Here is a 57671-nt window from a genome sequence, read left to right on the forward strand (position 1 = left end):
ACACAGCAGTTAAGCTCCCCAGCGCTGATGATACTTGGCGGGCAGCCGCCTGGGAAAGCAGGTCGTTGCCGGTTTCTGTAAAAAAGACAATCCAGTAGGGTTGTCTTTTTTTAGCTGCCAGTTATACACAGGTGAGATAACCAGATCATATCAGCCCCTTGCAGATTGCAGGGGGATTTTTTTCTGATGTGTAAAGGAACCATGTGAAAGAAAAATCTGCCAGAAAAGCATAAAAAACAGGAGATTCTGGCAGATTTCGCAATTTGGAGAGGGTATATTAGCAAAAGGCAGGATAAATAACAGGAAAATTTAATTGATATTACGATGTAATTCTCATGTTAGATATGATTTTTAGCTGGAATTTGGGGAGAATGCCATGGCAGTGTGTTTTGAGAAATATTCTACGCCAAAGAAATTCCTGGAAAACAAAAAAATCTGCCAGAATCAAGACCTAAATTGGACAATTCAGGCAGATTTCTCTGTTTTTGACTGACATGTACTGGGTAGGGGTATGGTATAAACGGTTAGTATAAATATAGTTATGGAGTTTCCAAGATAAAAAAATATAGGGGTCAACAAATTGTGATAGAATATAGCTGCTAAAAAATATCACACGTAGGAGTTGGCTCTATGAAATCTATTATACAACGAATCGCAAGGGATTGACAAAAAATTCTGGAGAGGTTCAAGACAACAAAAGCAGATCTTGTAATAGATGAGACCATATCAGGACATTTTCCCTTTCCTTACTTAAGACATCATCGCAGGCATAGGCGGAGTTTAATCTTTTCTTTTCTCAGAGGTTGATTTATGGTATAATAAACGCTGTAATCTAAGCAGCTTCGCTGTAAGGAAGCGTTTATTGAATCGCATGCTGCGACTGTATATATAAAGGAATGCATGTGGTATAATGGTTCCACGATCCTACGACGTTGCCTTTTTGCCCCAAGCTTGCTTGGCTAGGCAAAACGGACAGCGCAGGGAGCGAAGCGACCGTAGGAGTATTGCGTAAGTAATACGTTGTCGCAAGGGAGGAACCATTGAAACACGACGTTCGATTCTACTTTCGGAGGAATGTCATGGTATAAAGAATTTTTGGGTGAAAGGGAGGTATTAATAAATGATGCTGTTTTTAAAAGTTATATTTTGTGTACTGCTCTGTTGCCCGTTGGCTTATGTTGTAACATATCTTTTTACAAAAATCGTTGATGATGCCACAAAGAAGCATTAGGAGATACATTATGGACAGAGGACTTTTTATCACACTGGAAGGACCAGACGGTTCAGGAAAGTCAACGCAAATTGAATATTTAAGAGAATATTTTCACGATCAAGGAATTGAGACGATACTGACCAGAGAACCTGGAGGTACGGAGATTGGTGAAAAGCTTCGAGAAATTATTCTGGACAAGGCAAACAGCGACATGTGTGATATGGCAGAAGCACTGCTTTATGCAGCTTCCAGAGCCCAACATGTGAAACAACTGATAAAACCGGCCTTAGAGGCGGGGAAAGTCGTAGTCTGCGATCGGTTTATAGACTCCAGCATCGCTTACCAGGGATACGGAAGAAAGTTGGGAGACGCAGTGCGTGTTATCAATGAGTTTGCCGTGGATGGATGCATGCCGGATATTACCTTTTTGTTGGAGCTTTCACCTGAAATCGGAAAGTCGCGGATTAAGTCCGAAATCCAGGACAGACTGGAACAAGAGAAGATTGAATTTCACAACAGAGTTTATGCGGGATACAGAGAAATTGCAAAGTTCTATCCGCAGCGTTTTGTGGAGATTGATGCAGGGAGAGATAAACTTACGATTAAAAAGGATATTCTTGAATGCATCGAAAAAATTTTAACAGGCAGGTTTTTTTAATGTCATTACGTGATTACAGTGAATATCAGAGATTGATCGAGAGGATTAGCAGAACCATTGTCAATGGGAACATATCTCATGCGTATATTATTGAAGGAGATAGCTGCATCGATAAAGAGGCCTTTGCTAAGGACTTTATCAAAGCGGTGCTATGTCTGGAAGAATTAGGCGTCGGCTGTGACAGATGTGTAAATTGCCGAAAGATTGATCATGATAATTATGAAGACTTGTACATCCTGCGCGCTGATGATTTGTCTCTGAAGGATGCAGCCGTTTCAGGACTACAGGAAAACTTAAAGAACAAACCCTCTGCTGGCAGCCGTAATATTGCAATTATTGAAGGTGCGGATTCCATGACGCCGAGGGCACAGAACAGGCTGCTGAAGACATTGGAGGAACCAAATCCAGGCACTATAATCATTTTACTCTCGGAAAATACAGAGAATTTGCTGCAGACGATTACATCTCGCTGCATCATATATCGACTTGGAAATTTTGTGCACAACAATCAAAATGATAAAATGGCCTTTGCGCAAAAAATCATGGACATGGTCATAGACGGAGCCTATTTTTGTGATTTGAAAGACACACTGACTAAAGGTGTAAAAGACAGAAAAGAAGCTTTTATGCTGTTGGATGGTCTTGAAAGGCTGTTCAGCCGTGCCATGGCTGGAGATGGAACAGGCGCAATGCGGAAAGAAAAGATTATTGAAAATGTAAAATACGTTGAAGAAGCAAGGCGAGATCTGCTGGCCAACGTCAACTATAAATATGCAATCAGAAATTTAATTCTGAAAATTGGAGGATAAATAAATGGTAAGAGTAGCAGGCGTTAGATTTAAAAATGCCGGAAAAGTATATTACTTCGACCCAGATCAGTTCGAAGTAAAATTGAATGATAATGTTATCGTGGAGACGGCCAGGGGACTGGAATTCGGCACGGTTACAATGGAAATAACAGAAATAAAAGAGGACGATGTGGTGCAGCCTCTGAAGAAAATTATCAGAATCGCGTGCGAAGAGGATGAAAAGCGCCATCAAGAAAATGAGAAGAAAAAATCAAAAGCGCTGAGTCTCTGTCAAGAAAAGATAGAGAAACACGGGTTAGAGATGAAACTCATCGATGTGGAGTATACTTTTGATAATAATAAGATTATTTTTTATTTTACTGCGGACGGAAGAGTGGATTTTAGGGAGTTAGTGAAAGACCTGGCCAGCGTCTTCAAGATGCGAATCGAACTTAGACAGATTGGCGTCAGAGATGAGGCGAAAATGTTAGGCGGAATCGGCTCCTGCGGCAAAAGTCTCTGCTGCAGCACTTGGCTTTCGGACTTTGAGCCGGTATCTATCAAAATGGCGAAGGTACAGAACCTTTCTCTCAACCCGACCAAAATTTCTGGCATCTGCGGAAGACTGATGTGCTGTCTCAAGTATGAAAATGACGTATATATGGAACTGCGCAAAGGTCTGCCTGACCATGGAGAAAAGGTAAAAACAAAAGATGGTATGGGAAAAGTCGTGGATACGAATATCCTGGAGAGCAAAGTCAAAGTAAGACTTTATACCAATGAAAAAGACGATGACGGTGAAGCAAAGCTGGGAACTGACATCTATACTTACAAAAAAGATGAAATTAAGAGATTAGGACAGCATAAGAAACATAATAATACTAATACCAACAATATTCTTGAAGAAGTCGATGAAGAATATATCGACGAATTGAAAGAATTGATAAAGGAATAGCAGGATGAGTTTACGTCTGGATGAGACCGGATTTGGAAAGCTGAAGATTTTTCAAAATCCAGAAGAATTTTGCTATGGAGTAGATGCCGTCCTATTGGCGGGATTCGCGGCTGAGGGCGCAGCAAAAAGACAATGTCGATGCCGAATCATGGACCTGGGTACCGGGACGGGGATCGTTCCCTTGATTCTATCGCACAAGACAGAGGCTTCACTAATTGGCGGAATCGAGGTACAGGAGAACTCTTACAGGCTGGCAGTAAAAAATGCGCAGTACAACGACTTAACTGAGCGTGTTCAGTTCTTCCATGGTGATGTAAAAGAGTTTTCTCATGGCGATTGGGCAGGAACTTTTGATATAGTTACATCAAACCCTCCATATACGGAAGGCGCAGGGGGGATTGAGAGCAGCAACAAAGCGAAGGCTATCGCCAGGCATGAAAGCACAGCGTCCCTAGATGACTTTGTCAGGACGGCGGCGAACCTGCTCAAAGACAAAGGGGACTTTTACATGGTTCATAGGCCTTCCCGGCTGGTGGATATCTGCGAGAGCTGCAGACGGCATCGCTTAGAACCCAAAGAACTCTGTTTTATCAGCGGCAAGCCCTTTGAAAGAGCAAATATCATATTAATTCACTGTACAAGGAATGGGAATCCGCAGCTGCGAATATTAGACCCATTATTTGTACATAATGAAGATGGAAGTTATTCTCAGCAAATACTAAAATTATATGAGAAATTACCTTGAAACGGTTGCTATTATATGGTAAAAACGGTATAATACTCCATAGACGGGATAAGGAGGTTCTGACTATGATAACAATCAATGTAAAATCAGCATTAATATACTTGCTGTTCATTGCACTCATTATTTTGGTCGTTTATCTTACTTTGTTGGCAAAGAACCTGATTAAGACAATAAAGGAAACAAACAAGATATTGGCGGACACTTCAGTGATATCTGGAATTGCGGCAGAAAAGGCGACACAGGTTGACGCCATCGTCGACGATGTGCAGTCAGCAGTTTCCGATTTATCACAAGCCGTAAAGGGACAGCAGAATTTTGTCGGCGCCCTTTCTAATATCGTAAAGGCTTTAGGCTCTTTGGTCGCTATCTTTAAGAAAGATGCTGACGAAGGGGAGACTGTCAAAAAAAGAAAAAAGTAGTTTATTCGGTTTGAAAGGAGTTTTGTTATGAAAGCAACAGGGATTGTAAGACCAGTGGATGCTCTCGGTAGAGTGGTAATACCAGTAGAACTTAGAAGAAATTTAGGAATTAAGACAGAGGATTCCTTGGAAATTTTTGTAGATGGCCAATACATCATGCTGAAGAAGTATGAACCATCATGCGTATTCTGCGGTGAAGTGAATGATGTAAAGCTTATCCATGGCAAGACAGTTTGTTCTAAATGTATCGAGGAAATGAAGAAATTATAAATCGCATGGAGGAAAGCCTGAACAGCCAGGCTTTTTTTCATCTTTTGTTGAAAAAAGGGGGAATAATTAGTATACTGTTAGTATAATAGTATAATAGCTAATGGAGGAGAGAAGTGGCGAAATTTTTAGTTCAGAAAAGTGAGCCATTAAATGGAGAAGTAGTAATCAGTGGTGCAAAAAACGCAGTACTTCCGTTGATGGCAGCTGCCATTTTGGCAGAGGACAAATGTGTAATCAGAGACGTGCCGGCACTTCGTGACGTAGATGTCATGAAAGAAATCTTAAAGTCTCTTGGTTCCAGAATTAAAGAAATAGAAGAATCAGTAATTGAGATAGAAACGAAAGAAATCCTGAGCAACGAGGCTGACTTTGACTTGGTCAGCAAGATGAGGGCGTCCTTTTTAGTTATGGGACCTTTGCTTGCTAGAGTTGGCAGAGCAAAAGTTCACTCGCCAGGAGGATGCACCATCGGCGCCAGACCGATTGACTTACACCTAAAGGGATTTGAAGCTTTAGGCGCGGAAATCATCGTAAAAGACAATTATGTGGAAGCCGTTGCAGGTGAAGAGGGGCTCATTGGAAGCAGTATTTACTTGGACTTTCCAAGTGTAGGAGCGACAGAAAACATTATGACTGCCGCTGTGCTTGCCAAAGGAACCACCTACATCGAAAACGCAGCGGAAGAACCCGAAATTGTCGACCTTGCAAATTTTCTCAACAAAATGGGTGCAAGGATCAAAGGTGCTGGAACGGATACCATCAAAATTGAAGGTGTAGAACATCTGCGAGGCTCAGAACATACGGTGATTCCGGATCGGATTGAAACCGGTACCTTTATGCTGGCAGCAGCCATTACCCACGGACAGCTGCTGATTAGAAATGTGGTTCCAGACCACGTGAAACCGATCACGGCAAAATTGCGTGAATGCGGTGTCACTGTTGAAATGTCTGATGAAGGGATGTATGTATTAGCTGATGACCGGGATTTGGTTTCAACCGACATCAAGACCCTTCCATACCCAGGCTTCCCGACAGATATTCAATCACCGTTCATGGCATTCCTGACGACGGTCAACGGCTCCAGCAATGTCATTGAAACTGTCTTTGAAAACAGATTTATGCATGTAGCAGAACTGAACCGTATGGGTGCCAATATCAAAACCGAAGGCAACCGTGCGATGATTCAGGGGGGAAAAATGCTGGAAGGCGCCCAGGTTATCGCGACGGACTTAAGAGCCGGAGCGGCACTGGTTCTTGCAGGTCTGGTAGCACAGGGAACTACAGAAATTTCCGAAATCTACCACATTGAGCGTGGTTACGAGAAATTTGTCGAAAAATTTAGAGCTTTGGGAGCAAATATCCTCAGGCTGGAAGACTAGCGGATAAACGAGCAGACCGGATGCGGTCTGCTTTTTTGTTTAATACGGAGTGGCACAGCCACTTTTTAATGGTTCCGCCAAATCATTTGCTCACCATTGTTCCCTTATAATAATGAGTCAGTATTTTTTTGTAATTCTCACCTTTTTTCGCCATACCGTTGGCACCATATTGGCTCATTCCCACACCATGACCTGATCCACTGCTGGTGATGGTGATTTTTTGACCTTTGAAGGAGATTTTGAACCTGGCAGAGTAAAGTCCTAAGGCGGATCGTACGTCTACGCCAGAGATGATTTCCTGCCCTATTTTGATGGTCTTTACACGACCGCCATCTGAGTGGGATTTGATGCGGATATTGGAACGTTTAATTTTACCGAAATTCAGTTCAGGCATATGAGCCTTTATTTTCGCGGAAAACGTGCTGATAGACATCGTCTGCTTCTCCTTTTTATGTGTGGCACCTGGTTCGTAAGAACTGGATACACTGACAAGGTAGGGAAAAGAGCCGGAAAACACTTCCTCTGAGTTTTCTGTCTTGCCGGCACTGGAGGCAAAATAGAGAGCGTGAGAGGCCAGTTTTCCATCATATAAGAGGACCTGACTCTTTGTTTCATTTACTGCTTTTTTGACCTTAGCAGAGATGTTGTCACTCCTATACACCTGACAGTGCACCGTGTCACACAGCTTGGCACCTGAATTGATGCGGCCCAGGGCGTAAGTGCGGCTGGCCACTGATTGGGCTTTCAGCGCCTCAGGCTCAAAGGTAGCGGGCATTTCAGAGGCGACGACACCCTGAATGTATTTTTCAAAAGGAATCGTCTCGTACTTTTTTTTCGCGGTGATGTAGACTTTCACTGTTTCCGGAATTTTGCCTTTGTAGGCGATTCCTTCTTCGTGTTCGACGAGACTGGGAAACAATTGAATGCTTACATAGGGAAGCAGAACGACGAGGAACAGCATGCTTGCTATGTAAACTGCCACATGGCGCATATTGATTTTTCTTTGGTGAAACATAAAGCTTATCCTCCTGCTTTAGTCTATGCTGATGTGGACAAAATAGACGTAAAAGTATATAATTAAGTGGACAATGATTGGATTTGTCGTATCACAAAAACGAAAGGAAGTATCAATGGCTGATATTAAATTCCTGGAGCTGCTTTCTAAGGACTATCCCAACATCAAAGCAGCTACAGCAGAAATTATCAATTTGAGTGCAATCCTTGCATTGCCAAAGGGAACAGAGTATTTTTTAAGCGACCTTCACGGGGAGCATGAAGCTTTTATCCACATGCTGAAGAGCGCTTCTGGCACGGTTAAGAGCAAAATAGATGAGCATTACGGCGGCGTACTCAGCGAGACCGATCGAGATGACCTGGCAGCGCTGATCTACAATCCGCAGGCGGAGATAAATAGAAGGAAAAAGGGTGAAGGAGACTTTGATAAATGGTGCACCACGGTAATTTATCGCTTGGTAACTATCTGCAAGTCAGTTTCAACTAAGTATACCCGGTCTAAGGTGAGAAGGAGATTACCAAAGTATCTGGACTATGCCATGGACGAACTGCTGCACGCAGACGACGAGGAGAACAGAGCCCACTATTACAGTGCCATCATCAGTACCGTCGTAGAATGTGACATTGCAGAGGACTTTATCATCGAAATGGCAGATGCCATCAGCAATTTGGCTGTGGATCACCTACATATCATCGGTGATATCTTTGACAGAGGCGCCCATCCTGATACAATTATGGACTTCTTAATCAACTATCACGATGTGGATTTTCAGTGGGGAAATCATGATATTGTATGGATGGGAGCGGCCACGGGCAATTGGGCCTGTATTGCCAATATCCTGAGAATGAATATCAGCTATAATAACTTTGATATGTTGGAAATCGGCTATGGAATTAATCTGCGGCCGCTGGCGATTTTTGCAGAGAAGGTTTATGGTGACGACTCGTGTGAATTCTTTGCACCGCATATACTCGATAGAAATGAATACGATCCCATTGATGAGAGACTGACGGCCAAGATGCATAAAGCCATCGCGATTTGCCAGTTCAAAGCGGAAGGGCAGCGAATTATGGCGCACCCAGAATACAAGCTGGAGAAACGGCTTCTTCTCGACAAAATCAATTGGCAGGAGGGTACCGTAGAGGTAGAAGGGGTTGTCTATCCCCTGCGTGATACGAATTTCCCGACGGTGGATCCTGAAAATCCTTATGCGTTTACGGAAGAAGAGCGGGAGGTCATGAACTCTCTCGAGGCGTCGATTCTGAATTCCGATAAGCTCCAGGCGCACATCCGTTTTTTATACAGCCACGGTGCTTTATACACAAGAGTAAACGGCAATCTGCTGTACCACGGCTGTATTCCGATGACCGATGAAGGGGAGTTTGAAGAGGTTGAAATCAATGGAGGCTGTTACAAAGGCAAGGCGTTGATGGATTATCTCGATGATCAGGTGAGAAAGGCTTATTTCTCGCCCTCAGAAGCGAAGGAAAGCGGCAGGCTGGGGGATTTGATGTGGTATCTCTGGTTGGGCGGAAACTCGCCGCTCTTCGGCAAAGACAAGATGACGACGTTTGAAAGGCTGTTTATCGCTGACAAAGCTTCTCATAAAGAGCATGTCAGACCGTATTACAAGCTGATTAAGGAGAGAGGGCCCTGCGAAAAGATTTTGCGGGAATTCGGGCTTGATCCGTCACGCTCAAAGATTCTCAACGGTCATGTGCCAGTCAAAATCAAGGACGGGGAGAGCCCGATCAAAGGCGGCGGCCTGTTGTATGTCATCGATGGCGGGATTTCAAAAGCTTACCAGAAACAAACCGGAATTGCAGGCTATACTTTCATCTTCAACTCCAGATTTATGGCTCTGGCTGAACACAAGCCTTATAAACCATTGAAAGAAGATGGAACGCAGGAGTTTCAGTCTCCAGTTGTGAAGACGGTGGAGGTGCTGCCTGAGAGGATGATGGTTCTCGATACAGATCAAGGAATCGAGCTGGTAGAGCAAGTCGACAACATAAAACAGCTGGTAGAAGCGTACCGCAAAGGCATTATCAAAGAACAGTATTAGAAGTATGAAAAAAGCAAGGAGCTTGTCAGTTCCTTGCTTTTGTGAGTTTGATGTTATTATTTTCCTGCGGAATATTCTCGTGTACATATTTCTTTTTCATTTTTGTCAAAGAAAGTAAAGCTCATTGTAACTCCTTCGATTTTTGAGTCTTCCTCAAATTCTTTGATTACTTTTTGGGCTTCGCTTTCGAAGGAGTCGAGGAACTGGTCATACATTGGCTTTAGCTGCGCTAACTGATCGTCAGTGATAGCCTGGTCTAATTTGACTGTGAAAATCATTGCGTTGTCCTTGACTTCAATGTTACAGTCCATTCCGTCTTGAGAAATACTATCCTTGAGTTTCTCCATCTCTTCCTGCTCGCTTTTGTTGTCATTAATGTACTCTTCTAAAGTGGACGGTCCGCCACATCCGGTGAGCAGAGCCATCATTGACAGAGTCAGTATTAGCATGATACTCGTTAATAAAACTTTTGATGATTTCTTATTCATATCGCATTCTCCTTTGTGAAAATATTAATTGTACGTACATTATAAAGTTTATCAGCAGGTTGTACAAGTAATATTTAATGAGGACCTGAAGAGTAATCGAAAAGTAACCGCAGTAAGTAAAAAATATTATTCGGACCATGGAGGAACCCTTTGTAGTACATTTTTTTTCGTAAATGGCATCTGCAAAGTCTCCTGTTAACCCCTATTGCCGTGAAAAGACGTAAAAGCACCTAAAGAACTTACGGACTGCAAAGGGAGCGTCCCTGTCACAGAGGCTGTAACCGTTGAAACTTCGTCTCAGATTTTGACTAGGGTAACGTTATGACACTATAGTAACGGAAAGATTTAGGTGTTATTGGCACTTTTTGATGAAATGACGGGTAAAGCTTTCAACAATCATTTTTGAAGCAGAAGTATAGATTTCAGAACAATGATTTTCCATATTGACAAAGCCGTTGACATTAGTTATACTAATATAGTACGAAATTTCATTACATGTACATGCGCCATTAGCTCAATTGGATAGAGTCGCGCACTACGAATGCGAAGGTTGGGGGTTCGAGTCCCTCATGGCGCACCAAAAATATCCCGATACCATCAGGTGTTGGGATATTTTTATGTGAGCATAAAGAAGAAGGGACTCGAACCAACGCTTACTTCGTTCGCTCCTCCGCATGGCGTTGCCGGACAGAATAAGGGCGCGAAAGCGGTTAGCCCTCATGGCATCAAAAGGTATGGTAATTAGAAGAAAGGGGCGCTTTATGATAAGAGTAACAATTACCATCAAAAGGGTAAGGATACGATTACAATGAAAAATAACCGCCTGAGCCTAGAAACCTAGCGGTTATTAATTAAGTAAAAGGCTGACCGTTTTCAACGGTTCTCCCTCATTTCTGTTATCATTATACCACTGAAAGAAAGTGGTTGCAATAATGAAACTAAGACAAGTACAGAGGTGAAAGGGCGATATAACGAGAAAGTTTAAAAGTGCGAAAAAAAAAACGGGTATATCTAAGACACCAATAAGATTATGTGTCGCCATCTGCCGGAGTAGTGACGAGCTCTATTCGCTCTACGTGAATTTCTCTGTCTATAATTTCTATCACTGCCATGGTCAGGTCAAGTCGAAAACGGCGCTTTCCACAGCTTCCGGGGTTTAGGTAGAGGCGACCGTCTTTTTGCTCTTCATGATATCGATGGGAGTGGCCGTAAACGACCACGTCTACGTTGGATAAATCCGCAGGGATGTCCTTCTTGTCATGGACCATGAAGAAGTTGATTCCTTCTAACTCAAAGCGCAGAGAAAGAGGGATCTGCTCTGCCCATTCCATATCGTTATTTCCTTTGACAACATATAGCGGTGCGAGAGACGAGAGCTGGTCCAGCATTTCTCTCGTATCAATGTCACCGCCATGGAGAACGACATCACATGTGTTGATCGTTTCTATTACCTGTGGGCGCAAAAGCCCGTGGGTATCTGATAATACAGCTATTCTCATCATTTCACTCCTGGATTCTGGCTTGCTGTGCCAAATTGCCCTTCTATTTATTATAACCAAAAAAGACCTGCTCTGCCAGAGCAGAAATATTGAAGCCGTTATCATATAGGCGCTAAATCAAAATAGGCTGATTTCCAATGCTTTTCTTGTGTTTCTAAAAGAACATTCATGGTACAATGTAGCTAAACCTATTGAAAGGAGGCTTTAAGAAATGAAAGAACAGCAAACAGGCAGGAGGATTCCGCCCGCACTGGAAATCCCCCATGGATCGAGAGAGACGCCCTCGAAACCGCGCGCCTTCCCGAAACACTTTTCTGCCAAAGGTCCGCTTTTGCTGTCAGAGGATCCTTCCCTGACCAGTGGAAATTGGACGTGGACTGCCATTGCTGCAGCGGAAGCGTTTTTATCCAAGCAAAGCTATACGACTACGGATAAGGGGGCGCTTTCACAGATGCACATGGTTTACGACTTGTTTGACCTGAAGAGTGAAGGAGAGTACAAGAATCCAGATGGGAAAAAACCGGGAACTGCACCAGGGGGAAAGCAGGATTACATCGGTAATTACCTGGACGCAGCGGCTTATCTGACGAGGGGAGGCGGCTGTGTAGCGAAGACGGTGGATCCGATGGGCACGACTGGGCAAGCCCTGATGGCAAGAAAGTATGATCTCACTGCAGGAAAACCTGGAAAATTCCTGATAACCGGTCTGCGCTATCTCGAAAATCCCTACGGAGCAGATCGGCCGGATCCGGATTTTGTCAAAGATGTAAAGGAGTGCGTGACCAGTTACGGTGGTGTGGGGCTTTCGATTTATTTCGACCCGCAGAAAGAGGACAATCCATTTTTGAAGACGGACAAGTTCAAGACACCGTGGGAGCGCAGTTACTATTGCTATGAAGATGCCGAAAGCTATAGAGCCAACTTTGATGTGGTCATCATCGGATGGGATGACGACTACAGCCCGCAGCATTTCAAGAAAAAGCCTGCTGGCAGCGGCGCGTTCAAAGCGCGGCTTTCTGGTGCGGCGACGACAACGGACGACCGCGTTCTCTGGATATCCTACGAGGATATGAGTTTTGCCGACCCTTACTGCATCACCTCTGTCTGGGGCGCTGCGGGCAAAGACGACGAAGATTTTTATGCGAAAGTGAACCGTATCGCGCGCCACAGCAAGTTTGGAATGATGAGAGGGTATACCCATGCAGCATCTACGGCGAAAATCACCTATGAATGCCGCTTCACCGCAGGGGATGGCGAAACCCTGACGGGCGTAGGGCTGTTCACGCTCACGCCGTGTCTGGCAAAGGTCGTCTGTATCGAGAATGGCAGAGAGCACGTGCTGGTTCAGGAAAAGAAGCTGTCTTATGCAGGCTATCATACGGTAATGCCAAAAGAACCAGTGACGCTTAGCGGCAAGTTCTCTATCAAAGTGACCTACACGGCAATGCGCTATATGCAGGTCTTTGCGCCGGTAGAGTATCGGGACGAATACACCAAAGACGCCATTACCGTGGAAAGAGGGAACTGCTTCATCGACGGCACCGACCTTGCAGATCTGTGCGGCGGCAAAGACTCCGGGAAGCAATACGGGAACCTGGCGCTCCACGTGTTTTTAGGAAACACCTCAGCAAAGGCCAAGGCGGCAGTCAAAGCGCGAAAGGAGCTGGCGCTGCCGACGTCGTCTGCCGGGTACCTCAACGGACTTGCAGACTGCCAGCAGGGGCTGGCAGTGCAGTGGAGGCTGGAGCCGTATCACGGGAACAGCTATATGCCGGACTATAAACCGAAGGCGCAGGCGTACTCGGTAAAAGGGCCAGATGGCAAAGTAGTCAGCGGCATACAGAATCTTTCTGACAAGGAGGAGGCTACGGTATATGTCAGCGCCGCCATCGGCGAGCCTCCGTGTTTACTGCGCAAAACCTTTACCGCCAAGCTGGCGGCAAAGACGGCGTATTCTTTCGTTGCCAAAGTACCTGTGCCAGAGGATAACCTGGCGGAACTCTCGGGAACCTTTACACTTCACGGCGCAAGGGTACAGGCGACTTTGACGGACGGGGACAGCCATGCGCAAGTCCAGGAAACTACTGTAGACGGAAAAGGAAAGTGGAATTTTGACAGCCTGATCCTTTACGATCCTGCCGACGGCTGGAGAGACGCCTATGAGACTTTTGTTGTCAAAGTACAGATCAAGGCAGACGCGGAGGAGGGCGGTGAGGCGATCCTGGCAGAGGGAACGTCTACGATCTCATTGACCTGCCCATACAAAAAAGATCCTGCCGACGCCAACGTGTTTTTGATCAAAAACTTAAATGGCCTGGCTTGTGCAGCGGCAGATGCGGCCCAGGGGCAGACCGTGAAGCTCACAGAGAATTTTTCTGTTACAGGGGCGAGTATCGATAGGATGAAACCGCTCTGTGTCAAGGCGTGTCTTGATGGCGACGGTCATACCATCAGCTTTGACATCGGACGAAAGAGCCTTCTGGACACGGCGGCGGAGGTGCGAAACCTGAAGGTACAGCTATCAGCGGGGGCCAGCGCAGGCATTTCTGATCGTGGCGGCATTGCAAGGTTCCTTGAGGCAGACGGCAAAATCAGCAATTGTACGGTCAGCGGAACCCTTCGCGGTGGCTGTATCGGCGGGCTGATGGCCGAGGGAACCCAGGTGACCGTGAAGGATTGCAGTGTCAATCTTAAGATGTACGCATGCGAGGACTTCGGCGGCATGGCCCTTACCTTTGTGCGCAGCGAGGCAGAGAACATTACCGTATCCGCCGTGGTCAGCGGCAAGCACTGCGGCGGTATCGCATACAACCTGAACGGCGGTACGGTTTCAAAGGTAAAAGTCGATATAAAAGCCAACTGTACCAATGGCGCTGGCGGAGTGGCGTGGATTGCCAACAATACCAACATTTCACAGGCAGATGTGAACGGAACCCTATCCTGCCTGCCACCGAGGGGCGGAAAAGAAAAAATGGATGGATTGACGGATCCGGCGCCGCTACTCAATGCCGTAGGCGGCATTGTGGGCATGTCACTTGCCGGGGTTGACCTTGCAGATTGCCGGGTAGATGCAGAGATCATGGGGGAGACTGCGGGCGGCATTGTTGGCGCAGTTTATTCCGGCGCAGGGATTCGCAGATGCCTTTCCCTCTGCAGGGTCGCCGCTCTGGCACAGGGACCTTACAGGATAGCCTGCGGCGTTGCAGTAACCCTGCCTGAAGCAACCGTCATACTCTTGAGAGGAAGTCTTTCCGCCTGCTCTCATATCAGCGCAGAGTCGGGTATCTGGCGTACCTGTCCTAAGTCGAACGAGATCTCTTGTGCCTATGAGGGAATTACGGGGAATATGGAATTTCAAGATACCTCGACAAAGCTGGTCACGGGGCGCGAAATCCTGACAAAGGCCTTTTATGAGGGACAGCGCTGGGACTTTGAAAATGTATGGGCATTTTCGGCGGATTGCGGTCCGGTCCTGAAGGGGACGAACCCGTCATACGCTTTTCCGTTCCCGAATCCAAAAGAACCTGCAGGTGGATTCTCTTACCAGGCAAACACAGAGATTACCATCTCCGGCCTTTGCCACCAGAGGACCAGCAATGTGAAGTGGCTCTTAGAGAAACTGCCGTCTGGCTCAAAGAAGACGGCTGGTTCTGTTCTGCGCGGCGAAGGCATCGTATCTGACGGACAGTTTACCATCACGGTGGGCAGTCTCGCAGAGAGTGGGCATTACCGGCTGGACGTCATCGGCGTCCTTGAGAATCAGGAATATACCTATGGGGCAAAGCTTTCGATTACCTGATGAGATAAAAAAACATGACCTGCCGGCGCGGCCGGCAGGTCATGTTTTTTGAAATATCTTTTTAGAGAACCTGGACCTGTACAGGGCATGGATATCTCTGTCCGTCGAGAATGGAAATCACGGAGAAGTTGTATTTGGCAGGACCGGGCAGGACGCCGACGGTGATGGAGAACCGGTCTCCATTTCGAACCGCTTTTCCCGTGCGGGCAGACTTTGTCGCAGGAGCGATGCTCCAGACCACCTGGGCCTTTGGATTGCAGACGCCGGTGACGGCGACAGCCTTTCCGCGGGCAAAGACGAAGCCGCCCTCTGGAATGTCCAGATTGACAAAAGGAAAGTCGTAGCCGGGATTTGCAAGTCCCCGCAGAACAGGGCAGCCCTTTGAAAGCTCCCAGACGGAGGAGAGATTCCAGTTGCGGCCGGTGTAAGTTTCTTTTGCCAGCAGATCGGAAAAAGAGAGCAGCCGGTCGCTTCCTACAAAGGATTTTCCGCTGTCGCAGGTCATGCCCTCATAGGCGGCGCAGTCCGTGCTGTACTGTGCGACGCGATGCGGGCTTTGACCACCCAGATGGGAACAGGCCGAGATGCTGGTCTCCACGTGATCCTCTTTGCCGTTGATGCCCGGTGCGATTCCATAGCAGGCGGAAGAACCCGTCACCCTGCCTGCTGTGAGGCAACGCTCGATTTTGGCGGAGCCGGTCATCTTAGCGGCGACACCTCCTGCAGTGACGGCGCTGATGTCGGCGGAAACGCGGCAGTCAGAGACCTTTGACGAACCCGTAAGTTGTGCTGCGATACCCCCTGCAGTCGATGTACTGCCTGATGCAGACAGCGAACCGGTGACCTGTGCCTGCGCCACGGTTCCGCTGCACTCCAGAGAAACGCCTGCGACTGTCTCGCAGCCTGTGGCGTCAATGGCAAAGCTGGTTTTTTTGATGGCGGCTGCGCTGCCCAGGGTGAGAACGCCGCCTGCCGTCTTCTTGACGTTCTGTGTCGTGCAGCTTATAGTGCATCCGGAGATGCTGCCGCGATCCATGGATACGGCGATGCCGCCGAAGCTGTCCGCGCCGTTTACACGGAGATTGACGCTGCAGTCCGTAACCGTGACGTCGCTGCCCTCACAGAACAGGCCGCCAAAATTGGAAAAGCCGTTGACGGACCCTGTTACCTTGCAGTTTTTCAACGTGCCGCCACTTTTTACCTTGCGGGCGATGCCACCGCCATTATTCGCCCCACCAGTCGGTTTTGCTTCACTAGCCTGCGCCCCTTCTGTCGTTTCTTCTCTGCCGGACGCTGGTGTAAATTCCACGTTGAGATTGCTGACCTCATAGACTTCATCCATCAGGGATGTATCGATGGATTCAAAATACATCGTATATCCGCCGCCTTCGATGGGGATTTCTGCAGTGACGAGTTGAGACAGGCTCCTCATAAAGGCGGCAGACACGGTGAGATTGTTTTTAAGCTCGATTGCGTATGCAAAGGCCTTCGATAAGGCCAGCGCGGCGACCAGCCCCACGAGAGTGTCCACAATGTAGACAGGCCTTGGATCGGGGATTGGTCTCGGGTCTGGCTTCGGCTCATAGGGTCTTTTCGCCGGCACGTCTTTTTCTCCGCAGCTCAGTACCACATCGTTGTCTGCTAATATCTTCACCTCGACCAGATTGTGGGCATAGGCGTCCTTCCAGCCGCCGGAAGGGTCGTAGAGGACAAAGGCAGGAATCTGCCAATTGCCGTTTGCATCTACCTTAGTGGTGCGTATCAGAGAAGGATCGACGGAAGAGGAATATCTTTTGATCATTGCCTGTACGCGGCTGTGAGGAACGTCAAAATGGCCGCTGAGATTTGTTACGTTAGAGCCGGGGGCCACTGCGGTTGCCTGAACTTCGGCGGGCTTTAGCCTCGAAAGAGGGACAGAAAACAAACGGCGTGTCATATAGGCTCCCTTGGTAACGGTAGCGCATAAATAAGCGGTGATTGCATCCTGGCCTTCTTTGTTCTTGATCCCTTTTGATACCTTATGGGTGTTTGGATTCGTCAGCGAATATTCTGCTGCTTTATCTACGACGCTGGGCTGGTATGCACTGATATGATATGGCTCCAGCCGCCAGTAGACATTGCAGCCGCTTTGCTGATCGGGCAAATCATGAAGGATGCCGTCTTTTTCGGCAGGGAGCCGCAGGGCATTGGCCGCAGCAGCTGTTTTTGCCGCATCCTCTGCGGTGTAAGTGATATAGGCGCGCAGTGGAATACTGCCGTACGATCCGATTGATAAGGTTGACAGGTCTTTCTCGCCGTCCGGCATGTTGATGAAACAGGCGTCTTTTGGCAGCTGCGCATTTTTATACGCCAGATCCCCCTTTTCTACAGGGATAAAGACAGGAATGAGATGAATGGTTTTATAGGTTACAGATATTTTAATTTCAGTGGATGCTGCAATACTCACTGGTGTTGCAAAGGACAGCACGTGATAGCCCGCCCAGGAAAGCTTTTGATTTTTTATGGAGGCGCCGCCGGGGGTAACCGTGATATCGGCAAGACAAGGGGTATAGGTATAGACGCCCACGTCGGTGAGAGAAGTCTTTTCGGGAAGGGTGAACTTACAGGCATAAGTTACTTCGGTCGTTTTCAGCGCATCAGAATTACAGAAGGTGTTCATTCCAAAGGTGTCATAATGTCGGCAGTCAGTGAGTGCGGCAGAAGAATCCGGGCGCATCTGTGTAATACAATAGGCATAAGACATACACTGATCTTCGTAGGAGAGATAAAAATACCCGTCGCTCTGGTTACCTCCTGTGCCGTGGCTATTCTTTACAAGGTAAGCGCCGTTTGCTTTTGGCTGGATTGCTCCATCTGTATTCCGAAAATTCCCTTTAGGATAGGTGTCATCCCAGCCTACGATGGTCACTCCGTGGCTCGCTGAAGCGTCTGCGGGATCATAGCAGTAGTAGCTTGGCCGCTGGGCGGCGTCGGTCTTCATGTATTTCGTCTTGTCCCACCGGAGCGTGATGGCGACGGCGCCGTAGGACATCAGGCAGTACTTGATATCTTCGACAAACTCCTTGTCAGGGCGTACCCCCTGCGGGTCTTCAATAAAACGAAGACCTGTCACTCGAAAGGAGGCAGGTTTGCCAAAGCCGATGTCATAATCACGCGGTTTGAACTGCTCGGCTTTTGGCTTCAGCGGATCGATGCACTCGGGCACACAGACGGGCTGCCTGGTCAGAAAGGCAGATGCATCGTGAAGCGTGCCGCCAAAGTCACCCGTCGGATTTATGCGGCCTTTGTGGTTGGCATGTCCTCCCTGAAAGTCAATCATGGAATAGGTCATGTAGGTTTCAGAGAGGGTTTTGTATTCCTCTTTACAGGGCAGGTCCCCTGTCAGCATGTTATGGCGCAGCAGAAAGGTTTCGACCATGGCCATAGCGGAATAGGTCCAGCAGTTGCCAATCGTCTGCTGGTTTTTGACAGGGGTTAACCATCCTGCCTCAAGGCTGTACTTCTCTGGAAAAACGCCCTGCTGCAGCCGCTGCGGTTCCTTATGGCCGTAAAAAATACGCAGGGTATCTTCGTGGGTACTGCCGGCAGGCTTGCAATCATTTTTATTTTTCATCTTATTCTTCCTCCTTTTTGAATTAAGGGTTCCTTTGTCGAATGTCATCTCCATTTTACCATAAATTGAGATTGTCAGGAGTATTCAAAAGCAGGAAAGATTGTGCTGACAATAAAAAAAGAGGAATGAGGGATTTTCTCATTCCTCGTTAGTGCAGTGCAATGGGGTTATATTACCTGATATTCTTTTAATAATTTTTCGATGTCCGTGCCTTCTATTTTTTTCAGCACTTCTTTGAGAGCTAGTTTCTCTTTAAATCCGAGACCCTCCATCTCGGTGATCTTCTTGCCGTCCCGCAACTGCACAGTGGCATTGAGAAGGTCGCGGATATCGTATACGCTGCCCCAGACTTCAGGTACGCCCCGGTCGATATTCAGGAGGGTGTAGACTGCCTCCATACCGGTACGCATGGAGTATTCCGTGGTAAAGATCGTGTCGCGCTTCGTCTCTGCAAATTGACCGAGGAATGCGAAATTGACGCTGCCTTTGGGAACTACGTCCGGCCTGTCACCGGCGGCACGAGGCATGAAGAAAGCCGTAATATAAGGCATCATGCAAGGAACTGTGTTGGCGCTGTTTTCAGCAAGCTCTTCAATCTGCGTCACTGGAACCCCCAGATGATACAGCCATTCCATGCAGATTTCCTTACCCGTACATTCACGCATTGGTTTCTTGACAAAATTTCCCGGTTTGTCGCTGAAAAGCCCGTAAATCCAGCCCACAAGTTGATCCTTTGGCTGTGTGCGGAATTGAGGCTGCCTGTTGAAAGTCCAGCTGAGAAGCCAGTTAGAGTCTTTTACTGTGACGATGCCGCCAGTTACCACTTTACCGCTGAAAGGATCCCGCTTACAGATATCTTTAATATAAGGGACGATTTTTTGATCGAGGGTCGTCACTGTGGCAGACATCCAGTTGCTCTTCTCCGGATCATAGCAAAATTTGTCAGGATTGCCAAAAGCAGAATCCTGCGCTGCAATTTTTCTCCACATGTCCCAGCCGCCGCCCTCTTTGATATCACTGTTGAAAGGAGCTGGCGCGTTCTGGGCGCCAATAGAAGAGTTCTCCACACAGCCGCCGTTGGTGATGAAGACAAGGTCGCCTTCCGTCAGGTCGATGGAATCCGCATTTCCTTCACAGATGATATCGATGCGCTTAGCAGTCTTTTTCTCTGCTTGGATGTCGAACTCTACATTGACGACCTTTGTGTGGTAGTGGAACTGTACATTGTAGGATTCGAGATATTTAATCATGGGCAGAATCATAGACTCATACTGATTATATTTTGTAAATCTCAGCGCTCTGAAATCGGGAAGACCGCCAACGTGATGGATATACCGCCGGATGTAGAGCTTCATCTCCAGTGCGCTGTGCCAATTCTCAAAAGCAAACATGGTGCGCCAGTAGAGCCAGAAGTTGGAACCGAGGACCTCCTCATCAAAGATTTCATCAATACGTTTGTCATAGAGCTTCTCATCTGGGGTAAAAAAGAGCTCCATGATTTCCATCGCCCCTTTGTCTGAAAGGCCGAACTTGCCGTCGGTATGGGCGTCTTCTCCACAGCGTACCGTTGCCCGCATCAAGGAATAGTTGGGGTCTTTTTTGTTAAGCCAGTAATACTCATCCAGCACGCTGACGCCTTCTGTCTCTATGGATGGAATGGAACGGAATAAGTCCCACATGCATTCAAAATGATTATCCATTTCACGGCCGCCTCGCATGACGTAACCAACGTTGTCAAATTTGTAGCCGTCACAAGCGCCGCCCGGCAGGGCTTCTTTCTCTAAGATGTGTACGTGTTCACCTTTCATCTGTCCATCTCGTACCAGATAGCAGGCTGCCGTCAAAGCGGCCAGGCCGGAGCCGACGATATAGGCTGATTTATTGTCCACACCTTCTGGTTTTACAGGGTGTGCAAAAGCTTCATAATTTCCACTTGCGTAATACATTTGATTACCTCCTCATATCTCTTTATTCGATGATCATAGGATAAATCACTTCGGCAGAGGGGGCAATCATCAAAAAACAGCCGATGATAAAATTTTAATCATCGGCTGCTGTTTGATTAATTTTGTCTGTCCTGAATTTGTTCAAGGCCTTTTTGATGTCACCGTGGATGAGAACATCCAGATGCTCTATGATCTGCCAAGGGTCTGCTTTCATTCCGTTTTTGATCCAGTCGAGAATCAAGCCGACGAAGGCGTATTTGTAGAAGTCGGCGATAAACTTTTTATCGTCGTCCCGCACATCCATGCCGGCAGCATTCTCCTCGATGACGCCAAAGAGGAGATCATAGGTCAATTTGTACAGATAAATTTCAATCTGTTCTCTGTTTACTGAGTGGTAGATGTTCATGACAATCTGTTTGTTCTCTGAAACTGCGTTGAAAATCTGCAGGAAACCTTGCTGCCAAGTGTCGTAAGTCTTCTTGCCATTGAGCACTTTGTTCGCCTCGCGAATCCAGGACCACTCCAATAGATCGTAGATATCCTGAAAGTGATAATAAAAGGTCATACGATTGACGCCGCAGTCATCGGTGATATCTGAAATCGTGATTTTGTCCACGGGACGAAGCTCCAAAAGGGCTTTCAGAGAGTCGGCCAGGGCATTTTTTGTCATCTGAGACATGAGGATTATTCTCCTATCTCTGCAAGATGGGCGTACTTTGCGTCAATTTCTTTCAATTTGTCTATGATGTTGATCTTCTGCGGGCAGTGGGATTCACAGGCACCGCATTCGATGCAGTCTTTGGCGTTAGGGGTACAGCTGTCGTATTGACCGGAAAGAGAACCCCAGATCCAATGGAAGCCTTTGCTGGCTGCTTCATTATACATCTTGAAGATTTCCGGGATTTTGACGCCGGATGGACATTCGTAGCAGTAATTACAGCCGGTACACGGAACCAGGATATCCGCCTGGAGGACTTTGACGGCTTCTGCGATTGCGTCCTTCTCCGTCTCGATCATGGCCGGGCCGTTGAAGATTTCGATGTTTTCCTTCATCTGTTCCAGGGTCGACATGCCGGAGAGGGTGCAGAGGATGCCGGGCAGTTCGTTGATAAAACGCAGTGCATAGGAGGCATAGCTGGCTCCAGTGCCTGTGCTGTCCAGGATGTTACGGGCAGCCTCGCTGAGAGGATTGGCCAGCATGCCGCCGCGCAGAGGTTCCATGACGACGATGGGCGTATCAAAGTCTCTGGCGACCTGATAGAGTTCTTTCGCTCCATATAGATCCCAGTCCATATAGTTGAGCTGAAGCTGGATGAATTCCAAATCCTGACCGTAATCTGTGAGGATTTGTCTCAAGAGTTCCGGTCCACAGTGAAAGGATGCACCAAGGTGGCGGATACGTCCGGCGGCTTTTTCTTCCCGCAGGTATTCAATCATATGCAGTCGCGGCACATCAGGCCAGCTTTCTTCGTCCAGGCTGTGCAACAAGTAGAAGTCGAAGTAATCCGTTCTGCATTTTGCCAGTTGATCTTCGAAAATTCTACCCACGTCGTCCTCGCTGCTGCAAAGCCAGGTTGGCAATTTGTCAGCCAGATAATAGCTGGCGCGCTGGTGTTTTGCCAGGGCTGCTCCTACGAAATTTTCCGATTCGCCGTCATGATACTTGTAGGCGGTATCGATGTAGTTGATACCGTTTGCTAAGGCATAGTCGATCATTTCTTGTCCTGACTCGTAGTCGACCTTGCCCTGAGCGTCCATCGGCAGTCGCATCGTGCCAAAACCGAGACGGGATATTTTCTTGTCCTTGAATTTTGTATAGTTCATATGTAGTTACCTCCTTCAGTTAGAACCATTATACATGATAGTTTTGTGCGGGTAAATAGGTTTGAAGGATTCTGAAACTTGACTCGCGCTGGTAATTTGCGAAATATTTTGTCCAATTGTGAGCAAAAACAGTGTATAATGAAAGAGATAGAAAATCTAAATCAGAAAGTTAGACAAAGGTATGAAGAAAAGCAAAAGCATCTATATCATGATTTCACAGACCAATACGCGATTTGCCGGCCTGGTCCGTAAATTCGGCAGAACCCATTACAACCATGCGGCAGTGGCATTGGATGAGGAATTGGATCAATTATACGCCTTTGCACGGCCAAAGCATAAAGCGGTGCTGCTCGCCCGCCTGGTAAGAGAAAATGTACATCGTTATACGTTAGGCAAGGAGCAGACTGTCAATGTGGTGATTTTTAAATTAGACGTGACAGAGCAGCAGTATCTGTGGGTAAAGAACACCATTGAACAGATTTACGGCGACAGAGAATACATTTACAACCTTTTGTCAGTCCTGTCGTACCCTCTCTCAAAAGGGTTTAGTACATACAAGGCGTTTTCCTGCATCGAATTTGCCATGTTCATTCTGAAGGCTCTGAGCTATGACGTCACAAAACCACTGTACCGCTATAAGCCCGACGATCTCTTGCCTTTACTGTATGAAAATATCTGCTTCCAGGGGGATATTCTGGAGTACAAAGAAGACGATGGATATGACCATGAATATTTTTCGCCATGGACCTTTCACCTTTTCAGAGAGAGCGTTGTGACCTTATTGTGGCTCTTCATGCGCACTTTTGTGAAAAGACAGGGGAAATAAACGAAAGGATAGGGAGGTAAACCAGATGAGTAAAAAACATTTAAATTTGCTGGTGCCGCAGTGGCAGGGCAGTGGTCAGGATGACAGCATTTATCACGGTGCTTTCGCACTGCTGGAAAATTATTTAAGTGACGCCGATTTGACCCAGGCGGCCATTACAGATCAGCCAATCAGTCCTGTAAAGCATGACATTCTCGGATATGATGAAATCTTGGCACAGCTGAAGCAAGTCAACGAGATTCTGCAAAGGGATAGACCTGCAACCATTTTCACCGTCGGCGGAGGATGTGACGCGGATTTGGGCGCCATGGCCTATCTGAACAGCATAGCTGACGGAACTATGGCGCTGCTCTATATTGACGCTCATGGAGATTTGAACACACCGCAGTCATCAAACAGCAAGTTGTTTTATGGTATGTCCCTGCGGGCGCTGCTTGGGGACAGCGACGAGGAGATTGTCAGAAATCTGGCCTCGACAATTACTCCAGAGCAGCTGGTCATGTGTGCAAACCGGGCATTAGATGCGGAGGAGGAACGTTACATTCGTGAAGAGGGGATTGTTTCTCTTTCAGTGAAAGATATCGAAAATGATCCACACATTGTGGCAAAGAGGCTTTTAGAGAAAGGCTGCAGCTCGGTTTATATTCATATCGACCTGGATGCTCTGGAACCAGAAGAGTTTTCTTACGCGCCAGTTCCTGAACCTGACGGACTGAAAGTACAGCATTTCATCGAGATGCTGCAGGCTGTGACAAAGCAGTGCCGCGTCATCGGTCTGGGACTTTTGGAATACAGCGGGACAAAAGACAGTCCGAAATTGAACGTCATCGAAAAAATAGTAGACATCGGCTTAGGCCTCTGACTGTCAGAAAGAGGATTTGCTTGAGAGAAATAGACTTTGCAACATGGAGTCGGGCTCACCTGTTCAAACAGTATCAGGGAGCCGATCTGCCTTATATCATCATCAGCGCACCGATTGACGTTACGAAGCTGCTCAAATGGTCAAGGGAAAAGGACGTATCCTTTTATTTCGCCCTGGTACACACGGCGACACAGATTGCTGATAAAATTGAAAATTTTCATTATCGTTTTGACGGTGATAAAATCTTGCGAATTGAACACAACATTCCGCTCCTGACACATATGAGAAAGGGAGAAGAACTGTTTATCATGCTGGAGGGTATGGTGACTGCTGACCGGCTGGAGTTTTGCCGCGATTTGAGGGCGAAAGCGGATGATCAGAATTATAATCGGCGAGAAACGGTGTTCAGCAGACACGACATGATCAGTTTTTCCTGTATGCCGTGGATCGACTATACCCAGTTTGTACGGACGATTATAAAAGATGGAGAAGACAATAACCCCAAGTTGTCCTGGGGTAAGTACACAACAGATGAGCAGGGCAGAACGACGCTGAACTTTTCTGTGCAAGTTCATCACGGGCTCATGGATGGTTACCACGTGGGCATGTTTTATCAAGAACTGCAGAATGCATTAGACACATTAAAATAGAGGACTGTGTGACAGTCCTCTATTTTTAGTGTATTGTTTTCAGCTTGCTTTTTCGTCAGGCGCATTGGCGTACCTGCTGAAATATTCTCTTGCAAGTTTCACCACTGTGCCGCTTAACAGGAACAGGGCAATCAGGTTCGGTATCGCCATGAGGCCGTTGAATGTTTCTGCGACACTCCAGATCAGTCCCAGATCTGCAGTCGCGCCGATAATCGCAACCAGAGAGTAGACAACCATGAACGGCTTGATGATTTTGGTGCCGAATAAATACTCGATGCATCTGGAACCGTATAGCCCCCATCCAAGGATGGTAGAGAAGGCAAAGCAACACATGGCAACGGCCGTAAAGATGGATACCCAGCCGCCATAAGTGGCAACAAATCCAGAAATGGTCAGCTCTGCACCTGCAGCAATGCCATATTCAAATTGAACGCCGCTGCACAGTATAATCAGTGCGGTCAAAGTACAGATGACGATGGTATCTACGAAAACTTCAAAGATACCGAACAGCCCTTGGCGGACCGGATACTTTGTATCAGCTGAGGCATGGGCAATAGAGCCAGTTCCCAGACCGGCTTCATTGGAAAAGATGCCTCGGGATACACCCTTTTTTACGCTCATGAAGATGGTTCCAACGACGCCTCCTGTTATGGCTGACGGATCGAATGCGCCTTTGAAGATCATGGCAAATACGGCAGGTACATTTTTGTAATTGAGAATGACAACACCCAGCGCCATGAGAATATAGAGCAAGGCCATAAATGGAACCAGTTTTTCTGTCACGCTGCCGATTCGTTTGATGCCGCCCAACAGGACTAAGGCGACCAGTCCTGCCAGAATCAGTCCTAGAACCAGGTTTACTGTGCCCATAGAATCGGCAGAGACGACGTGATAGTTGCTCAGGGCAGAGTCTATAGAAGCGATGATGGTATTGACTTGTGTCGCATTGCCTGTGCCGAAGACGGTCAGAACACCAAAGATTGAGAAAAGGACAGCCAGCCAATGCCATTTCTTTGAGAGACCGTTTTTGATGTAGTACATCGGACCGCCGACCCAGTCTCCATCCTTGTTTTTTTCTCTGAAATGAACTGCCAGAGTGACTTCAGAAAACTTGGTGCACATGCCGAACAGTGCAGAGACCCACATCCAGAAGATGGCGCCGGGTCCGCCGATGGCGATGGCACCGGCAACACCGGCAATATTACCGGTGCCTACAGTGGCCGCCAGAGCGGTACAGAGCGACTGAAAAGGCGTTGTAGCACCGGCTGCTGCCTTTGTCTTATGCAGCGCTTTGCCGATGGTGTTTCTCAGAGCATAGCCGAATTTTCTCAGCTGGATGAAATGGGTCCGAAAGCTCAGCACGAGACCGACACCCAGGATGCAGATCATCGCCGGCACGCCCCAGACAAAGTCATTGACGTACCCATTAATTGTTTCGATAAGTGATAACATATAATTCCCCTCCATTTTGTAACTATTATTAGTCAAAAGTAATAATACAGCATAATAAATAAAAACGCTTATACATATTACCATAAATTGGATAGTAATGAAAACTTTTTTATTGATGGTGAGCACACTTTTTTAGAAACAAATAGAATGGTAGTGTTTATTGCTAGAAAATGTGTTACAATAAATTACGCAATTCGGTTCTAAAAGATGAGCACATTTTCATAGGGTATTAGAGTGAAAATTTGGCCGAGCCTTAACCGCATAAAAAATAAGTTTTTGTGTTTTCAGGCACTTTAACACCTAACAGTCGAAAAGTGTTGAAAAAAGGCAATTTCCAATTTTCGGAACAAAATGTACATCAAAAAAAACTTTGAATTTGCAAGCGATAGAAGCATTTTATGGTTGACTTTGAATACATGTGGGAGTAATATAGAAATGATGTTGTATACAGAATAATCTTTTTGAAAAGCTGCTGTACAACAGAAAGTATTCGCCACGAATACTAGTCAAGATACGATTGCAGAAGTAGTCGAAAAAAGAAGATTATTTCTGTTATTTGTGCCCTGGAGATCCTGACCGGTCAAAGGGTTCGCACCTAAATATAACTATCTGCAGGGAGTGATTCCGGCAGTAGAGAAGGAGAGAGTTATCAAGATGAGAAAATTAAAAACAATGGATGGAAACACCGCAGCAGCACATGTAGCATATGCCTTTACAGAAGTTGCAGCAATTTATCCGATTACGCCATCTTCCCCTATGGCAGAGAGCATGGATGAATGGGTTTCACAGGACAGGAAGAATATCTTTGGTGAAAATGTAAAAATTGTAGAAATGCAGTCAGAAGGAGGAGCAGCAGGGGCTCTTCACGGATCTATTGCAGCTGGTTCTTACACTTCTACATTCACAGCTTCACAGGGTCTGCTGCTGATGATTCCGAACATGTACAAACTGGCAGGAGAGCAGACTCCGGCAGTTTTCCACGTTTCCGCAAGAGCGTTGGCTTCCCACGCGCTGTCCATTTTCGGAGACCATTCCGACGTTATGAGCTGCCGTCAGACAGGTTTTACAATGCTGGCATCTAACAGTGTACAGCAGGTCATGGACCTGGGCGCTGTAGCACACCTTGCCACAATTGCAGGCAAACTTCCAATGCTTCACTTCTTCGACGGTTTCAGAACATCACACGAGAACCAGAAAATTGAAACATGGGATTACGATGAACTAAAAGAAATGATCGACTGGGACGCTGTCAAAGCATTCAGAGAGAGATCTTTAAATCCAGTACATCCGCACAGCATGGGTTCTGCTGAACAGCCGGAAACTTTCTTCCAGCACAGAGAAGCATGTAACACAGCTTATCTGGAAACTGCAGACATCGTTGCAGAATATATGGATAAGGTTAATGCAAAAATTGGTACAGACTACAAACCGTTCAACTACTACGGCGCGCCAGATGCAACAGAAATCATCATCGCAATGGGTTCTGTCTGTGAAGCAGCCGAAGAATTAGTAGATCACCTGCTTGCACAGGGTAAGAAGGTTGGTATCGTAGAAGTTCACCTTTACAGACCGTTCTCCGCAAAATATCTGCTGAACGTACTGCCTGATTCAGTTAAGAAGATTGCAGTGCTCGACAGAACAAAAGAGCCAGGCGGCGTTGGCGAACCTCTGTACTTAGACGTGATTTCTGCACTGAGAGGAACCAAGTTCGAGGACGCACTTATCGTAGGCGGACGTTATGGACTGGGTTCTAAGGATACGCAGCCGGGAGATGTTCTCGCAGTATACGAAAACCTGTGGAGCGAAAATCCTAAGAAAGAATTCACAATTTCTATCACAGATGACGTTACGAACCTGTCACTGCCTGTTACAGAAAATCCAGATGTCGCTCCTGAGGGAACAAAGGCATGTAAGTTCTGGGGACTGGGTGCTGACGGTACAGTAGGCGCTAACAAGAACAGTGTTAAGATCATCGGTGACTACACAGATAAGAAGGTACAGGCTTACTTCCAGTATGACTCAAAGAAATCAGGCGGTGTCACCATTTCTCACCTCAGATTTGGAGATAAGCCGATCAAATCAACTTACTATGTAAAACAGGCTGACTTTGTCGCTTGCCACAATTCCGCATATCTGCAGCAGTATGATATGGTTCAGGACGTAAAACCGGGCGGATTCTTCCTGTTGAACTGCGTATGGAGTGACGACGAATTAGATAAGCACTTACCAGCAAAGGTAAAGAGATACATAGCGAAGAACGATGTCCAGTTCTACACTTGCGACGCTGTTTCCTTAGCAAAAGAAATCGGTTTGGGTGCCAGAAGAACAAACACAATCCTTCAGGCTGCATTCTTCAAACTGGCTGACATCATTCCTATCGATGATGCTGTGAAGTACATGAAGGAAGCTATCGAAAAGACTTACGGCAAGAAGGGCGAAAATGTAGTTAAGATGAACTGTGCCGGTGTTGATGCTGGTGTCAACAATGTTCACAAGGTAGACGTTCCTGCAGCATGGGCTGACGCACCGGACGATGCGCCTCGTGCAAAGATGGTAGGACGTGACGACTTACATACATCTTACCTGAACGACGTACTGATTCCGACCAACACTTTGACTGGTGACGACGTACCTGTATCCAAGTTCACTGTAACTGCAACTGGTTTAGTTCCAGCAGGTACAGCTGCATTTGAAAAGAGAGGTATTGCAACAGACGTACCGAAGTGGACAAAAGAAAATTGTATCCAGTGTAACTGGTGTTCCTTCGTATGTCCGCACGGCGTAATCAGACCTTTCGTAATGGAGGAAAAAGAAGCTGACGCTCTGAACGGTGATGTACTGGCAATGAAGGGCAAAGGTGTAGAGGATAAATTATTTACGCTTGGAATTTCCGCTCTCGACTGTACAGGATGCGGTTCCTGCGTACAGGTCTGCCCATCCAAGACAAAGGCTCTGGAGCTGGTTGCTGCTGAAGATGCCATCGTCAAGGAAGAACAGAAGAAATACGACTACTTATTTGCTAACGTTGACGAGAAACCGGTTCCATTCAAAGAAGATTCCGTCAAGGGTTCGCAGTTCAAGCAGCCGCTGCTCGAGTTCTCAGGCGCTTGCCCGGGATGTGGAGAGTCTCCATATGCAAAACTGATCACACAGATGTTCGGAGACAGAATGTTCATTGCAAACGCAACTGGCTGTTCCTCCATCTGGGGATGCAGTGCACCAAGCACACCTTATACAGTCAACAAAGAAGGAAGAGGTCCTGCATGGGCGAACTCCCTGTTTGAAGACAACGCTGAGTTTGGATTTGGTATGGCTATCTCCATGCAGGCACGCCGTAACGAGCTGAAGTCTGCTGTTGAGAGAGTAAAAGCTGCTGTCGGCGCTCCTGCTGAAGAATGGATTGCTTCCATGAACGATGCAAAGGGCGCAGAGGATGCTGGAAAAGCATTGGTAGAAGCATGCGAGAAAATTGCTGATTCCAACGAAGACGCAAAATACGTCGTTGAAAATAAAGACCTGCTGCCAAAACCATCTGTATGGATCTTTGGTGGTGACGGATGGGCTTATGACATCGGTTACGGTGGATTAGACCACGTACTGGCTTCTGGTGAGAACGTAAACGTCATGGTATTCGATACTGAAGTTTACTCCAACACTGGCGGACAGTCATCAAAATCAACTCCAATCGGCGCGGTTGCAAAATTTGCGGCTTCCGGTAAGGCAGTAAAGAAAAAGGATCTGGCACAGATCGCTATGGCTTACGGCTACGTTTATGTAGCACAGATCGCTATGGGCGCTAGTGCAGATCAGACAATCAAAGCGCTCCGCGAAGCAGAGGCTTATGACGGACCATCCCTGATCATCGCTTACGCTCCTTGTATCAACCACGGTATCAAGATCGGCATGAACAAGACCATGGAAGAGATGAAGAACGCAGTGAACTCTGGATATTGGAACCTGTTGAGATACAATCCGGTTCTCGCCGAAGAAGGCAAGAATCCGCTTTCCATCGACAGCAAAGAGCCGACAGAAAGCTACAGAGACTTCATCATGGGCGAAGTTCGTTACAACTCCCTGAAGCTGAAATTCCCAGAAAGAGCAGAAGAACTGTTCGTAAAGGGTGAAGAAATGGCGAAAGAGAGATATGCACGTCTTCTTGCTCAGAAAGAAAGCTTTGACAAATAAAATATGATTTATTGAATTTTAGGCGGGCCCGTAAGGGTCCGCCTTTTGCATGTGCAGATTGTACTCCAGTACAATTCTTAAAAATTCTTAAATTTACATCTAAATGACATGGGCTATGATAAAATAAGGGTTAGAAGAGGTGGAGCGGAGGAACAGGAGGTTAATATGATTCACATTGCCAATGCGACAGACAGTATCAGAGGGGATACTGCCAAGAAATTAATCGATTTCTGCTTGAACAACAGCAAATACATGATTTTAGCGCGTAAACATAGAGAAGAAATACCGGATTTAGATACTTTGATTGACAGCGCGATAGCAAAAGAGAGGCAGTATTTAAGAGAATACACTGTAAAGATTGAGAAGATGGATGACTGTGAATTGCGACATGAGACAGGCTTGCGCAGCAAAAATGCTGCTTTAAAACAAATTAACGAATCGACGAGAGAACGAATTCGAATGATTGAGGAATACAGGCGCCTAAAGTACGAAGAACGGGATCGAGTTGTAGAAGATCTTACTGCCTACGGCATCGTAAAGAAACTGATTACGATTGGTTCTCTGGCAACTTTTCCAGGTATATTTGATTTGTGTTATTTCAAAGCCAGTGAAGACTTGACGAGACCATTAGCAGAGGATGTTTTTTCTTATCCGATTTCTTTTGGCGGTTATGACTTTGAGGATGCGGCATTCGAAGATGTCCAGGGAAAGGTATGGATGACGATTTGCTCTCATAAGCGCAGTTTTGACATGAGATTGACAGACGAGAAATACAAGATTTTTGAAAACTTGCGAATCTGCCATACGATGATTTGAGGGGACTGATAAGATGAAAAAATTGATGATTGCGGGGCTTGTCACGGCCGACGATGACTATCAAGACTACTGCAAAGTCTTTGAGAAATTGGGAAATGAATCCCTGCTTTCCCTGCAGATGAAAGACTTGGAGCTGGCAGATGGGTTGATTCTGCCAGGCAGCGGCCAGGATATGAATCCTAAACTCTGGGGTGAAGAGGATCAATGTTCTAACGACATCAACGATGAATTAGACGCTCTTCAATGGGAACTCATGGAGAGCGCCATTGAAAAGGGCATGCCAATTCTGGGGATCTGCCGGGGTATGCAGTTTATTAACGTTTATTTTGGCGGTTCTCTGATACAGGATTTGCCCTGCAGCGATCGTCATAAGACGACTAACCCGGAAAATTATCATGATGTTTTACATTTTCCAGGAACTTTCATGGAAAAATTATATGGTGAAAGTTCCGAAGTGAACACACGCCACCATCAAGGTGTTGGACGTATCGGAGAAAATCTGCAGGTGGTATCCATCTGGAATGACGGGGAAGACAGCGTGGTGGAGGCCATCGCCTGCGAATCACACGCCATCCTTGGTTTGCAGTGGCACCCGGAAAAGATGTTCCTCTATGGAAACGAAAAACAAAGAATGGATGCCGAAAAGCTGCTGCGGTGGTTTTTGACACGAGGAGGAGAAAAGTGAAAAGAGTTTTGACAGCCGTTTTCGTCGTCACATTTGTCATTGCCATGGTTGCATGCGGCACCGATGAGCGAAAGTCGACAGAGCCGATCGGTGAAAAAGAAGCGAAAGCAGCCGTTCTGGAACAGGTGCAGGCTGAGGAAGCGCGTGAAGTGGAACTGATTTCCCTGACTGATATAGACGGAACCTGGTTTTCCCTTGTTTCGCTGACAGATGGCGATAACGTCCTTGTAGAAGATGGCTGTCTGGAAAAGAAAGAGAAGGGTTATACTTACCATGAATTCAATAAAATGATGTTCTATTATGGGAAGAAAAAGGGTTTTTTTGATGCTGGCTGGAGTCGTGAAATTGCTGGAAAAACTATTTATGTGTCTATCAATAGTCAAGTGATAATCAACGAGCACCCGCACTGGCACAGCGGGGGCCACAGAGTGAATGACGACGTGGAAATCCATTACAGTCTAGAATGGGATTGAGGAAAGGAAGTGAGTGACTTGATTCGAATTTTTATGGGAGACATCACGCAGCTCGCGGTCGACGCCATCGTCAATGCGGCTAACCGTTCGCTGCTCGGCGGCGGCGGAGTGGACGGCGCCATCCATAGAGCAGCAGGCCGGGAACTTCTCGCCGAATGTCAGACTTTGAACGGCTGTGATACAGGTGATGCGAAAATTACCAAAGGGTATCACCTGCCTGCAAAACACGTGATTCATACCGTGGGACCCGTATGGCATGGCGGCAACCAGGGAGAAGAAGCGCTGCTGAGAAGCTGCTACCTGAAGTCGCTGAAAGTAGCAGAGGCGAACCAATGCAGGAGCATTGCTTTTCCTGCTATCAGTACGGGCATTTATGGCTATCCCAAGGAAAAAGCAGCCAAAGTGGCAGTAGAAACCATCAAAGCGTATTTTGAAGAGAACAAAGAGAGCATCATAGAGGATGTGATTCTCGTTTCTTTTGATACGGGAACGGAACAGCTTTATTTGGAACTGCTATAGGAGGGCATTATGAATTATGTAGAAGAAGTGTCGACAGAGTACCATTTGCTGGGCTTTGTTTATCTGGGAATCATGATTGCATTGGTTGTTCACTTGTCAGTGTTTCATATCAGGAGGAGCAAAAGAATCTATGAGGCGAGGGAAGAACGCAATCGGGCAAGACGAGATGATAATTGAGAAACGAAAAAGGCTGACTGCCAATGTGTATAACATTGGCGGCCAGCCTTTTCTGATCTATACTGCGTCTGATTTTCTGTTCTTTTTTAATGTTACATCAGGTTCGCTCGGCAGTTTGAAGAGTGGAATATATTTGTCGAGGCCTGTGATGGTCAGAATCAGCAGTGTGGCAACGGCAAACATCGCCATAAAGTTGTATCTGATGAAGTCTGTATTGGAAAATTGGAACAGTGGATAAACATTGATGGCGATACCTGCATAGAAAAACAGGTACACGTGCCATGGAATCAGCTGAGAACCAAATACACCCATGGCATCGCCAAAGGTGGCGTTTCTCAGTTTGATCTTGTACATGTCTTCTTCACTGCCTTCGATGTTCTCTTCCGCAATCTCCTTAATGATTGGCCCTACTGTTACAATTTGCGCCATCTCATCAGCCAGTATGGCATTGCCTGCGAGAGAGAGAACTCCGTTGCAGAACATCAGCTGTCTTACATTCCGTGAAATCTTTACGATCAAATACGAGAGTGGATCGAAAGCACGCATTCTGCCCATAATTCCGCCAAAAGCGGCTACCCACATCATCATGACGATGACCCAGGAACCGGCATCAGCAAAACCGTCCATACACATGTTTAGATACTCCTGCAGGCCGCTGCCTGTAAAAGCGGTGGTTCCGGCGAAGCCGCCTAATATGTAAGAGGAGAGGATGCCGGCACCGATGCAGGCAAAGGTGTTGATGCCGATTACTGCTAGGATGATGACTAAGATCAACGGAATGATCATGTACCAGGATACCCCGTTTTCTACTTGATTCAATAAGTCAATGGCCTCTGGACGCTCCTGCCCAAGGTAGTCTAATGCGCTCTGTGGTACAGAAGCCATCACACCGGATGCATCAACTTTTCCTGTGGGAAGTCCCATGACCACTGCGGCAATAAAAGTTGTAACTGCAGCTAAGGTGAGGCACATCACAGACCATACGCCCTGTGAACGAACACGGTCGATTACTTGCACCCCTTGAATTCCAGAGGAAACAATCGTCGTATCTGAAATCAGTCCGATGTTATCGCCAAAGCAGGCACCGCCAGCAATGGCGCAGGTGGTCAAAAGCAGACTTCCTGTTTCGATACAATTAGGATCTACGATGTGCACCAGCCAGAGGAAGATCGGCGAGCAGGCAGCAAAGGTACCCCAGGAGGTTCCTGTCGCAACGGATAAGACCGCAGTGACCATCAGCCCGGTCACAGCCGTCGTTCTGGCAGTAACACCTAAGGACAGGGCAATGTTTACCACTGAGGCGCCAACCCCCGTTTTCATAAATGCGCTTGCCATGGCATAGGCGAACATCAAGATAAAGAGGGCAACGATGATATTGCTCACACTTTTGATGGAGGCGTCGAGACAGTCCTTAAAGGTGAGCTTCTCAGTGAGTTTGGCGACAATGACCGCCACAATGACTGCAAGCGGAGCCGCGATTAAAGCATCCTGACCCGAAATCATCAATCCGGCTAGCAGGATGACTGGCAAAAATTTTACAATAGCTTTTAAGATTTTCATTATATCCCCTTTCAAGAAGTAAATGTCATAATGATATCCTATGCGGCCGCCGCCGAAAAATTAATTGTACCAAAGTATGATATTCTGTCCAGCGAGATGTAAATCGCGCAGCAAGACAGAATTTATGCTGAAAATCCTCAAATCTGTGATTTGGCTGGATTTTGTCGTATGACTTTACATATCTTTAACAAAATCATGATTACACTCTTTACATAGATTCGGTATACTATTTTCGTAATCAAGAAAAACTAATAATTAAAATATATCAAAAGGAGAAGAAAGAAATGAAAAAGTTAAAGAAGATTTTGGCAGTTTGTTTGGCAATGGTATTGCTGGGAAGTTTATTTACAGCATGCGGAAGCGATGAGGGTGAAGGCGCCGAGGCTAGTGACAAAAACATCCATGTAACTTCAAGAGAAGAAGGTTCCGGCACAAGGGGGGCATTTATCGAACTTTTCGGTATTGAGCAGAAGGATGAGAACGGTGAGAAAATGGACCACACCATTGATTCTGCAGAAATTACAAACAGTACATCAGTTATGATGCAGACCATCGCCGGAGATACAGATGCGATCGGATATATTTCTCTGGGTTCGTTAGACGATTCTGTAAAAGCTTTGAAAGTTGACGGCGTAGAAGCTACACTGGATAATGTGAAGAGTGGAGATTATAAAGTATCCAGACCGTTCAACATCGTAACAAAGAAGGATGCCAGCGATGCAGCAAAAGACTTCATTAACTATATCATGAGTGAAGAAGGTCAGGCGATTGTTGAAGAGGAAGGTTATGTCAGCCAGGAGAATACAGGCGCATTTAAAGGAAAAAGTGTAAAGGGCGAAGTGAAGATCAGCGGTTCTTCATCAGTAACTCCACTGATGCAAAAACTGGCTGAAGAATACCAGAAGATCAACAAAGACGTGGAAATCAGCGTGCAGCAGTCCGACTCAACGACAGGTGTTACGGACGCGACAAAAGGGGTTAGCGATATCGGAATGGCCTCAAGAGCTTTGACAGACGATGAAACTGCTGCCGGCGTTGATGCAAAGGCAATCGCATTAGACGGCATTGCAGTGATTGTAAATCTTGAGAACGCATTAGACGAAATCGCGTCAGATTCCGTATTGAAAATCTACACTGGAGAGATCACTAAGTGGTCAGAAGTAAAATAATGAACAGAAGGTTAAAACAGAAAAATTCCAAGCCGGCTGAAGCCGGGGAATTTCAGTATGGGACCTACCATCCATCTTCAAAGAAGATGGGGTTAGGTCTCCATGAAAAAGCAATGCAGCTGGTATTTTTACTAGCTGCATGTGCTTCCATCATCGCAGTCATTTTGATCTGCGTTTTTATGTTTGGCAACGGCGTTCCGGCTATAGGAAAGATCGGTGTCATTGAATTCTTAACTGGAACAGTATGGAAACCGCTGAACGATACATATGGCATTTTGCCGATGATTATCGGAAGTATCTATGTGACTGCAGGCGCTATCATCATCGGCGTTCCCGTCGGAATTCTCTGTGCCACCTATATGGCTAAGTTTTGTCCGCCAAAATTATATAAAATGATGAAACCGTCGGTCGATCTGTTAGCGGGAATTCCCTCCATCGTCTACGGATTCTTTGGGTTGGTGGTCATCGTGCCGTTGATGCAGGATCTCTTTGGCGGTACAGGTAAAGGCATTCTCACCGCTTCGATCCTGCTGGGTATCATGATCCTGCCGACAATCATCAGCGTATCAGAAAGCTCTATCAGAGCAGTGCCTGAAAGCTATTATGAAGGCGCTCTGGCGTTGGGAGCAACCCATGAGAGAAGCATTTTCTTCACCATTCTGCCTGCTGCTAAGTCGGGCATTATGGCAGCTGTGGTTTTAGGTGTCGGCCGTGCCATCGGTGAAACTTTGGCGGTATCCATGATTATCGGCAATCAGGCGATGATACCAGAGAGTATTCTCAGCGGAGCCAGAACCATGACGACGAATATCGTCTTGGAGATGGGTTACGCCTCTGGGATGCACAGAGAAGCGCTGATTGCAACAGCAGTCGTTTTGTTCGTATTCATATTGATCATCAATCTGCTGTTTTCTATTATCAATAACAGGAGGGAAAAGCAATGATAAAACGTTACAAAGGGCAGCCGCTGTCCCTCTTTTTGCGGATTATCGTGGATCTGTCCGCGGCTATCACAGTTTTTGTGCTGATTGCTGTTGTCGGCTATATTCTGATCAAAGGCATACCGAATTTAAATATGGCTATGTTCGAATGGACCTATACGACAGATAACGTATCTATGATGCCGGCCATTATCAATACACTGTCAGTGACAGCCATTGCCTTGCTGATTGCCGTGCCTTTCGGCATCTTCTCGGCAATTTATCTGGTGGAATATGCGAAAAGAGGAAATAAACTGGTCAATTTAATCAGACTGACGACGGAAACGCTATCTGGAATTCCCTCTATCGTATATGGCCTCTTTGGTTACCTGATGTTTGTTGTCGCGCTTGAATGGAGTTACTCCATCATGGCTGGTACGCTTACATTGGCCATCATGATTCTGCCGCTGATTATGAGAACAACAGAAGAAGCGCTAAAAGCTGTGCCGGATTCATTTAGAGAAGGCAGCTTTGGATTGGGTGCGGGAAAGCTGAGAACTGTCTTTCGAATTGTTCTGCCGTCAGCCGTTCCTGGTATCCTCTCAGGAGTCATACTGGGAATTGGCAGAATTGTAGGTGAGACAGCGGCTTTGATATATACGGCAGGTACGGTTACAGGCGTTGCATCGAGTCTCTTCTCCTCGGGAAGAACCCTCTCAGTGCACATGTACGCACTCCTCTCAGAGGGACTCTTCACGAATCAGGCTTATGCGACGGCTGTCGTCCTGCTCCTTGTAGTTATCATCATCAATGCTATATCTGGTTTGATAGCGAGAAAAGTAACAAAACAATAGAAGGGAATTTAAATGGATAAATTTACAATCAATCAATTGAATCTGTATTACGGTGATTTTCAGGGACTGAAGAATATCAATCTGAACTTGCCGTCCAATGAGGTGACAGCCTTTATCGGACCTTCTGGCTGTGGAAAATCCACACTGCTTAAAACTTTGAATCGCATGAACGATTTGGTAGAAGGCTGCAGGATAGAAGGTGACGTTCGCCTGGATGGGGAAAACATCTATGGTGATATGGATGTCAACAATCTGAGAAAACGTGTCGGCATGGTTTTTCAAAAGCCGAATCCGTTCCCGATGAGTGTCTACGACAATGTCGCTTACGGTCCGAGAACACATGGCGTAAGAAATAAAGCAGAATTGGATGAAATCGTAGAAACCTCTCTCAAGAATGCAGCGATTTGGGATGAATTGAAAGACAGGCTGAAAAAGAGCGCTCTCGGTCTTTCCGGCGGGCAGCAGCAGAGACTTTGTATCGCAAGAGCCTTGGCTGTGAACCCGGAGGTCCTTTTGATGGATGAACCTACCAGTGCACTGGATCCGATTTCCACGGCAAAGATAGAAGATTTGGCGCTGGAGCTTAGGGATCGCTATACGATTATCATGGTGACCCACAACATGCAGCAGGCTCTGCGTGTTTCGGATAACACAGCGTTTTTCCTCTTAGGTGAAGTGATCGAGTATGATAAAACAGAAAAACTCTTCTCTGTTCCATCGAACAAGAAGACAGAAGAATATATTACCGGGAGGTTTGGCTGATGAGAAACAGATTTGACGAGCAGCTTGCACTGCTCAATGTAGAACTGATCAAAATGGGCAGCTTATGTGAACTTGCGATTTCCAATGTCATCAAGGGGCTTTTGGATGACAACGACGAACTTCTGAATCTGGTTACAGACACGGACAGCGAAATCGATGAGAAAGAGAGAGAAATCGAATCCATGTGTCTGAAACTGCTTTTACAGCAGCAGCCGGTGGCGAAGGATCTGCGGACAATTTCCTCTGCCTTGAAAATGATTTCTGATATGGAGCGTATCGGCGACCAGGCTTCTGATATTGCGGAAATCGCAGGATACATCGAAGGACAGGACGCAAAGAATCACACCCATCTGAAACATATGGCTCAGGCCGCTTCCCAGATGGTGACCGAATCTATTAAGTCATTTGTCGATAAAGATTTGAAGCTGGCCCATAAAGTGATGAAGGACGACGATGTGGTAGACGATCATTTTGACGAAGTGAAGCGAGATATCATCGACTTGATTCGAGGGGGGCAGGTATGCCCTGAATTCTGCCTGGATCTCTTGATGATCGCCAAGTACCTGGAGAGAATTGGAGACCATGCGGTCAACATCGCCGAGTGGGTGGAGTTTTCTATTACAGGGGAACATCTCAGCGAAGAACTGAGAAATCAGTAAAGCAGAGAGCGAGCCGCTTTTGTGAAAGGAACTTTGACAATGCGGCTTGTTTTTTTGTCGAAAAATGTCGGAAAGCCCTCATAGACGCGATGTGGCAAAAATTGTAAACTGACATTGTGGGAATGCTGCTGCCTGTATACAATGGAGGGAAACAATGATGAAGAAAAGAAAGAAGAAAGCTGGAGGGAAAAATGTAAAATCCAATACTGCCATGAAACGAACCTATAAGGACAGCGTATTTCGTATGCTGTTCAACGACAAAGAAAAACTCATCGAGCTTTATAACGCCCTTTTTGGTACGACATATGGTCCAGAGACACCGCTAGACTTCACGACCATAGAGGAGGTGCTGTTCAAAACCATGAAAAACGATATCGCCTTTACCATCGATGGCACTTTTATCGTACTGATTGAACACCAACGTTCGCTTCGCTCACTCCTCCAGTCGCTATCGCTCCTTACGCTGTCCGTTTCGCCTAGCCAGGCATAGCCTGGGGCGAAAAGGCAATCCACTTTAAACGAAAATCTGGCTATCCGCGATTTGATTTATTTTGCCACCATGATACAGAGGATGGTTTCCAACAGGGATTTTTATAGGGAAGCCGCCATCAAGATTCCAAGACCTCGATTCATCGTGCTGTATAACGGCACCAAAGAGATGCCTGACTTCTGGACGATCAACCTTTCGGACAATTTTATGGGAGAAGATGAAGAAACTAGTTTACAACTGACTGTAGAAGAGTACAATATAAATAACGAATGCATAACGGAGCGATGCTCCTATGCACTGATGTCGCCCGCAAGGGGGCGACGCTTTGCAAGGTACGTTCTTTGAAACATACGGAAATACGTCCTTTGGACGATATTTCCTATGTTATTAATAACGGGAGAAATCCGAAGGTGCTGCAGAGATGCAGGACACTCAAAGAGTACAGCCAGTTTGTAAGCACCGTCAGGGAGAGAGCTGAGAATGAACCGCTCACCGACCTGGTGATGAAGGAGATTTTGGAACAGTGCATCGCTGAAAACATCCTGGCTGAATTTTTGAAGAAATACGGAACGGAGGTTATCAGCATGTTGTTTGAACAACTGACGGAAGAAGAAGCAAGGGAAATATCCAAGCAGGATGGTTTCGAGATTGGCAGGAAAGAAGGAAGAGCAGAGGGAAAAATTGAAGTTCTCTTTGACTTGTTAGGAGAACTTGGCGAAATATCACATGACCTTAGGCTGCGCATTGTTGCGCAGAGAGATCTGACAGTCTTGGGATCCTGGATCAAACTTGCGGCGAAAGCGGGATCGATAGAAGACTTTGAAAAAGAGATTTCATAAACGCAGGAGTTAGTAATGACGAATATTATGGACTATCTCAAGTGGAGAGGTGATCTGCCCCTTGAGAAGATTCCCCTCTGCGATGTGGACTACCTAGTGCTCTGCAGAGTGGCTTACATCAAAATGGCTGGCATCGTGCCGGCTTCTTTCTCGGAAGAACCGATGCGCCTTGACAAGATGGCAGAGACAGTCATGAGGCAGAACCTGGCTTCCAAGGAGGATACGGCACTTCTGCAGGAGCTGCGTAAGTGCCCGCGATTTCAGAATCTGAAACTGCTGGGCCACGTAGATATTTATGATGATGATGAACAGGAGCAGTTCTCGGCAGTTACGGTATTGCTGCCAGATGAATCTATGACCATCGTATACCGTGGAACTGACAGCACGATTATCGGATGGAAAGAAGACTTTAATATGGGCTTTGCTGAAAATGTGCCAGCGCAGCAGGATGCTGCAGAATATATTGCAGCGGCAGCAAGGCAGATAGAAGACAGTCCTATCCGTATCTGCGGGCATTCTAAAGGCGGAAACCTGGCGGTCTATTCTGCTGCCTTCTGTCCAGAGGAGATTCAGAACAGAATTCTGGAAGTTCGAAACTTTGACGGACCGGGATTTAATGAGAAGAACATTCATTACGAAGGTGTCAGACGAATCAGCGCACGCACGCGGACTTATCTGCCGCAATCTTCCATTGTGGGCATGCTCCTTGCACATGAGGAGGCTTTTACTATCGTACATAGCAAGAGCATCGGGATTTTTCAGCACGACCTCTATTCTTGGGAAATAGAAGGCGCTGGATTTGTAACGGAATCAAAGACCACAGGCAGCAGTCAATTCATCGATTCTACGCTGAAACAATGGCTATCTGATATGAGTTCCGAAAAAAGAGAGGCCTTTATCAATGGCGTCTTCGCACTGTTTGACAAATGTGATGCCAAAACTCTGCGGGAGCTTTGGACGGGAAAAAATGCGGTGACAATTCTGAAAACCCTGGTGTCCACTGACGAACCGACGAGAGCCGTCATGTTGGAAGGATTGTCGATTTTAAAAAAATCAGCAAAGAAGTCGCTGACTTTGATGCTAGATAACAATACAAAAGACGGATGATTAATTCAATCATCCGTCTTGCTATTTATGCTACGTCTTCTGCTTCTTGCTTTGTCTTTTTCTTCAGTCTTACCTTTGGCTCTCTTGGCAGTCCGAACATCGGAACTAGCCTGTCAGCGCCTGTAAATGTAAGAATCAACATGGATAATACGGCGATCATTGCCATAAAATTGAATTTGATGAAATCGGTGTTAGCGAATTCATACAGCGGGTATACGTTAATAGCGATACCGACATAGAATCCCAAGTATACGTGCCAAGGAATCAACTGTGAACCAAATACGCCCATGGCGTCTCCAAATGTTGCGTTTCTCAGCTTCAGCTTGTACATATCCTCTTCTGTTTCTGCCTCTACATTTTCTTCGGTGATTTCTTTGATAATCGGTCCCACTGTTACAATCTGTGCCATTTCGTCAGAAAGAATGGCGTTGCCAGCCAGACAGAGGATACCGTTGCAGGTCATCAGCTGTCTTACGTTGTGGGAGATTTTGACGATGAAGTTGGACAGTGGCTCGAAGGCTTTCATTCTGCCCATGATGCCGCCGAAAGCTGCAACCCACATCATCATGACGACAACCCAGGAACCAGCGTCAGCAAAGCCTGCCATACACATGTTCAGATAGCCCTGTAAGCCTGTAGTGACGTTTTCTGCGTCGGTAAGAATTGGGTGCAGTGATGTTGTTCCTGCAAATAATCCCAAGATGTAAGCGGAAACGATACCGGAACCGATGCAGGCAAATGTGTTTACGCCGCTGATAGCCAGTCCGATAACCAGAATCAGTGGAATAATCATATAGAGTGCAACGCCGTTCTGTACCTGGTTGAGCAGGTCGATGGCTTCCGGCTTCTCTTCTGCCAGATAGTCCAGTGCGCTCTGCGGAACGGAATCCATTACGCCAGATGCGGCAACAGATTCTCCAGGCAGTCCCATTACGATGCCAGCTACAAAGAAGGCGATAGCAGCTAAAACGAGACACATGACGGACCAGACGCCTTGGGTTCTGATTCTGTCTACGACTTCAACTCCCTGAATACCAGAGGAAACGATGGTCGTATCAGAAATCAGTCCGATATTGTCGCCAAAACATGCTCCTCCTGCGATAGCGCAAGTGGTGAGAAGCAGACTGCCTGTTTCGATGCAGTTCGGGTCTACGATGTGTACCAGCCATAAGAAAATCGGTGCACAGGCGGCGAAAGTACCCCATGATGTACCAGTTGCTACGGATAAAATTGCGGTTACGACGAGACCTACGACTGCGGTGGTCTTCGCTGAGATTCCCAGTGAGAGGGCGATGTTTACTACGGACGCGCCTACTCCGGTGGACATGAACGCACTGGCCATGGCATATGCGAACATTAGGATAAATAGAGCAACTGTGATGTTTCCGACGCTTTTTGTCGCTGCGTCGATACAATCTTTAAAATTGAGTCCTTCTGTGACTTTGGCAATGATGACTGCTGCAACAGCTGCGATAGGTGCTGCAAGTAGTGCATCCTGCCCTGCGATCATCAAGCCTGCGAGTATGACAACTGGCACGAACTTGATTGCGGCTTTTAAGAATTTCATTCTCTTTCTCCTTTTTACTTAATTAATTGATGAATGTGGAAAAAAATCCATATAATAATAGAGCAAGTACCGTGCCAAGATTGAAAAATATTTAACAATCGAAAAAGGGGGAAATATTGGGGTTACTGACAGGTAATACTTTTTCCTTATGGTAAGTGTGACCCATATATGGAATATTTTTCTGATATTTGTACCAAAAACGGGTCAAAAGAGTTGACTTTTGTGGGCAATTGGAATAGCATGAAAGAGAGCAGACGAGGAAAACAAGTTTAGGAGTGATAAAAATGGATAAGAATTATGGCCTGGATCGTGTGTTAGAACCGAAAGGATTGACTCCGGCTACGGCTTGGAAGATAGATAATGATCGAAATCTCCACTCAAAAGAGGCAAGAATTAGTCTAGAGCGGATTCATCTGGAATGGGACAATTTTCAGCAGATAGTCAGCAGCTGCGGTTTTGACGAAGACAAAATCAAAGCCAAGATCATGGACCTGGTGGAGAAGAGGGGGAAGCTGCACAACCCCTTTACCGGCACAGGCGGGGTTTTGATTGGAACCATTGAGGAAGAGGCGGAGGACTTGGTGTCAGAGAACGGCCTCGCAGTGGGAGACCGTATCTACTGCATCACCTCCTTGAGCTGTCTGCCACTCCATATTGAGAGTATTCAGGAAATCGACTACAACTATGGACAGATTACCTGCCAGGGTTACGCCATCCTCTTCGAGGCGTCCCCTGTCTATAAATTAGAAAAAGGCCTGCGGCCGGATTACACCCTGGCAGCCATTGACGAGGCAGGGACCCTCTTTGGCGCTTACAACATCGCTACAGAGCATCAAAATAAAAATATCGTCATCATCGGACGAAACGTCTATACCACGATGATGTACTCTGCAGCGGTGAGAGAAGCCATCGGTCCGGTGTACAATGTGATTGCGGTCATGGACAAATATGCCAAAGAGAGTTTGACCCAGGAAGAAATTGAAACAGTGATGTACCCTTTGATCAAAGAAACCTACTTCGTAGATTTGACAGAACCGATCAAATCCTATCGCTCAATGATAGGAAAAAACCCACTAGTGGGAGAGGCGGACCAAGTCATCATCGCAGAGGATATCTTTGGTGCAGAAACCCTGGCTGTCATGATGGTGAAGCCCTTTGGCGACCTCTATTTCACCGCGGTGGAAAACCACTATGCTGAGGCGCAGATTGTGGCGGAGTCCATGGGTAAGATTATGACCATGTATGCCTTTGACCAGTACATCAAAGATTATCCGGATTTTACCATCAGAATTGTAAAAAACATTCAGATGAAGCTGGATGAGATTAACCGACTCTATGAGAGTAAGAAAAGGAAGAACAAGCTGACCCGAAATCGGGCCAAAAGCATCATGATTACAAGTGCTGGCAAAGAAGACGATTTCGTGTATCAAAGCCAGGTGACGAAGAGCATGATAGACGAAGTGATGAATGTAGCAAAATACGACTGCAATGTCATTATTCAGGGCGAAACCGGTGTCGGAAAGGAGAAGGTCCTTTCTCTGATTCATCAAAACAGCGAGCGTCACGGCAATCCGTGTATCAAAATCAACTGTGCAACCATTGCAGAGAGCCTGGCTGAATCAGAGTTTTTCGGCTACGAGGCTGGTGCTTTTACGGGAGCTCAGGCCAGCGGCAAGCCGGGGTACTTTGAGATGGCAAACAACGGCATCCTCTTTCTCGATGAGATCGGCACCCTGTCTATGAATATGCAGTCCAAACTGCTGCGAGTTTTGCAGGAAAGTCAGTTTTACCGTGTGGGTGGTACCAGACAGATTTCGGTCAACGTCAGGGTCATCGTGGCAAACAATGTTCCACTGAAAGATTTGGTGGACAAAGGAAAGTTCAGGGAAGACTTGTATTACAGGCTGAACATCTGCAAAATCGACGTGCCGCCTCTGCGAGACCGTAAGGACGACATCCTCTGCCTCGCGCAGAGCTTTGTTTCAAACTGGACGAAAAAGTATAAAATAGAAAGAGAACTCTCACCAGAAGCACTCAGCGCCCTTTACGACTATTATTGGCCAGGCAACGTGAGGGAACTGGAAAATGTCATTCACAGGCTGGTTATCAGCTGCAAAGATGTGATTATCGCAGGTGAAGAGGTGGACGATATATTAAATGAAAATGCTTATGGCGATATGATCGTCAGCGTGAAGAAGAACTTTAACCGAAGCGAGCACATGGATTTTCACCAGCTGATGGAGCAGCAGGAAAAGCAGATTATCGAATATGCGCTGAAGAAAGAAGGCACGACGAGGAAAGCGGCGGACCTCTTGGGACTGCCACAGACGACCTTCGCCAGAAAGAAATTAAAACACGGGTTATAAGATATGAAGAATCATTTGAAAATTTATAATGAAATAAAGACGACGTTCCTGGACAAGTCTTTTTTGAAAGAGCTGGGAATGAAGCGGAAGGAAATGGAGGCCTGCCTTCTGGAGGCTCGTTGGATTGATTTGGCAGAAGAACTTTCTGACTTGGCAGGCCAGCAGGGACGCTTTTCCTCTCAGCACGTATTGACAGCGGCAGTGAACTGTATCGACGAACTGGAGCATGAGCCGGAGGACGGTTGGTTAAATCACTGTTATAAATATGTGCTCAGCCAGCTGTTTCCGGAAATGGGAGAACCAGAAGGTTTGGAGGAGTATCAGCGGGGCAGGGTCTTTCTGCTCCAGCTTCTGCGAGCGGTCTTTTCCTATGAGAATAAAACCCTGCCTTTCGATCCAACCAAAGAGATGCGCCTTCTCTCAGATCATGAAATCGAGGAAAATGGATACACATCGGAGTACAGTAAGCTGCGCAGGCTGATACATAACAAGTATGTCTATGAATTCATGCGTATCGGCGTGGATATCACTCCATTTAATACCCTGGGCCACATCGGCGGCGTTCATTATGTAGCCATGTTTGCCGGCCGGCAGCTTGCGCGCACGAAAGTGCCCGTAGATTTAGGTTTGATCTCAGGGGCGGCGGCTGGCCACGACATTGGAAAGTACGGATGCCGGAAAAGTGAAGAGAAAAGGATCCCTTACTTACATTATTATTATACGGATTTATGCTACAACCGTTTTGAAATGCCCACCATCGGACATATCGCAGCGAACCACTCTACCTGGGATTTGGAACTGGAAAATCTGTCAGTCGAATCATTGCTTTTGATTTACGCTGATTTCAGAGTCAAAAGCAGCCGAAATGCGCACGGTGAAGAAATCGTCCACTTTTACAGCCTGGATCAAGCTTTCGATGTAATCTTGAGTAAACTGGACAACGTAGACGAAGCCAAGCGGCTGCGATATCAAAAGGTTTACGACAAGCTGAAGGATTTTGAGAATTACATGAAAGAGCGTGGTGTCGTGACGCAGCTGCCGGCTGACTGCAGAGAAACTGTGAGTGAAGAGCCCAAGGCGGCAAAGCGGCAAATCGTGTTGCTCCACGGTGAAGAGCTGGTAGATCAGTTGAAGTTCAGCGCCATCGACCATAATATTCGCCTCATGAGCCGTTTTCACGTGGAAAGTGAATTCGGCAGCCTCATCGAAGCGGCCAGAAGCGAGCGGCAGTGGAAGAACCTGCGCACCTACGTGAGCATTTTTGGCGAATACTCCACCTATATGACGGAAAAGCAGAAGCTGCTGACGCTGAAATTTCTCTATGAACTGCTGGCTCACAAGGAGAGTGATATCAGAAGCCAGGCGGCAGAGATCATGGGCAGGATGATCGCCGGGTTCAGCGAGGAATATAAGAAAGAGGTGCCGACAGATATCACTTTGCCCGACAGGCTGGTGAACAACCTGACTCTTTGGGAAAAATACCTGCGCCTGATCATCTTCCCCGATTACAAGCTGACCGATCAGCATAAAAAATGGATATCAAACACCTTGGATAGCTTTTGCAAAGCGCTGCTTTGCCATTGTAAACTGTCCTGTCGTCACAATTACTTTGACGTTCTGCAGAAGTTTTACGCCTTGAACGATTATGAGGAAGGAACGATCATGGTGCTGCTGGATGCAGGGCTGGTCATAGAGCGAGAAATCTGTACACCTGGTTTTATTTTACAGCTGAAGTTATTTTTGAAAGAGGTATATGGCGTTTACAGCAAAAGTGTGGATATCGCGGTGCTGAAGGCTGCCCGCCATTATTTCGATGAGTACGGAGAAGAGTGGTATGAGAGGGATATCAGGAGAGTCATGGATATTCCGGAGGATGGGGAAGCCTTTGACGAAAACCTGGCTGCTATGTTTTTGGACGATCTGAAGACGGGTACGCCGTGGATTCAAAAAGTAGCCAACATCTCTTTCATGCTGAAGCATGTGGAGAGCACAGCCGACAGAGGAAGGACACTCCATGTGGCCACACATCTGGCAAATCTGGTCAAGGTCAGTGAGACGATTACCGTAAGAAAAGCGGCAGGAGAAGGACTGCTGTCTATTATCGGCAAGATGCCTCTGGAGCAGAGAAATGAACTGACGGTGGAATTGTTTAACGGGCTGGAAATCGGAGACTATCAGTTCTCTAAGTATATTCCTGATTACCTGGGCATCATCATGCTCTACCTGCCGCCGAAGGAGTTGGATGAGTCTATCGACGAACTGCAGAAGATTCTGGAGACTGGTAACGAGAAAGCAGCTTCCTCTGTTATCAACACCCTAGGCGTGATGGTAGAAAACTACGGCATCTACAAGGGAAAATTCATGGAACCGACAGATGTTCGAGAAAACCGCAGATTTCGGCTGCTGAACTTGATGATCAAAGCCTTTGCTGGCTACAACAACCTCTGTTCACAGGAGGCGTTTTGGACTCTGGGGATTCGTATCTTTGGCGGGACGGTGCTGACGTTGGCAGAAAAGACAGAAATTTTCCAGCATTGCTACAAGAAGATCATGACGCTGCTTTATGAGAAAAAAGAGGGTGAATTGGACTTCTACAACGATGCGGCGGTATTGAACCATATTTACCGTTATATCTGCGAGCATCAGGCTGAGGCAGGCAAGTTCGATTTTCCGCCAGTGAGAAGGGCTGCATTTTTCCCGGGAACCTTCGACCCGTTCAGTTTGGGACACAAGGCGGTAGCCACTACCATTCGGAATATGGGCTTTGAGGTCTTCCTGGCTTTGGACGAATTTTCCTGGTCAAAAAATACTCAGCCAAGACTGCAGCGCCGCAAGATTATGACCATGTCCGTAGCGGATGAAGACAATATTTTTATCTTTCCCGAGGACATTCCGGTCAATATCGCAAACCCGGCAGATATCAAACGCCTGAAAGAAACTTTTGCTGGAAAAGAACTGTACATTGCGGTGGGCACCGATGTCATCAAAAATGCATCCTGCTATAAAGCACCGCCGGCGCAGGATTCGATTCACTCCCTGAATCACATCGCCTTTGCCAGGGAATCTAACGAACAGGGAAAAGGCAGAAGCGAGGAAAAGCGATATCCCATTACCGGGGAAGTGATCAACCTGACGCTAAAGAAATATTATGAAGATATCAGTTCAACGCGTATCAGAGAAAACATCGATCTCAATCGGGACATTTCCAACCTGATTGACATCGTGGCCCAAAACTATATTTATGATAGAAATCTGTATTTGAGAGAGCCTGCCTATAAACATGTTCTGCAGGCAAAAGAAATTCGTATCAGCACTTATGAAGAGCGGGGTGCAGATTGTCTTGCGCCTGTCAAAGAAGAACTCATCCATAGAGGCTACCACTTGAATCGTCTGACTGCGTATTTAGAACGGTCCGGCGTACGTACCATCTATATTGAAAGCGGCGTGCGCACAAAGAAGATGGCCGCCTTTGCCGCCGCTCACAGAGTGGAAACCAGCCAGCTGCTAGAGGAGTTCGCGGATCCTTCCATCGCAGCTCATGTGAGGGAACAAGCCGCAGGCGGTATCGCTGTCATCGGTGCTTTCTTTTCAGGGAAAAACCGCACCATTTCCAACGTCAGTCAGATTATGCTGACGGAGATTCTGACAGAACTGTTAGCGCGGGATTTTGCTTATGTGGTCTATCATCCGGTGGACAGAGCCGGCATGAACCAGAGGATTTTGGATGTCTTGCGCAAACAGGGTTTTGTGAATATTGCAGAACCAGGTGCAGAGCCCATCTATGCTGTGGATATGAAATCACCGATTGTCATTTTCCGGGATGTGGAAACGGTGATCAAGAATCCGCTGAACAAAAACACGGAAGTTCTGCGGGTCATCGATGAAGCGCACAGCAGGCTGCTGCGGGTGTTGACGGATATTTACCCCGGACAGCTGGTGTTGTCCTTTCATACCGGTGCGATGCATCACAAGATTATCAACAAGGTGGCAGCGCTGAATCAGGTCTCGGCAGAGACCGTCAGCAGCAAGAGAGGCCCCTACATGTCGGTACCTTTCGGCAAGGCATTGGCTGAGGTGGTAGTACCTAATACGGTGACCAAGGCGCTGCATACAGAGAAATATTTTTCCAGTGATCTCAAACATTTTACTATCGGTGAATCGAAGCATCATGCCATTTTAGAGAACCAGGCGCGGACGATTAAATCCTTTGACCGGCCGATTATCCTCATCGATGATTTGCTGCACAAAGGGCACAGAATGAATATTCTGGATCCGATTTTGAAAGAAAACGATGTTGCGGTGAAAGAAATCATCGTCGGCGTTCTCACCGGCAATGCCAGAGATCTGATGACGGTGAGAAACCGGAGCGTAGAAAGCGCATATTTTCTGCCGACTTTAAAAGTATGGCTGAACGAGAGAGATTGTTATCCATTTATCGGCGGCGACAGCATTGACAAGGATGCCGACGTATCTATGAATCTGGTTCTGCCATATACCTCTCCGGTATTTATCCGAGATGGAGATGCTGACGCAGTTTTTGAATACTCTCGAATCTGTCTGGAAAATGCGCGAGAAATTCTGCAGGTATTAGAAAAAGAGTACCAGGCTACTTTTGAGAAGAAGCTGACACTGAAGCGATTGGGCGAAGTGATTACCTATCCGAGAAGACCTGACGTGGGAGAAGGCATCAGTTACGATGAAAATCTGGCACCGTCTGTATATGTGGAAAACGATATAGAGAAACTAATCAGGTTACGATATAAACGCTAGAGGAAAAAAATGAAAAGAATTGAAGACTTATTAAAGGATGCGGGGATTCAGGGCAGACTTCCTCTCGATGACTGTCCAATAAATTTACGAGAAAAAAACAGAGTCAATCTGTTAGCCTTAGGCGATGTAGGCACGACTGTTCTGATTGGTCTGCGATTGCTGGGCGGCGATGTCATTTCTTCTATAGGCATCTGTGATATTCATGAACCAAATATGGTTCGTTGCGAGCAGGAAATCAATCAGATCAGATATCCTTTCTCTGGAGAGCAGCTTCCAGAGGTGAAAATGGTCAGGGAAGAAGCGCTCTTTGACTGTGATGTCCTGGTCTTCTGCGCCAGCAAAGGGGTGCCGCCCATCGGTGCAGAGGGCGATGTGAGAATGGCACAGCTTGCTGCCAACCGGGAGATTATCGATCATTATGGGAAACTGGCGAGAGAAAGTGCCTTTGCCGGGTTGATCTGCGTGGTCAGTGATCCGGTGGATCCACTGTGCAGAGCTTTTTTGAGCAGCGCTGGCTTACGACCGTCGCAGGTGCAGGGATACGGCCTGGGTGTCATGAACACCCGCGCGTTGTATTTTGCCGAGAAGGATCAGCGGCTGCGCCATTACGCCTGTGAAGGCCGAGCCTTTGGACCTCACGGAGAAGATTTGGTCATCGCTGACAGTGTGACTGCCTATGACGACCGACTGTCAAGAGAGCTGACCGCCCTGACTGTAGGAGCCAACATGCGGGTACGGGAGCTGGGTTTCAAACCATATATTGCACCTGCCCTGTCTTCTGCCGCGATTTCTATTCTGCTGACACTGCGGGGAGAGTGGCATTACAGTTCCCTCTATCTTGGCAATGAAGAGGAGGGCGCTTTTCTGGGCATGAAGAATAGAATGCGGGGAGGAGGGCCAGAATATGAAGATATTCTCCTCTGTGAGGAACTTTATGGGCGTATCAGGCGTGCATATGAAAACTTGTGTGCGTTAAAGTAAATAATAAAAGAGGCGATAGAAATGCTAACTGTGATCAAACCCTTTTGCAATGAATTTCATAGGGAAAACAGAATGGACCAGATTCTCTCAAATGCGCTTGCAGGTATTGAGACAGAATATCTGCTCACAGCCAAAGAAATCGAGGCCTGTGATCTCCGCGGCAGAAAGATTCTCTTTGCCGTCTGTCTCTCAGAGGCAGGAATCAATCTGGAATATTACAGGATTTTGGAATATTTCAGGAGGGAATCGGGCTGTCTGACCGGCTGCTGTGGTGCGGTCATCGTCGATGGAAGCGGAGAGCTTTTTACCAAAAGCCTTGCCCGCAGATTGGTTTTTTCGGCCAATGCGGCAGGATGCGCCTTTATTGGAAGACCACTGGTAGAAGCCACAGGCTCCCTCTACAACTTCAAGACCATGAGTAAAGTGCTGGAGACAGATCTCCTGGACACCTACCAGAGATTGACAGAACGCCTTATAAAGCGTCTGCTGGACTTTGAAATGCTCAAAATACGCCATCCCAAAGTCCTTGCCGTTCACGCCAGCAGCCGAAAGACGTCTAACAGCCTTTTACTCTGGGAAAAGATAAAGAACCAGCTGGATGCTTCCATAGAGGTCACAGAGATTTCTCTGCGCAACGGCCAGATGCTTGACTGCAGAGGCTGTAAATATGAGGAATGCATGCATTTTGGCGAAAGAGGCGGCTGCTTCTATGGCGGGATCATGGTAGAACAGGTGTACCCAGCTATCATTGAATGCGACTGTTTGGTTATGATCTGCCCCAATTACAACGATGCTGTCAGCGCCAATATTACGGCCTTTATCAACAGGCTGACGGCTGTTTTCAGAACCCACGACTTTTCAAAGAAAAAAATCTTTGCTCTGGTTGTATCAGGTTACAGTGGGGGAGACATCGTAGCTGAACAGATCATCAGCGCTATGAACTTTAATAAGAATTTTATCCTGCCGGCCAAATTTGCCATGGTGGAGACGGCCAACGATCCCGGCAGCATTTTAGAGGTGGAAGGGCTTGATGAAAAAGCAGGCGCTTTTGCCAGAAAGATAAGAGCCTAGAACGAAAAAAGACCGCTGACAGCGGTCTTTTATATTAGTTCATCATCTTTGTCTGATATGTGAAGTCTTTGATGTTTTCGTTCATTTTTCTCATCTGGTTGTTGATGAATCTCTCAATTTCATTTTCAGAAATCTCGACGTCATTTTTCTTAGCGTACTGAACCATAAAATTTCTGATGACGGCAAAATCCACATCTCTGTCTACAAAACGTACTGCGCCGTTTGCGCTGGCCTGACTGAAAGCTCTCTTTAACATTACTTCTTTACTCATTTTTATTACCTCCGACACATTTTTCTATTTGCCTATAGATAAAGCATAAATCATGCCAATTTTATGAAATATATAGGTAATATTTAGGAAAAAATTTAATTCCTTGGATTTGCAAGGGGTTTCAACGATGCGTTTTTTGCGTGATTGCAAGGAATCGGACGGGTAACCGTGAATTTTATAAAAAGTTGAACCAAAAATGGGTCAAAAAGTGAACCGGTTTCCCACAAATGAAACTTTTTTTTTCTGATGTTTTAGTGTATAATGGAAAAAGACTCTTTAGCGATGGAGAAGGGAGAGTACGTATGGACATTGATAAATTGATTGTAGAACATCCTATGATACAAAATATGATGAACTGTGAGGAAGTTTTCTGGCTCAACGAAAAAGTTGGTCAGGAAGCGGAACTGCCTTTTGACATGGGTGACATTGAGGAGGCAGAGAAACGTCTTGCCAGATTTGCACCCTATATCAAGAAGGCCTTTCTGGAGACGGAGAGTACAGATGGTATCATTGAATCACCACTTGTAGAAATCAATAGGATGAAGAAAGTCCTGGAAGAAACTTTTGACAAAGAGATACCGGGAAGACTTTTTTTAAAATGCGACAGCCATCTGGCCGTTTCTGGTTCAATCAAAGCGCGGGGAGGAATCTATGAGGTTCTCAAACTGGCGGAGAAGATTGCCATGGACCATGGGATGCTGACTGAGTCAGATGATTATTCTATTCTGACAGAAGAGAAGTTTAAAAAGGTCTTCAGCGAGTACAGCGTTGCCGTAGGTTCTACTGGCAATTTGGGCCTCAGCATTGGAATCATCAGCGCCAAACTGGGATTTAAGGTTACAGTACATATGTCGGCTGATGCAAGACAGTGGAAAAAAGATCTTTTGAGACAGAGAGGGGTCACCGTTGTCGAATATCAGGATGATTATCAGAAAGCTGTAGCTGAAGGCCGAAAGGGTGCAGAACAGGATCCAATGTGCCACTTTGTGGATGATGAAGGTTCTAGTGACTTGTTCCTGGGGTACTCAGTAGCTGCAAGACGGATCGCAGAGCAGTTTAAGAGACAGATGATCGTCTGTGATGCAGACAATCCTGTATTCGTATATATTCCCTGTGGCGTCGGAGGTGCGCCGGGCGGCGTTGCCTTTGGATTGAAACAGGTATTTGGAGAGAATATCCACATCTTTTTCGCAGAACCTACGCATGCACCGTGTATGACCCTGGGCATGTTGACGGGGCTCCACGATCAGATTGCAGTTACCGACGTTGGACTGGACGGAAAGACGGCAGCGGACGGACTTGCAGTGTCAAGACCATCCAGATTGGTTGGAAGCGTGATGGAAACGCTGCTCGACGGCTGCTTCACAATCAACGATGAAGAACTCTATACCTTCCTGGCAAAGCTGGCCGATACAGAGGATCTTTTCATTGAGCCATCGGCTTGTGCAAGTTTCACCGGCCCTGGACATGTACTGTCAGCAGAGGGATATCTGATCAAAAATAATTTAAAAGATAAGCTGAAAAATGCTACACATATCCTCTGGGCTACTGGCGGAAACATGGTGCCGGAAGAAGAGATGAAAGCATATTACAGTATGGGAAAATAAAAAAATCAAAATTAGACCTAACGCACCGAAGATTGAAATTTGTCGGTAAGGGTCTTTAACATTAAAAACAGAGCGTATGGAAATACCAATGTCATTAAGTTAAGCAAAGTGAGATATTGGCCGGTCCACCAAATGAATGAGGAGCAGAGTGTACAAAACGTATGCTCTGTTTTTTTTCATGCAAAGAAGCCGTTTCCACTGTGAGAACGGCGGGTTTCCTTTGCAGTATCTGTCCCTTTATGATAATCTGTAATTAAAGGTTATGACACTTTCGCTGACGGCTTTTCTCTGGCAGGATCGGCCGGCCCTAATGGGCAACAGGAACTTTAGTATCAGAACCTCAACATCGAATGTCTGCGCAGTTTCACTTTCTTTGAAAAAGCGCAGGCATATTTTCATGGCCTGTGTGTAATTGATCTGGCGGGGATGCTTTTTCCCGGGTTCCACCTCAATATCCGCACAGATATACATCGTGAAATTGTACATGATCAAATCCGCATAAACTTCCTGCTTAATATTCTCTGCTTTCTTTGAGTGGAAGCTTACCATGCCCAGCCCCCATTTGCTCAGGCGGCAGCTGGTTTCAATATCCCATCTGAGGCGCTAGATCCCTTTCAGGCCGTCTGCAGGAAACTCATCCGCGGACAGGCTGGCTGCCAGGACTTCATATTCTCCGCCTTCCAGTTTGAACCTCACGAAGCGGATCTGGATTTCATAATCCGGCGCCTTTGAATTTTCAATGAAATCGAAACGGGCGTCTTTCGAGAGATACTTGTACTTCTTCCTGTTCACTGCAGCCGGTCCTGTTGACTTGCTGGTAATGACAAGGTCCCTGGTGATATCAAATTCCCCCTCTTCCGGCAGGGCGATGCCGGAAAGGATGCCGGCACTTACGGAATCCTTGATCCGGACCACATAGTCGAACAGCCTTTCCTCGATATGGGCAAAAAGATTGTAGCTTTCATAACCGCGGTCTGCAAGAAGGATGACCGGGTATTTTTCTGACAGGCCTTCCACCATGCCAACGGCGGCGACCTCGCCGCCGTTGCTCCCCGCAAAGAACGAGGCGTCAAGGTACAGCCTGCTGCAGACATCATAAATTGTGTTCAGGTGCAGGAAGCTGCAGCGGTCCTGCGTCCGGATGTTCCCCGGTTCTTTTGGATTATATGGCAGCGTAAGGTCGGAGCCGTCTACTGCCAGGAGACGGTATCCGTGGAACAGCTTTGGGGGTGCATTCATTTTCTCATTGGATTCCAGCATCAGATGCCGGAAGGCCTCCGATAATACCTTGTCCCGCTGCTGGACAAATGCGGAAACGGCTGGGAATTGCTGGAATCCAATGAGATTCTGGATTTCAGTCGCAAGCGTATTGCAGCCGAAAGACAGGATGCATTTTATCATGGTGATGAAATCCAGGACCCGATGACGGGCAAAATCCTTTCCGGGCCTTCTGACGAACCCCTCTTTGTTCTCTGACATGGAATGAATCGTTTCAAGAAGTGTTCTTTTGACATAATCATCTTTGTTGCTCATGGCTGGTACCTCCTTCTTCTAAGGGCTGCGCCGCATATGACCTCAATTGTCAAGTGGTCTACGAAATATTCTATGAATAAATACATAAAAAACAGAGCATACGCTTTGTACACTCTGTTCCTCATTCATTTGGTGGGCCGAACAATGTCCCATTCAGCTTAACTTAATGACATTGATGGAAATACACGCTCTGTTTTTTAATGCAGAAAATAAGAAGTTAACATGTGGAGACAGGATAACTGCCTATTTTACTGAACCTTAGTTAAGTACTATTCTCATAATTTATACTCTTTAATTTTTCCATACAGGGAGGCGCGAGATATACCGAGAAGCTTGGCAATTTCTGCAATACTGTTATTTTGTGAGCCATATTGATCCAGATACTCCTGAATGATTCGGGATTCCTCAAACTTCAGCTGTTCTTTTAAGGTAAGCTGTGGATGAGCAGAGTTTTCATTGATGATTCCTGCCGGACAGGATTCTACTCCCAAATAGGATGCTTCCGCAATGTTAACGGCATACTCAATAGTATTCTCAAGTTCACGGACATTTCCCGGCCAGGAGTAATTCTTCAGAATCTGAAGAAAGGCTTTATCGATGCCAATAATATGCTTATTCAGTTTATCATTGTATTTTACAATGAAATGAAATACAAGGTCGTCAAAATCTGCCATTCTTTCTCGAAGCGGAAGCACTTTTATAGGCAGGATATTGAGTCGATAATATAAGTCAGATCTGAATTTGTTCTCATCTACGAGTTTTTCAAGATCCTGATTCGTTGCAGCGATAATTCGAATATCCAGATTCGTGGGATGGTAGCCTCCAAGCCGAATGACTTTGTGTTCCTGCAGCACTCGAAGTAATTTAGCCTGCAGATGGAGAGGCATATCCCCTATTTCATCGAGAAAGATAGTTCCACCGTTGGCAATCTCAAAAAGCCCGGCTTTTCCTCCTTTACTTGCACCAGTGAAAGTGCCTTTTTCGTAGCCAAAGAGTTCACTTTCTAAGAGGGTATCTGGTATCGCGGCACAATTGATCGTTATGAAGGGCTGCTTATTGCGGGGGCTCAAACCGTGCAGGCTTCGTGCAATCAGTTCTTTTCCAGTGCCGGTCTCTCCGCGGATGAGTACGGTAGATGTACTGGCGGCAAATTGACGGATTTTAGATTTTAGTTCTGCAGTCGTAAGGCTTTTTCCTAAGATACAGTCCAAAGCATTCTCCTGGGGCGTATCTGACGCGATGTACTGTCGGACACCATCGAGGGTTCTCAAAAAAAATAGAAATTCTGTCATATCATTTTGATTGTCATCAATCACTTTGCTGCTGACAATCATGCGATTCATTTTGTCATTAACGACGACAGGTAATTCTTCATGATTAAAAGTTACGCTATTATCAAGTACGCTCAAAAGGGCGCTGTCCCCAGTCAGAAAGTGATATATATTAGGCGGTTCGTGAGCGGAATCTAACCCGAAGAATTCATAGAAAGCGTCATTGCATATCTGTATATCGCCATTTCGATTACAACTGAATGCAATACAGTCTAAATGCTGGAACATAATATTCATCATATTGGTAATATGCTGATATTTTATACTGGCAGTCTCTGAATTTCCAGCATTAATCATCAGATCGAGGATGGTTTGCAGAAATGTGATCACTTGGTTTGTTCTTTCAAGGTAAAACTTTTTGCTGGTTTCTGAAAATACAATCATGCTGAGATATCCGTTCCAGTTATTCTCTATGTGAATCGGAATGGAGATTTCAAGAGTCTGGTAGCACGTTGAAATGTTCGGACAACCTTGACAAAGCGGATTGTCTCGT

Annotated in this window: 46 protein-coding genes and 1 tRNA gene (1 of these 47 running past the window's edge); 33 read left to right on the forward strand and 14 right to left on the reverse strand. The window is 46.5% G+C overall.

What is annotated here, in order from left to right; translation table 11 throughout:
* The first annotated feature begins 1241 nt into the window (after nt 1-1241).
* From tmk to murA, 7 genes are all read left to right on the forward strand, one after another.
* Complete coding sequence (tmk, locus tag ACMQ5W_RS10300) at nt 1242-1871, forward strand: dTMP kinase (protein ID WP_148492162.1); 630 nt, start codon at nt 1242-1244, stop codon at nt 1869-1871.
* Nucleotides 1871-2680, forward strand: a complete 810-nt coding sequence (locus tag ACMQ5W_RS10305) for a hypothetical protein (RefSeq protein WP_419025114.1) — start codon at nt 1871-1873, stop codon at nt 2678-2680. The genes tmk and ACMQ5W_RS10305 overlap by 1 nt, the downstream gene beginning before the upstream one ends.
* Before the next feature lie 4 nt (nt 2681-2684).
* Nucleotides 2685-3614, forward strand: coding sequence for a PSP1 domain-containing protein (locus ACMQ5W_RS10310; RefSeq protein ID WP_148492164.1), 930 nt, complete (start codon nt 2685-2687; stop codon nt 3612-3614).
* Between the two features lie 4 nt (nt 3615-3618).
* On the forward strand, nt 3619-4359 hold the full coding sequence (locus tag ACMQ5W_RS10315; RefSeq protein ID WP_419025115.1) for a tRNA1(Val) (adenine(37)-N6)-methyltransferase: 741 nt from the start codon (nt 3619-3621) through the stop codon (nt 4357-4359).
* Between the two features lie 65 nt (nt 4360-4424).
* A complete protein-coding gene (locus ACMQ5W_RS10320) occupies nt 4425-4778 on the forward strand; it encodes a hypothetical protein (protein WP_419025116.1) in 354 nt (117 codons plus the stop codon).
* A gap of 27 nt (nt 4779-4805) precedes the next feature.
* Nucleotides 4806-5048 (forward strand): AbrB/MazE/SpoVT family DNA-binding domain-containing protein, encoded by a 243-nt coding sequence (locus tag ACMQ5W_RS10325; protein ID WP_067538295.1) that lies wholly within the window; start codon nt 4806-4808, stop codon nt 5046-5048.
* 113 nt (nt 5049-5161) lie between these two features.
* Nucleotides 5162-6427 carry a UDP-N-acetylglucosamine 1-carboxyvinyltransferase gene (gene murA, locus ACMQ5W_RS10330; protein WP_148492167.1) on the forward strand — a complete coding sequence of 422 codons (1266 nt, stop codon included), beginning with the start codon at nt 5162-5164 and terminating at the stop codon, nt 6425-6427.
* Between the two features lie 82 nt (nt 6428-6509).
* Here murA and spoIID read toward each other — a convergent pair whose 3' ends face one another.
* Nucleotides 6510-7442 carry a stage II sporulation protein D gene (spoIID, locus tag ACMQ5W_RS10335; protein WP_419025117.1) on the reverse strand — a complete coding sequence of 311 codons (933 nt, stop codon included), beginning with the start codon at nt 7440-7442 and terminating at the stop codon, nt 6510-6512.
* A gap of 115 nt (nt 7443-7557) precedes the next feature.
* Between spoIID and ACMQ5W_RS10340 the strand changes: the two genes are divergently transcribed.
* Complete coding sequence (locus tag ACMQ5W_RS10340; RefSeq protein WP_419025118.1) at nt 7558-9507, forward strand: fructose-1,6-bisphosphatase; 1950 nt, start codon at nt 7558-7560, stop codon at nt 9505-9507.
* Nucleotides 9508-9563: 56 nt separating this feature from the next.
* On the opposite strand, the gene ACMQ5W_RS10345 is transcribed toward ACMQ5W_RS10340, so the two are convergent.
* A complete protein-coding gene (locus ACMQ5W_RS10345) occupies nt 9564-9995 on the reverse strand; it encodes a DUF4854 domain-containing protein (RefSeq protein ID WP_419025119.1) in 432 nt (143 codons plus the stop codon).
* Nucleotides 9996-10498: 503 nt separating this feature from the next.
* On the opposite strand from ACMQ5W_RS10345, the gene ACMQ5W_RS10350 reads away from it, so the two are divergent.
* A tRNA-Arg gene (locus tag ACMQ5W_RS10350) sits at nt 10499-10575 on the forward strand.
* 448 nt (nt 10576-11023) lie between these two features.
* Here the strand turns inward: ACMQ5W_RS10350 and ACMQ5W_RS10355 are convergent.
* Nucleotides 11024-11497 (reverse strand): metallophosphoesterase family protein, encoded by a 474-nt coding sequence (locus ACMQ5W_RS10355; RefSeq protein WP_419025120.1) that lies wholly within the window; start codon nt 11495-11497, stop codon nt 11024-11026.
* A gap of 208 nt (nt 11498-11705) precedes the next feature.
* Between ACMQ5W_RS10355 and ACMQ5W_RS10360 the strand changes: the two genes are divergently transcribed.
* Nucleotides 11706-15293 (forward strand): hypothetical protein, encoded by a 3588-nt coding sequence (locus ACMQ5W_RS10360; protein ID WP_419025121.1) that lies wholly within the window; start codon nt 11706-11708, stop codon nt 15291-15293.
* A gap of 61 nt (nt 15294-15354) precedes the next feature.
* Here ACMQ5W_RS10360 and ACMQ5W_RS10365 read toward each other — a convergent pair whose 3' ends face one another.
* The 4 genes from ACMQ5W_RS10365 to ACMQ5W_RS10380 form a co-directional block, all read right to left on the reverse strand.
* Nucleotides 15355-18906, reverse strand: a complete 3552-nt coding sequence (locus ACMQ5W_RS10365; RefSeq protein WP_419025122.1) for a hypothetical protein — start codon at nt 18904-18906, stop codon at nt 15355-15357.
* Between the two features lie 167 nt (nt 18907-19073).
* Nucleotides 19074-20852 (reverse strand): oleate hydratase, encoded by a 1779-nt coding sequence (locus ACMQ5W_RS10370; protein WP_419025123.1) that lies wholly within the window; start codon nt 20850-20852, stop codon nt 19074-19076.
* Between the two features lie 94 nt (nt 20853-20946).
* Nucleotides 20947-21531 (reverse strand): TetR/AcrR family transcriptional regulator C-terminal domain-containing protein, encoded by a 585-nt coding sequence (locus ACMQ5W_RS10375; RefSeq protein ID WP_419025124.1) that lies wholly within the window; start codon nt 21529-21531, stop codon nt 20947-20949.
* Between the two features lie 5 nt (nt 21532-21536).
* On the reverse strand, nt 21537-22676 hold the full coding sequence (locus tag ACMQ5W_RS10380) for an aldo/keto reductase (RefSeq protein ID WP_419025125.1): 1140 nt from the start codon (nt 22674-22676) through the stop codon (nt 21537-21539).
* A gap of 181 nt (nt 22677-22857) precedes the next feature.
* Here ACMQ5W_RS10380 and ACMQ5W_RS10385 point away from each other — a divergent pair, with 181 nt between their 5' ends.
* The 3 genes from ACMQ5W_RS10385 to ACMQ5W_RS10395 are packed head-to-tail and all read left to right on the forward strand — an operon-like array spanning nt 22858 to nt 25014.
* Nucleotides 22858-23502 (forward strand): hypothetical protein, encoded by a 645-nt coding sequence (locus ACMQ5W_RS10385; protein ID WP_419025126.1) that lies wholly within the window; start codon nt 22858-22860, stop codon nt 23500-23502.
* Between the two features lie 25 nt (nt 23503-23527).
* Nucleotides 23528-24364, forward strand: a complete 837-nt coding sequence (locus tag ACMQ5W_RS10390; protein ID WP_419025127.1) for an arginase family protein — start codon at nt 23528-23530, stop codon at nt 24362-24364.
* Between the two features lie 20 nt (nt 24365-24384).
* Entirely contained in the window at nt 24385-25014 is a 630-nt protein-coding gene (locus tag ACMQ5W_RS10395) for a CatA-like O-acetyltransferase (RefSeq protein ID WP_419025128.1), read from the forward strand.
* Nucleotides 25015-25053: 39 nt separating this feature from the next.
* On the opposite strand, the gene ACMQ5W_RS10400 is transcribed toward ACMQ5W_RS10395, so the two are convergent.
* Nucleotides 25054-26466 (reverse strand): alanine/glycine:cation symporter family protein, encoded by a 1413-nt coding sequence (locus ACMQ5W_RS10400; RefSeq protein WP_419025129.1) that lies wholly within the window; start codon nt 26464-26466, stop codon nt 25054-25056.
* A gap of 654 nt (nt 26467-27120) precedes the next feature.
* On the opposite strand from ACMQ5W_RS10400, the gene nifJ reads away from it, so the two are divergent.
* The 6 genes from nifJ (at nt 27121) to ACMQ5W_RS10430 (ending at nt 33321) form a co-directional block, all read left to right on the forward strand.
* Complete coding sequence (nifJ, locus tag ACMQ5W_RS10405; protein ID WP_419025130.1) at nt 27121-30651, forward strand: pyruvate:ferredoxin (flavodoxin) oxidoreductase; 3531 nt, start codon at nt 27121-27123, stop codon at nt 30649-30651.
* Nucleotides 30652-30816: 165 nt separating this feature from the next.
* Entirely contained in the window at nt 30817-31467 is a 651-nt protein-coding gene (locus tag ACMQ5W_RS10410) for a hypothetical protein (RefSeq protein WP_419025131.1), read from the forward strand.
* A gap of 13 nt (nt 31468-31480) precedes the next feature.
* A complete protein-coding gene (locus ACMQ5W_RS10415; RefSeq protein WP_419025132.1) occupies nt 31481-32152 on the forward strand; it encodes a gamma-glutamyl-gamma-aminobutyrate hydrolase family protein in 672 nt (223 codons plus the stop codon).
* Nucleotides 32149-32625 carry a hypothetical protein gene (locus ACMQ5W_RS10420; protein ID WP_419025133.1) on the forward strand — a complete coding sequence of 159 codons (477 nt, stop codon included), beginning with the start codon at nt 32149-32151 and terminating at the stop codon, nt 32623-32625. Before ACMQ5W_RS10415 ends, ACMQ5W_RS10420 begins: the two co-directional genes overlap by 4 nt.
* Nucleotides 32626-32643: 18 nt before the next feature.
* Complete coding sequence (locus tag ACMQ5W_RS10425; RefSeq protein WP_419025134.1) at nt 32644-33144, forward strand: O-acetyl-ADP-ribose deacetylase; 501 nt, start codon at nt 32644-32646, stop codon at nt 33142-33144.
* A gap of 9 nt (nt 33145-33153) precedes the next feature.
* Nucleotides 33154-33321 carry a hypothetical protein gene (locus ACMQ5W_RS10430; RefSeq protein WP_419025135.1) on the forward strand — a complete coding sequence of 56 codons (168 nt, stop codon included), beginning with the start codon at nt 33154-33156 and terminating at the stop codon, nt 33319-33321.
* A 57-nt stretch (nt 33322-33378) separates the two neighbouring features.
* Here the strand turns inward: ACMQ5W_RS10430 and ACMQ5W_RS10435 are convergent, their stop codons facing one another.
* The gene (locus ACMQ5W_RS10435; protein WP_419025136.1) at nt 33379-34881 is read right to left on the reverse strand and encodes a Na+/H+ antiporter NhaC family protein; all 1503 of its coding nucleotides are present in this window, start codon (nt 34879-34881) and stop codon (nt 33379-33381) included.
* Between the two features lie 284 nt (nt 34882-35165).
* On the opposite strand from ACMQ5W_RS10435, the gene ACMQ5W_RS10440 reads away from it, so the two are divergent.
* The 9 genes from ACMQ5W_RS10440 (at nt 35166) to ACMQ5W_RS10480 (ending at nt 41681) form a co-directional block, all read left to right on the forward strand.
* On the forward strand, nt 35166-36050 hold the full coding sequence (locus tag ACMQ5W_RS10440) for a substrate-binding domain-containing protein (RefSeq protein WP_148492247.1): 885 nt from the start codon (nt 35166-35168) through the stop codon (nt 36048-36050).
* Nucleotides 36050-36994, forward strand: coding sequence for a phosphate ABC transporter permease subunit PstC (gene pstC, locus ACMQ5W_RS10445; RefSeq protein ID WP_419025137.1), 945 nt, complete (start codon nt 36050-36052; stop codon nt 36992-36994). The genes ACMQ5W_RS10440 and pstC overlap by 1 nt, the downstream gene beginning before the upstream one ends.
* Nucleotides 36991-37824: a phosphate ABC transporter permease PstA gene (gene pstA, locus ACMQ5W_RS10450; RefSeq protein ID WP_419025138.1), complete on the forward strand. Its 834-nt coding sequence runs from the start codon at nt 36991-36993 to the stop codon at nt 37822-37824. Before pstC ends, pstA begins: the two co-directional genes overlap by 4 nt.
* A 12-nt stretch (nt 37825-37836) precedes the next feature.
* Nucleotides 37837-38586 carry a phosphate ABC transporter ATP-binding protein PstB gene (gene pstB, locus ACMQ5W_RS10455; protein WP_148492249.1) on the forward strand — a complete coding sequence of 250 codons (750 nt, stop codon included), beginning with the start codon at nt 37837-37839 and terminating at the stop codon, nt 38584-38586.
* Complete coding sequence (phoU, locus tag ACMQ5W_RS10460) at nt 38586-39245, forward strand: phosphate signaling complex protein PhoU (RefSeq protein WP_148492250.1); 660 nt, start codon at nt 38586-38588, stop codon at nt 39243-39245. The genes pstB and phoU overlap by 1 nt, the downstream gene beginning before the upstream one ends.
* Before the next feature lie 154 nt (nt 39246-39399).
* The gene (locus ACMQ5W_RS10465; protein ID WP_419025139.1) at nt 39400-39735 is read left to right on the forward strand and encodes a hypothetical protein; all 336 of its coding nucleotides are present in this window, start codon (nt 39400-39402) and stop codon (nt 39733-39735) included.
* A 51-nt stretch (nt 39736-39786) separates the two neighbouring features.
* Nucleotides 39787-40080 (forward strand): hypothetical protein, encoded by a 294-nt coding sequence (locus ACMQ5W_RS10470; protein WP_419025140.1) that lies wholly within the window; start codon nt 39787-39789, stop codon nt 40078-40080.
* Entirely contained in the window at nt 40077-40574 is a 498-nt protein-coding gene (locus ACMQ5W_RS10475) for a hypothetical protein (RefSeq protein WP_419025141.1), read from the forward strand. The genes ACMQ5W_RS10470 and ACMQ5W_RS10475 overlap by 4 nt, the downstream gene beginning before the upstream one ends.
* Nucleotides 40575-40589: 15 nt before the next feature.
* Nucleotides 40590-41681, forward strand: a complete 1092-nt coding sequence (locus ACMQ5W_RS10480; RefSeq protein WP_419025142.1) for an Mbeg1-like protein — start codon at nt 40590-40592, stop codon at nt 41679-41681.
* Between the two features lie 25 nt (nt 41682-41706).
* On the opposite strand, the gene ACMQ5W_RS10485 is transcribed toward ACMQ5W_RS10480, so the two are convergent.
* The gene (locus ACMQ5W_RS10485) at nt 41707-43248 is read right to left on the reverse strand and encodes a Na+/H+ antiporter NhaC family protein (protein ID WP_419025143.1); all 1542 of its coding nucleotides are present in this window, start codon (nt 43246-43248) and stop codon (nt 41707-41709) included.
* A 284-nt stretch (nt 43249-43532) separates the two neighbouring features.
* On the opposite strand from ACMQ5W_RS10485, the gene ACMQ5W_RS10490 reads away from it, so the two are divergent.
* From ACMQ5W_RS10490 to ACMQ5W_RS10505, 4 genes are read left to right on the forward strand one after another with little or no spacing between them, the layout of a single operon-like run.
* Nucleotides 43533-45614, forward strand: coding sequence for a sigma-54 interaction domain-containing protein (locus tag ACMQ5W_RS10490; RefSeq protein ID WP_148492254.1), 2082 nt, complete (start codon nt 43533-43535; stop codon nt 45612-45614).
* 15 nt (nt 45615-45629) lie between these two features.
* Nucleotides 45630-50384: a hypothetical protein gene (locus tag ACMQ5W_RS10495; RefSeq protein WP_419025144.1), complete on the forward strand. Its 4755-nt coding sequence runs from the start codon at nt 45630-45632 to the stop codon at nt 50382-50384.
* 9 nt (nt 50385-50393) lie between these two features.
* Nucleotides 50394-51365, forward strand: a complete 972-nt coding sequence (locus tag ACMQ5W_RS10500) for a lactate/malate family dehydrogenase (protein WP_419025145.1) — start codon at nt 50394-50396, stop codon at nt 51363-51365.
* Nucleotides 51366-51386: 21 nt separating this feature from the next.
* The gene (locus tag ACMQ5W_RS10505) at nt 51387-52436 is read left to right on the forward strand and encodes a flavodoxin family protein (protein WP_419025146.1); all 1050 of its coding nucleotides are present in this window, start codon (nt 51387-51389) and stop codon (nt 52434-52436) included.
* A gap of 34 nt (nt 52437-52470) precedes the next feature.
* On the opposite strand, the gene ACMQ5W_RS10510 is transcribed toward ACMQ5W_RS10505, so the two are convergent.
* Nucleotides 52471-52707, reverse strand: a complete 237-nt coding sequence (locus ACMQ5W_RS10510) for a hypothetical protein (RefSeq protein WP_419025147.1) — start codon at nt 52705-52707, stop codon at nt 52471-52473.
* Between the two features lie 302 nt (nt 52708-53009).
* On the opposite strand from ACMQ5W_RS10510, the gene ACMQ5W_RS10515 reads away from it, so the two are divergent.
* Nucleotides 53010-54314 carry a D-serine ammonia-lyase gene (locus ACMQ5W_RS10515; RefSeq protein ID WP_419025148.1) on the forward strand — a complete coding sequence of 435 codons (1305 nt, stop codon included), beginning with the start codon at nt 53010-53012 and terminating at the stop codon, nt 54312-54314.
* Between the two features lie 237 nt (nt 54315-54551).
* Here ACMQ5W_RS10515 and ACMQ5W_RS10520 read toward each other — a convergent pair whose 3' ends face one another.
* The 3 genes from ACMQ5W_RS10520 to ACMQ5W_RS10530 all read right to left on the reverse strand — a co-directional run.
* Nucleotides 54552-54863: a hypothetical protein gene (locus ACMQ5W_RS10520; protein WP_419025149.1), complete on the reverse strand. Its 312-nt coding sequence runs from the start codon at nt 54861-54863 to the stop codon at nt 54552-54554.
* 54 nt (nt 54864-54917) lie between these two features.
* On the reverse strand, nt 54918-55847 hold the full coding sequence (locus ACMQ5W_RS10525) for a transposase (protein WP_419025150.1): 930 nt from the start codon (nt 55845-55847) through the stop codon (nt 54918-54920).
* 275 nt (nt 55848-56122) lie between these two features.
* On the reverse strand, nt 56123-57671 hold the 3' portion of the coding sequence (locus ACMQ5W_RS10530; RefSeq protein ID WP_419025151.1) for a sigma-54 interaction domain-containing protein. It continues 212 nt past the right edge of the window; only the last 1549 of its 1761 coding nucleotides appear in the window; its start codon lies off the right edge, out of view; the stop codon is at nt 56123-56125.

This window comes from Emergencia sp. (genome assembly GCF_048465375.1).
Classification (GTDB): domain Bacteria; phylum Bacillota; class Clostridia; order Peptostreptococcales; family Anaerovoracaceae; genus Senimuribacter.

Coding starts and splice junctions, on each gene's coding strand:
- tmk (WP_148492162.1), top strand. CDS start 1,242: ATGGACAGAGGACTTTTTATCACACTGGAAGGACCAGACGGTTCAGGA.
- ACMQ5W_RS10305 (WP_419025114.1), top strand. CDS start 1,871: ATGTCATTACGTGATTACAGTGAATATCAGAGATTGATCGAGAGGATT.
- ACMQ5W_RS10310 (WP_148492164.1), top strand. CDS start 2,685: ATGGTAAGAGTAGCAGGCGTTAGATTTAAAAATGCCGGAAAAGTATAT.
- ACMQ5W_RS10315 (WP_419025115.1), top strand. CDS start 3,619: ATGAGTTTACGTCTGGATGAGACCGGATTTGGAAAGCTGAAGATTTTT.
- ACMQ5W_RS10320 (WP_419025116.1), top strand. CDS start 4,425: ATGATAACAATCAATGTAAAATCAGCATTAATATACTTGCTGTTCATT.
- ACMQ5W_RS10325 (WP_067538295.1), top strand. CDS start 4,806: ATGAAAGCAACAGGGATTGTAAGACCAGTGGATGCTCTCGGTAGAGTG.
- spoIID (WP_419025117.1), bottom strand. CDS start 7,442: ATGTTTCACCAAAGAAAAATCAATATGCGCCATGTGGCAGTTTACATA.
- ACMQ5W_RS10340 (WP_419025118.1), top strand. CDS start 7,558: ATGGCTGATATTAAATTCCTGGAGCTGCTTTCTAAGGACTATCCCAAC.
- ACMQ5W_RS10345 (WP_419025119.1), bottom strand. CDS start 9,995: ATGAATAAGAAATCATCAAAAGTTTTATTAACGAGTATCATGCTAATA.
- ACMQ5W_RS10355 (WP_419025120.1), bottom strand. CDS start 11,497: ATGATGAGAATAGCTGTATTATCAGATACCCACGGGCTTTTGCGCCCA.
- ACMQ5W_RS10360 (WP_419025121.1), top strand. CDS start 11,706: ATGAAAGAACAGCAAACAGGCAGGAGGATTCCGCCCGCACTGGAAATC.
- ACMQ5W_RS10365 (WP_419025122.1), bottom strand. CDS start 18,906: ATGAAAAATAAAAATGATTGCAAGCCTGCCGGCAGTACCCACGAAGAT.
- ACMQ5W_RS10370 (WP_419025123.1), bottom strand. CDS start 20,852: ATGTATTACGCAAGTGGAAATTATGAAGCTTTTGCACACCCTGTAAAA.
- ACMQ5W_RS10375 (WP_419025124.1), bottom strand. CDS start 21,531: ATGTCTCAGATGACAAAAAATGCCCTGGCCGACTCTCTGAAAGCCCTT.
- ACMQ5W_RS10380 (WP_419025125.1), bottom strand. CDS start 22,676: ATGAACTATACAAAATTCAAGGACAAGAAAATATCCCGTCTCGGTTTT.
- ACMQ5W_RS10385 (WP_419025126.1), top strand. CDS start 22,858: ATGAAGAAAAGCAAAAGCATCTATATCATGATTTCACAGACCAATACG.
- ACMQ5W_RS10390 (WP_419025127.1), top strand. CDS start 23,528: ATGAGTAAAAAACATTTAAATTTGCTGGTGCCGCAGTGGCAGGGCAGT.
- ACMQ5W_RS10400 (WP_419025129.1), bottom strand. CDS start 26,466: ATGTTATCACTTATCGAAACAATTAATGGGTACGTCAATGACTTTGTC.
- nifJ (WP_419025130.1), top strand. CDS start 27,121: ATGAGAAAATTAAAAACAATGGATGGAAACACCGCAGCAGCACATGTA.
- ACMQ5W_RS10410 (WP_419025131.1), top strand. CDS start 30,817: ATGATTCACATTGCCAATGCGACAGACAGTATCAGAGGGGATACTGCC.
- ACMQ5W_RS10415 (WP_419025132.1), top strand. CDS start 31,481: ATGAAAAAATTGATGATTGCGGGGCTTGTCACGGCCGACGATGACTAT.
- ACMQ5W_RS10430 (WP_419025135.1), top strand. CDS start 33,154: ATGAATTATGTAGAAGAAGTGTCGACAGAGTACCATTTGCTGGGCTTT.
- ACMQ5W_RS10435 (WP_419025136.1), bottom strand. CDS start 34,881: ATGAAAATCTTAAAAGCTATTGTAAAATTTTTGCCAGTCATCCTGCTA.
- ACMQ5W_RS10440 (WP_148492247.1), top strand. CDS start 35,166: ATGAAAAAGTTAAAGAAGATTTTGGCAGTTTGTTTGGCAATGGTATTG.
- pstC (WP_419025137.1), top strand. CDS start 36,050: ATGAACAGAAGGTTAAAACAGAAAAATTCCAAGCCGGCTGAAGCCGGG.
- pstA (WP_419025138.1), top strand. CDS start 36,991: ATGATAAAACGTTACAAAGGGCAGCCGCTGTCCCTCTTTTTGCGGATT.
- pstB (WP_148492249.1), top strand. CDS start 37,837: ATGGATAAATTTACAATCAATCAATTGAATCTGTATTACGGTGATTTT.
- phoU (WP_148492250.1), top strand. CDS start 38,586: ATGAGAAACAGATTTGACGAGCAGCTTGCACTGCTCAATGTAGAACTG.
- ACMQ5W_RS10465 (WP_419025139.1), top strand. CDS start 39,400: ATGATGAAGAAAAGAAAGAAGAAAGCTGGAGGGAAAAATGTAAAATCC.
- ACMQ5W_RS10480 (WP_419025142.1), top strand. CDS start 40,590: ATGACGAATATTATGGACTATCTCAAGTGGAGAGGTGATCTGCCCCTT.
- ACMQ5W_RS10485 (WP_419025143.1), bottom strand. CDS start 43,248: ATGAAATTCTTAAAAGCCGCAATCAAGTTCGTGCCAGTTGTCATACTC.
- ACMQ5W_RS10490 (WP_148492254.1), top strand. CDS start 43,533: ATGGATAAGAATTATGGCCTGGATCGTGTGTTAGAACCGAAAGGATTG.
- ACMQ5W_RS10500 (WP_419025145.1), top strand. CDS start 50,394: ATGAAAAGAATTGAAGACTTATTAAAGGATGCGGGGATTCAGGGCAGA.
- ACMQ5W_RS10505 (WP_419025146.1), top strand. CDS start 51,387: ATGCTAACTGTGATCAAACCCTTTTGCAATGAATTTCATAGGGAAAAC.
- ACMQ5W_RS10510 (WP_419025147.1), bottom strand. CDS start 52,707: ATGAGTAAAGAAGTAATGTTAAAGAGAGCTTTCAGTCAGGCCAGCGCA.
- ACMQ5W_RS10515 (WP_419025148.1), top strand. CDS start 53,010: ATGGACATTGATAAATTGATTGTAGAACATCCTATGATACAAAATATG.
- ACMQ5W_RS10520 (WP_419025149.1), bottom strand. CDS start 54,863: ATGGTAAGCTTCCACTCAAAGAAAGCAGAGAATATTAAGCAGGAAGTT.
- ACMQ5W_RS10525 (WP_419025150.1), bottom strand. CDS start 55,847: ATGAGCAACAAAGATGATTATGTCAAAAGAACACTTCTTGAAACGATT.